The organism is Rudaea sp., assembly GCF_047601565.1.
Taxonomy (GTDB): Bacteria; Pseudomonadota; Gammaproteobacteria; order Xanthomonadales; family Rhodanobacteraceae; genus Rudaea.
The window spans coordinates 1,146,814-1,204,484 of record NZ_JASGIY010000001.1 but is presented as its reverse complement, the minus strand read 5'-3'; the positions used below and the strand labels follow the sequence as shown (position 1 = coordinate 1,204,484).

Here is a 57,671-nt window from a genome sequence, read left to right as displayed (position 1 = left end):
TTTTCACCAAGCGGATGATCAAGAGCAGGATGATCGCGCCGATTGCCGAGGTGATAATCTGGCCGATGATGCCGCCGCCGACCGAGAAGTTGAGAACGTGCGCGCACAGCCATCCGGCAATCAAACCGCCGAGAATGCCGACGATGATGTCGCCGATCAGGCCGAAGCCGCCGCCTTTCACCACGACACCGGCCAGCCAGCCGGCGATCGCACCCACGATCAGATAAATGAGGAATTCCATGCCGCACTCCTGGTAGCGATCGGTTGACCGCACGGCCATTGTGCGCTTCGCGACATGTTTGTCAAAGCGCGGTGCAATAAAATCAGGCGTCGCGATCGGAGCTGCCCGGTTCGGCCGCGGGTGCCGGCTTGCGCGGAACGGCGCCTGCCGATTTCGTCTGGTTCGCCTTCGCGCGCAACGCGCTGATTTCCGGATCGACGATCAGGGCGGTTTCCGGCTGCGCGGTCCGTGCAATGCGCGCCGCGGCGAGGGCAAGGCCGAAGCAGAGCAGCCCGCCACAGCCGAGGATCAGGCCGAGGCCCATCAGGGCGGGCGAGGTGGTCGTGAAGGCGATGGCGAGGCCGACGATCGCGGCAACGAGCAAGATCCAGCGCATGGCATTCCCTCCGATGCGGTGCATGCTGCCACAGGGCGTGTCGCCAAAGCGAGAGCCGAGGGGAGCAGCGGTGGCAATCGGGCGACCTGGCGCATTTTCCGATCATGGCGGATTCATCGGTCGGCCCTACAATACCCCCGTCGATGTCGTGACGCGCGGAGGCGATCATGGAACATCTGCAGCAAATCGCCCTGGCCGGCGGTCTGGCCTGGGCCAGCGGCATTCGTCTGTACGCGGCGATCTTCATCGTCGGCCTGCTCGGCCGCTTCGGCTACGTGCACCTGCCGAACGATCTCGTTCTGCTCGAACACAACTGGGTGCTCGGCGCTTCGGGCGTCATGCTCGTCGCCGAATTCCTCGCCGACAAGGTGCCCGGCTTCGATTCGATCTGGGATTCGATCCACACCTTCATCCGCATTCCGATCGGCGCACTGCTGGCCTGGGGCGCGATGGGCGACCAGGGGCCGGCGCTGCAGATGGCGGCCGGCATCCTCGGCGGCGCGATCGCGGGCGGCACGCATCTGGCCAAGGCCGGCACGCGCGCGGCGATCAACACCTCGCCCGAGCCGTTCACCAACTGGACGGCGAGTGCGGGCGAGGACGGCGTCTTGCTCGGCGGGCTGTGGCTGATGTTTGCGCATCCGGCCGCATTTCTCGTGTTGCTCGCTCTTTTCATCCTGCTGACGATCTGGCTGTTGCCGAAGGTGTTCCGGTATCTCGCGCGCATCTGGCGCAAGTTGACCGGCTCCGGCGAGCCGGCGCCTGCGGCACCCATGCGGCTGCCTTCGGCCTGATCACCCTTGCTTTTGGCACATGGCAAACGCCCGTCGCTTGCTATGCTGAGCGATCGTGTCCATCGATCCAGCAAGGTGCCGCCATGCCTGCCCGTTTGCCGAAATTCCTGTTCGCCGCCGCCGCGATGGCGGCGACGCTGATCGCCGCGCCGACCTGGGCCGACGACAACCCCAAGGGCGGGCAAAAGGAAGCCGCCGGCAAACCCGACGAAACCAAGCTGCCGCCCTTCCCCGCCGACAAGACGGTGAGGCAGACGACCACGATCGCGGGCAAGACGATCGCCTACGACGCCACCGTCGGCTCGCTGCCCGTGCTCGACGACAAGGGCAAGACCGTCGCCGACGTCATGTTCGTCGCCTACATCGTGCCCGGCAAGGACCGGCCGGTGACGTTCGCGCTCAACGGCGGCCCCGGCGCGTCGTCGGTGTATCTCAATCTCGGCGCGATCGGCCCCAAGCGCGTGCAGTTCGGCAGCGCGGGCGACAGCCCTTCGGATCCGGCCACGCCGATCGACAACGCCGGGAGCTGGCTCGATTTCACCGATCTCGTCTTCATCGACCCGGTCGGCACGGGCTTCAGCCGCTCGCGCGTCGACGAGGCCGAGGCGAAGAAGCGTTTTTACTCGACCGGGGCCGACATCGAATACCTTTCGCGCATCGTCTACGACTGGCTCGTGAAGAACGACCGGCTCATGTCGCGCAAATATCTCGTCGGCGAAAGCTACGGCGGTTTCCGCGGGCCGCGCATCACGCATTTCCTGCAGACCCGACTCGGCGTCGCGATGAACGGCGTGGTGCTGGTGTCGCCGTATCTCGAACCGAACGCCGAAAACAACGGCGACCTGTCGCCGCTACCGTGGATGCTGACCTTGCCGAGCATCAGCGCCGCCAATCTCGAACGCCAGGGCAAGCTGACCGATGCGGGAATGGCGCAGATCGTCGAATACACGCGCGGCGACTACGTGACCGACCTGCTCAAGGGCCGCTCCGACCCGCAAGCCGTGGAGCGCATCGTCAAGCGGGTGACGGAACTGTCGGGCCTCGATCCGGCCTTCGTGCGGCGCTCCGGCGGGCGTCTGGAAACCCAGGCCTACCTGCGCGAGGTCTACCGCAACGAGGGCAAACTCGGCAGCCGCTACGACTCCAACGTGACCGAGTGGGATCCGTTCCCGTTCGCGCCGCAGCAGCGCACCAACGATCCGTTGCTCGATTCCATCATCGCGCCGACGACGAGCGCGATGGTCGATTTCATCACGCGCACGGTCGGCTGGAAATACATGGGTCGCTACAACGCGCTCAGCTACGACGTCGGCCGCCTATGGAACGGCGAAGAGGAGACGAACAAGGGTTCGGTCACGCAATTGCGCCAGTCGGTCGCGATCGATTCGAAGCTGCGCGTGCTGATCGTGCATGGCTGGGACGACCTGTCGTGCCCGTTCATGGCGTCCAGGCTCATCGTCGACCAGATGCCGCTGATGGGCGATCCGAATCGTGTGCAGGTCAAGGAATATCCGGGTGGCCATATGTTCTACAGCCGCGGCGACAGCCAACAGGCGTTGCGCCGCGACGTGATGGCGATGTACGCGGTGCATTGACGCCGCCGTGCGCCGAGGGGGTGGCCGAATGCTGGTGATGTCCGTTGTGCCCCGCGGAGGATGTCGATGAAACATTTGATTCCGAAAGCCCTGCGCTCGCTGGCGTTCGCGTTGTGCGCTGTTGCCGCGTCGCCCGGCGCGCAAGCCGCAGGGAGCGCGGCCGACCTCGCGCCGACGCCGCAGATGGGCTTCAACAACTGGAACTCCACGCACTGCCGCACCGAGTTCAACGAAGCGATGATCCGCGGCATCGCCGACAAGTTCATCGAGCTCGGCCTCAAGGACGCCGGTTACACCTACGTCAACATCGACGACTGCTGGGCCGAGAGCGAACGCGACGCCGACGGCAATCTCGTCGTCGACGCCAAACGCTTTCCGCACGGGCTCAAGGCGCTCGCCGACTACATCCATTCCAAGGGCCTAAAATTCGGCGTCTACACCAGTGCCGGCGCGCATACGTGCGCAACGACCGAGGAAGGCGGTTTTCCGGGCGCGCTGCATCACGAGAAACAGGATGCCGCGTTGTTCGCCTCGTTCGGCGTCGACTATCTCAAGTACGACAACTGCAACAACGAGAACATCGATGCGCGCATCCGCTATCGGGCGATGGGCGAAGCCTTGCGCGCGACCGGCAGGCCGATCTTCTATTCGCTGTGCGAATGGGGCGAGAACAAGCCGTGGCTGTGGGGCGGCGAGCCGGTCGGCGCGCAGTCCTGGCGCACGACGGGCGACATCAGCGACAACTACAAATCGATGCTCGAGAACTACGAGCGCAACGTCGAGCTGGCCGGCAACGGCGGCCACGGCCGCTGGAACGATCCGGACATGCTCGAAGTCGGCAACGGCGGCATGAGCGATGCCGAGTACCGCAGCCACTTCAGCTTGTGGGCGATCATGGCCGCGCCGCTGCTGATCGGCACCGACCTGCGCACGATCAAGCCCGAAGCGCTGAAGATCCTGCTCAACAAGGAAGTGATCGCGGTCGACCAGGATGCGCTCGGCGAGCAAGGCTGGCGCGTGCGCCACGATGCCGCGACCGGCGTCGACGTGATCGTCAAGCCGCTCGGGGATGGCAGCCGCGCCGTGGTCGTGTTCAATTCCGGCGAGGCTGTGCGCGATGTCGCCGTCGCCGCGAAGGATCTGCGCCTGAAGCCGGGCAGTTACGTCGTGCGCGATTTGTGGCGGCACGGCGAGACCCGGGGCGACGGCGCGATCAAGATCAAGCTCGCGCCGCATGCCTCGGCGATGTACCGGATCAGCGCAGCGTGACGCACGCCGGAAAGCGGCCGTGCCGTTCTTCCGAATTCTTGAGCCTTTTTCGATGCCGGTGCTGAAAAGTATACAAATAGGCATAGTGGCCGCCGTTGCGTTGGCCGTCTCCCCGGCCGGCGCCGCGCCGGCTGCCGCAACGCCGGGCCTCGTCGTCGAACAAGGCCAATTCCTGCTCGACGGCAAACCCTTCCACATCGTCTCCGGTGAAATGCACTACCTGCGGATCCCGCGCGAGTACTGGCATGCGCGTTTGAAGATGGCCAAGGCGATGGGCCTCAACGCGGTCACCGCCTACGTCTTCTGGAACGTGCACGAGCGCAGTCCGGGCCATTACGATTTCGCCGGCCAGAACGACGTGGCCGCGTTCGTCCGCGCCGCGCAGGACGAAGGGCTCTACGTGATCCTGCGCCCCGGCCCTTACGTCTGCGCCGAGTGGGAATTCGGCGGTTTTCCGGCATGGCTGCTCAAGGACCGCACAACCGTCGTGCGCAGCCGCGATCCCAAGTACCTCGAACCCGCGATGCGCTGGCTGCACCGGCTCGGCCGAGAGCTCGAACCGCTGCAGTTCGCGCACGGCGGTCCGATCATCGCCGTGCAGGTCGAGAACGAGTACGGCAGCTTCGATTCCGATCGCGCCTACATGGAAGACGTGCGTCGCACCCTCGTCGCCGCCGGCTTCGATCGCAGCCTGCTCTATACCGCCGACGGCGGCGACCAGGTGGCGAAAGGTTCGTTGCCCGATCTTCCCACCGCGATCAATTTCGGCACGGGCGAGGCGCAAAAAGAATTCGCGAAACTGCGCGAATTGCGTCCGCACGGTCCGTTCCTCAGCGGCGAATACTGGGATGGTTGGTTCGACCATTGGGGCGAGCCGCACAACACCTCCGACGCAAAACAGGAGGCGGCGGAGATCGGCTGGATGCTCGGCCAGGGCTATTCGCTGAGTCTGTACATGTTCCACGGCGGCACCAGCTTCGGCTGGATGAACGGCGCGAACTGGGACGGCAAGCGCTACCAGCCCGACGTGACCAGCTACGACTACGACGTCGGCCTCGACGAAAGCGGCCGCCCCACGCCGAAATATTTCGCGTTCCGCGACGCGATCGCGAAAGCGACCGGCGTCGCGCCGCCCGCGGTACCGTCCATGCCGCCGCCGCAGACGATCGGCGCCGTCGCACTGCCCGAATCCGCGTCGCTCTGGGACAACCTGCCTGCGCCCGTCGTCTCGCGCGACGTGAAGACCATGGAGGATCTCGACCAGGCCTACGGCTACATTCTCTATCGCACCACGCTTGCGGGCGGCGGCGGCAAGCTGGCGCTCGACGGTCTGCACGACTATGCGCGCGTCTACGTCGACGGCGTGCTTGCCGGCACGCTCGATCGCCGTCTGGGTCAATCTTCCCTCGCGATCGAGACGCACCGCGGCAGCGTACTCGACATCCTCGTCGAGAACACCGGGCGGATCAATTTCGGCAAGCAGTTGCGCGGCGAGCGCAAGGGCATCACAGGCTCGGTCTCGCTGCGTGGCGTGCGGCTCGAGGGCTGGAAGATCTATCCGCTGCCGCTCGACGGCGTCGCCGACTATCGCTATGCGGACAAATCCTGCGCCGCCGCGCCGTGTTTCTACCGCGGCCGTTTCGAGGCGGCGAGGTCCGGCGATGCCGCCGCCGATACGTTTCTCGACACGGCGGGCTGGAACAAGGGTTTCGTCTGGCTCAACGGCCGCGCGCTCGGGCGCCACTGGAACATCGGCCCGCAGCGCACGCTGTATGTGCCGGGCGTATGGCTGAAGCCGCAAGGCAACGAGGTGATCGTGCTCGACCTGACCGGCGTCGAACGCGCGAACGTGACGCTGCGCGACAAACCCGTGCTCGACGTCGCGCCGCCGTCGCTGTCGCCGCATTAGCGCAGCATAGGCGTTCGCGGGCCGCGGCATCGACCGCCGTTTCGCAATCGGTGAGACGTTGCCGGCGCATACTCGTCCCATGCGCCGCGAACGCACTCCGGACTATGCGAACCGCCTCGACGTGCCGATGCGCATCAAGGGTCGCGGCGCGCCGTCGAATCCCGAAGGGCGCTTCGAGTCGCTCACGGCGACGCGCGAGGACGACGGCTGGGAGCGGGAAACGGAACCCGAACCGCGTCCCGAAACGACGGTGACCGAGGAGCGTGCGCGCACGATCATCAGCCACAACGAATCGCCGGACATCGCTTTCACCCATTCGATCAACGCCTACCGCGGCTGCGAACACGGCTGCATCTATTGCTACGCGCGACCGTCGCATAGCTACCTCAATCTTTCGCCGGGCATCGATTTCGAGACTAGGCTGTTCGCGAAGACCAACGCCGCCGAACAACTGCGCAAGGAGCTGGCGAAGCCGAACTACGTCTGCTCGCCGATCAACCTCGGCGCGAACACCGATCCGTACCAGCCGATCGAGCGGCGCTATCGCATCGTGCGCTCGATCATCGAAGTGCTGGCTGAACACCGGCACCCGTTCACGATCATCACCAAGAATGCGCTGGTCGAACGCGACATCGATCTGCTCACACCGCTCGCGCGCGACAACCTCGTGCACGTTTTCGTCTCGGTCACCTCGCTCGACAACCGTCTCGCCTCGACGCTGGAGCCGCGTGCGAGCGCGCCGCACCGGCGCCTGAAAGCGATCGAAACGCTCAACGCCGCGGGCGTGCCGTGCGGCGTCATGGTCGCCCCGATCATCCCGATGGTTACCGACAAATACCTTGAGAAGATTCTCGAATCTGCGGCGCAGGCCGGCGCGCCTGCGGCGGGCTACACGATCGTGCGCCTTCCCTACGAACTGAAGAATTTGTTCCGCGAATGGCTGGCGCTGCACGTACCCGAGCGTGCCGATCACGTGATGAGCCTGATCCGGCAGATGCGCGGCGGCCGCGACAACGATCCGAACTTCGGTTCGCGCATGCGCGGCGAAGGCGAGTTCGCCGAACTGATCCGACAGCGTTTCCAGCTCGCCTGCCGCAAATACGCCATCAGCCGCGGCCGACCGGTGCAGCTCGATACCAGCCTGTTCCGCGTGCCGCGCGCAGCATCGCCGCAGGGCGAACTGTTCTAGCGACGTGACCTAGTACGCCATCCCCCCAAACGGATCTTCGATCGAGGGACTCTGCGGCGTCAGCAGTTCCGCGCCGTTTTCCGTCACCACCAATTCGTCCTCAAGGCGCACGCCGAATTCGCCCTTGATGTACACGCCCGGCTCGTCGCTCAGGGTCATGCCCACCTTCAGCTTCGGCGCCAGGTCCCAGCCGAACATGTCGTTCTTCACGAAGTACGGCCACTCGTGTCCGTCCATGCCGATGCCGTGGCCGAGGCGGTGGGTGAAGTACGCGAATCCCGGGCCGTAGCCCGCGTCGACGATCACCTTGCGCGCAGCGGCGTCCACCTCGCCGGTCACGACACCCGGCCGCGCCGCTTTCAGGCCTGCCGTCTGCGCGGCCTTCACGATGTCGAACACCTTTTTCATCTTGTCGGTGGGTTTGCCGAGCACGAACGTGCGCGTGAGATCGGACTGGTAGCCCTCCACCAGGCAGCCGTCGTCCAGCATCAGGATCGAACCCTCGTGCAGCGTCTGCGGCTTGGCCGAGCCGTGCGGCAGCGCGGTGAACTCGTCGATGTTGAGCGAGGCCTCGCCCGGAAAACCCACGCGTTCGTAGGCCAACTGCACCAGCTTTTCCACGTCCGCGTTCGTCATGCCCTCGCGCACCGACTGCGCCACGGCGCGATAGACCATCAGCGTAGCCTTGCAGGCCAGGCGCATGCACTCCAGCTCGTGCGGCTCCTTGACCATGCGGCAGCCGGCTGTGACCGGCGTGGCGCTCACCAGTGTCAGGTGCGGATTCGCCGCGCGGATCGAATCGGCGAAAACGAACTTCGTGTTCTCGTCGATGCCGAGCCTGCCCGTGGCGATCCCGCGGTCGCGCAGCCCCTTGCCCACGAGCACGAACGGACTTTCATCCTCCTGCCACGTCAGTACCTCCGCGTCCTTGCCGAACGGTCCCGCGTCCAGCGTTTCCCTTGCGCGCCCTTCCTCGAACGCCGGCGTCACCACGAACGGTTTTCCTTTCGCCGGAATCACCAGTGCCCACAGCCGCTCGCTGCCGCCCATTCGCAAATTGGCGAAGTAAAGCCCGGACGTGCCGCTGGAGATGAGAATGGCGTCGATCCTGTTCGCGGCCATCAGCCGCTTCGCGCGTTCGATGCGCGCCAGCCGTTCCTCGTTCGTGAACGCACGGGCCTGTCCGGACAGCTTCGGCAGACGCTCGATCGCGGGATACGACGGCGAAGCCGCAGCCTCTGCGCGCGCGACAAAAGACTTCGAGATCAGGGCGGCTCCGGCCGTTGTCGTGAGTCCTGTGGAAAGAAAACGGCGACGAGTGAATTGCATGATTCCCCCGGAAGGATGTGTGGCTGAAATTTCAGGATATCGGTTTCGCGATACACGCGGCCGGCTGCATCGTGTTACGTCCGGCCGGATACGTCAATCACCGGACACGGCGCGTGCTCAGTTTTCGCCGTGGCGCATGATACGCTCGCGGAAATGACCACGGTCCACGATTACCTGCGCCGCATCCTCACCGCCCGCGTCTATGACGTCGCGCGCGAATCCGAACTCGACTTCGCGCCGAACCTGTCCGCGCGCACGGGCAATTGCGTATACCTCAAGCGCGAGGACAACCAGCCGGTGTTCTCGTTCAAGCTGCGCGGCGCGTACAACAAGATGGCGCAGCTTTCCGCCGAGCAACGCGCTCGCGGCGTGTTCGCAGCGTCGGCGGGAAACCATGCGCAAGGCGTCGCGCTCGCGGCGCGCAGGCTCGGCACGCGCGCCGTGATCGTGATGCCGGTGACGACGCCGCAGGTGAAGATCGACGCGGTGCGCGCGCACGGTGGCGATGCGGTCGAGATCGTGCTCGCGGGCGAGTCGTACAGCGACGCCTACGCGGCCGCGGTGAAGCTCGGCGCGGAGCGCGGGCTGACGCTCGTGCATCCGTTCGACGATGCCGACGTGATCGCGGGCCAGGGCACGGTCGCAATGGAAATCCTGCGCCAGCACCAGGGCCCGATCCACGCGATCTTCGTGCCGATCGGCGGCGGCGGTCTGATCGCGGGCGTCGCCGCCTACGTGAAAGCCGTTCGCCCGGAAATCAAAATCATCGGCGTGCAAACCGAGGATTCCGACGCGATGGCGCGTTCGCTCGAACAAGGCGCGCGCGTCGAACTGAGCGAGGTCGGCCTGTTCTCCGACGGCACCGCTGTCAAGTTCGTAGGCGAAGAAACCTTCCGCCTTTGCCGCGAACATGTCGACGAAGTGCTGCGCGTCGATACCGACGCGCTCTGCGCCGCAATCAAGGACGTGTTCGCCGACACGCGCAGCATGCTGGAGCCCGCCGGTGCGCTCGCCGTCGCCGGCCTGAAAAAGTATACCGAGCGCGAAAATCTGCGTGGCGAAACGCTGGTCGCGATCGCCAGCGGCGCCAACCTCAATTTCGACCGCCTGCGCTTCGTCGCCGAACGCGCCGAAGTCGGCGAGGCGCGCGAAGCGCTGTTCGCGATAACCATCCCCGAGGAGCGGGGCAGTTTCCGCCGCTTCTGTGCGCTGCTCGGCGCGCGCAGCATCACCGAATTCAATTACCGTATCGGCGACACGAAACGTGCGCGCCTGTTCGTCGGCGTGCAGATCCGCGACCGCGACGAGCCCGCACGCATCGCCACGGCTTTCGCCAGCGGCGGCTTCGACGTGCTCGACCTCACCCACGATGAACTCGCCAAACTGCATCTGCGCTACATGATCGGCGGTCGCGGCGACCTTGCCGTCGACGAGCTGCTTTACCGCTTCGATTTCCCCGAACGCCCCGGCGCGCTCGCGCGCTTCCTCGACGCGCTCGACCCGGCCTGGAACATCAGCCTGTTCCACTATCGCAACCACGGCGCCGACTACGGCCGCATCCTGGTCGGCATCCAGGTGCCGCCGGGCGATCGCGCCGCGTTCGCCGATTTCCTCTCGAGGTTGGGTTACGCCTATCGCGACGAGAGCGCGAATCCGGCATATCGGCTGTTGCTGCGCGGCCCCGCGGACTAAGCCGAGACTTGCGTTACGACCCCGGCGCCAGCCACCCCAGCACGTCGACGACGATATCGGTCGTTCCGGCGGAGTTGAACAGGCTGACCTTGCCGTTGCTGCCGATCGCGGCGACCACGAGATTCGGGCGCGTCTGCCCCGGAGTGAAGTTGAGGTTCGAGGCGTTCGGTTGCGAGAAACCCGAAGGCCAGACCGTAACGAAGCCGGTCCCGCTCGGCGAAACCGCGGTGACGTTCAACACGACCGCCGCCACGCCGCTCGCAGGCACGCCACCGCGGCCGCTGACGTCGAGATCGAGTACGCCCTGGGCGCGGATCGCGCCGCCGCCGGCGAATTTGCCGTCCACCGTGCCGGCGCCCGCGCGCGTGTCGAGCAACCGTGCCGGCGTGAGCGAAGTCAACTCGGCGCCGCTCGGAAACCAGCCGGCGACGTCGGCGATCAGTTGGGTATTGCCGGCGGAGTTGAACAGCGATATCTCGCCATTCGTTCCGACGCCGGTGATGACGAGATTCGGCACGGTCTGCGCGGGCGTGAAGTTGAGGTTGGAAGCGAGCGGTTGCGCTTGGCCGCCCGGCCATGCCGTGATGAAGCCGCTGGCGGTGGGGCCGGTCGCGGTGAGGTTCATGATCACTCCGGCGATGCCGCTGGCGGGCAAGCCGCCACGCCCAGTGACTTTGAGGTCGAGTTTGCGGCCGCCGCCCAACGCACCGGCGCCGGCAAACTGGCCATCGACGGTCGCCGATCCGGGGCGCGTATCGAGGACGCGTGCGGGAACGAGTGCCGTCACCTGCGAGGCAGCGTCGAAATACCACGCGTTATCGGCGATCAGGTCGGTCGTACCCGTTGAATTGAACAGCGACACCTTGCCGCCGGTGCCGAGCTTGGCGAGCACGAGGTTGGGCACCGTCTGCCCGGCGGCGAAGTTGAGGTTGGACGCAAGCGGCCGAACGGTCCCGGTCAGCCACGCGGTGACGAAACCGGTTGCGGTCGTGTTGGTCGCGGTCAGGTTGAGCATGACCGCGGTCGCACCGCTCGCGAGCACGCCGCCGCGCCCTGCGACGAGCAGGTCGAGCGTCGATGCCGCGCCTAGCGCACCGCCGCCGGCGAACTGGCCGTCGATGGTGGCATAGCCCGCGCGCGTATCGAGGATGCGCGCCGGAAACGTCGGCAGCGGCGCGGCGCCGAAATTGTTGCGCACGCATTCCGCCGTTTCGCTGCTGTTGTCGTAGGCGATCACCGTGCCCAGCGGCATCACCTCGAAATTGCCCAGGGCCACGCCGAACAGCGAATGCGAGCCGAGATTGATGTTGGCGTCGCTCCACTTGTGCGCGCTGAACATGCCGTCGTCGGCGGTCAACGGAACCGAGCCGCCGTCGGACAGGAACATTCCGTACTTCTGCAGCGTGCGCAGGATGACCTGCGCGGCCGGGCTGTAGGCGGAGATGTCGAAGGTCGCTTGCAGGCGCAGGCGCGCGCCGTACGGAATCGCGTCGGGCGACGACGAACTCGGCGCGCCGTTGTGGCTGGCCGGATGGACGTAGGCGCCGCGGCGCATGCGGCTGTTCGGCATCACGAAACGGATCGCATGGCCGAGGTCGCCGCCGGCTTGCATCGCGGCGTAGACCTCGTCGGGACCGAAGATCAGCGGCGCCATCGGAAAGCCCGCCGCATCCGCGCTCGTGCAGCCGTCGCCGCGGCCGTTCTGCGGATAGACGAGGTCGAGCCGCCATTTCACGAGACATAGCGAATGCAGGCCGCCCGCGTCCACCGTCGTCTGGTAGGATTCGTACAGCGCGTTGCCGTCGACGACGAACAGGTGGCAGTCGTTGTCGGCGATATCGCAGGTGTAGTTGCTCGAACCTTCGATCGCGCCCACCGCCGGCAGCGGCACGCTCAGGCCGGTGTCGCAGTCGGGCAGGTAGTAGCCCGATTCCTTGACCAGCGCCGTCGGCGTCACCGATTGCCCGGCGGTGTACAGCGTGTGCATCGAGAAATCGATCTGGAACTGCGTGGTCCCCGTTCCCCAGCCGACGCTGGCGGCGATCATCGTTGCCGAGTTCGGATCCGGAGACTGCGCGGAGATGTCCTGGTTCCAGATCGCGCCGGACGGGAAGCGCGGAGTGGCCTGCGCCGCCGTCGCAACGGCCCACGTCAGCAACAGCGCGTACAGCGGGCCGGGCGAATGTCGCATCGTTCGATTCCAGGAGGAATGATCGGTTGCCGCAAGACCCTGCTGCACGACTACCGGTCGTGACGCGGAACGGCAAGCCGCAGCATAGGCTGCGCGCGATTTCCGTTTTGTGCGCGAATCCGCATCCTATCCCGTCGCCGCCTCCGGGTTGCCGTAGAGGACTTCCGCGCTCTGGAACAGCACCCACGACGTCGCGATGTACTTGTGCCTGCCTTTCGGCTTGTTGCCGCGATGGGTATGCGTGAAACCCGCCGGCGCGATCAGCAGACTGCCGGTCTTCGGCACGATCTTGCGCCGCTGATGGTAGAACTCGGTTTCGCCTTCGTCGAAATCGTCGTTGAGATAGATCGTCCACAGCAGCGTGCGGCTCAGCGTGTCGGGCTTGCGCTCGGGGTAGACCTCGCAATGCCAGCGCGGATAACCGCCTTCGTCGGCGAGGTATTTCTGCACGTTGATCTTGCCGGGGCGGAACGCCTTCATCACGAGTGCGGTCAGGCGCGCGTCGTCGAGCGCGACGAGGCTGTCGGGATCGAGCAGGGTCGAGGTGCCGGTCCGCGGATCCTTCATGCGCAGCCAGACCGGTCCGAGAATCGTGTACGGGTACTTGCGCAGGTAGGCGAGCAGGCCGCGCAGCATGGCATTGTTGAGCGCGTTCTCGGGCTGCTTCCAGCGCGCGTCGTCCGAGATGCAGATGTCCCAGCTGTTCTTCATCGACGTTTCCACGCCGCCGCCCATCGCGCCGCGGTGGATATTGTCGCTGGCCTCGTAGGCGGCGATCAGCGCGCGGCATCGTTCGGCGGGCAGCGCGCCGGCGAAGACTTCGATGAAGTCGGGATGGTCCATCGGCGTTTTTCGTGTGGCTGGGAAGTCCATTCTAGCCCGACTGCGAGGCAAGGCTGCTGACAAAACGCTGGCAGCAGGGGGCGCGCAGGATGCGCGACGTGCAATTCCGCACGTCCTTTCCGGAGCAAGCCATGTTGAACCCCAACGTTCCCGCCTGGTTCGAGATCCCTGCCGAAAACCTCGACCGCGCGCAGAAGTTCTACGAGATCGTGCTGGCGCAACCGCTCGTCCGCCAGAACTTCGCCGGCAGCGACATCGCCATCCTGCGTGGTGGCGACAAGCCCAATTCGAGCGGCGCGCTGGTCATTGGCGAAGTGCAGCCGACCGTCCACGGCAGCATCGTCTACCTCGGCGTCGACAATCTCGCGCCGGTGCTCGACCGGGTGCAGAAGCACGGCGGCGATACATTGCTCCCGCGCACGGCGCTGCCGGCCGGCATGGGCTACTACGCGCAGTTCCGCGACTGCGAGGGCAATCGCGTGGGCCTCTGGTCGCCGGTCTGACCGGGTTTGCCGGGCGGCGCGGCGTATCATGCAGCGATGCGCCGTGCCGACCGCCTGTTCCTCATCATCCATGCCCTGCGCGGCCGGCGTACCGCATTGCCCGCGCGGCGTCTGGCGGAAACGCTCGGTGTTTCGCTGCGCACGGTCTATCGCGACGTGGTCGATCTGCAGACCTCGGGCGTGCCGATCGAGGGCGAGGCCGGCGTCGGCTACATCTTGCGCAAAGGCGCCGACATCCCGCCGCTGATGTTCACCGCCGACGAACTCGAATCGTTGGTCGTCGGCACGCGCTTCGTGCGCGCATTCGCCGGCGCGCGCCTCGCCCGCGGCGCGCAGGCCGCGCTGCTCAAGATCGAGGCGGTGCTGCCGCCGGAGCTGAAGCAGCGCAGCGAACGTTCGCGCATCTTCGCGCCGACCTGGCGCGAGCGGATGCAGCGCGCGAGCGTGATCGACCGGCTGCACGAAGCGGTGGTCGAACATCGCGTGCTGCGCCTGGACTATGCCGATGCGGCCAATCGCGTCAGTGCGCGCGAGGTCGAGCCGCTGTGCCTGGCGTTCTGGGGCGGCGCCTGGACGCTCGGCGCCTGGTGCCGGCTGCGCCGCGACTTCCGCAGTTTCCGTCCCGATCGCATCGCCGCGTTCGAGGCCACCGGCGAGGTTTTCACCGAGGTTCCCGAGCGCGGGCTCGAAGCGTATCTGAGCGCTGCGCGCGCCAATCCCGCCATGAAGGAGTAACCGTGTCCTCTTCGCAACGCACCGTCGATTTCATCCTGGATCAGATCGAAGGCGCCGGCAGTGTCGCGGCGCGAAGGATGTTCGGCGAATACGGCCTCTACTGCGACGGCCGCCTCGTCGCCCTCGTCTGCGACGATCGCCTGTTCGTCAAGCCGACCGGGGCGGGTCGCGGGTTTCTCGGCGAAGTGGAGCTGGCCCGGCCTTACCCGCAGGCGAAACCTTGGTATCTTATCGCCGAGGAGAAATGGGACGAGCGCGAATGGCTCGCCCGTTTGGTCGCGATCACGACGGCGCAGTTGCCACTGCCACTGCCACTGCCTGTGCCGGGATCGCCGCGCAAGCGGAAAGAAACGAAGAAATAGTCCGAACCGGAGCCTGCAATGAATCGATTTTTCGTCTCACTACTGTTCGCGGGAGTGCTCGTCGCGAGCGCCCATGCCGCGAGTACCGATACGAACTCTGCCGACCAGCAATTCGAAACCCTGTACAAGACCGAATGGAGCTGGCGCCAGCAGCAGTTTCCCGGTTACGACGACGAGGATCGCACATCGAGCGACAAGGACACGCGCCTGCCCGCCGTCAACGAAAAAGCGCAACAGGTGCGTCTTGCGTACTGGGACGACGTGTTGAAGAAACTCGCCGCGATCCGGCCTGCCGAGCTGTCGCCGGAGAACCGGATCAATTACGCGGTATACAAACCGCAGATCGAAGACCTCGCGGCCAGCATCCGCTTCCGCGATTACGAAATGCCGCTCAACAGCGACACGCAGTTCTGGACCGACATGCGCTTCATGGCCGACAGGCCGCTGAAGAGCGCCGCCGCGGCCCACGCATACATCGCGCGCCTCGACGACGTACCGCGCTACTTCGACGAGCAGATCGCGAACATGCGCGCCGGCATCAAGCGCGGATTCACCGTGCCGCGCGTCGTGCTCGAAGGCCGCGACGTCTCCATCACCACGTTCACCGACGTGAAGACGCCCGAGGACAGCGACTTCTACAAGCCGTTCGCGAAGTTGCCCTCGTCCATTCCGGCCGACGAACAGGCCGCGCTGCGCGCCGATTGCGCTAGGGCGATCCGCGACAAGGTGCTGCCGTCCTACGCGAAGCTGCTCAAGTTCTACCGCGGGGAATACGTGCCGCATGCGCGCACGACGCTCGCGGCCGAGGCGTTGCCCGACGGCAAGGCGTTCTATCGCCAGCAGATCAAGGAATATACGACGCTCGACCTCGATCCGGACGCGATCCACGAGATCGGCCTGAAGGAAGTCGCGCGCATCGACGCCGAAATGCAGGCAACGATGCGCGCGACCGGTTTCAAGGGCGATTTCCCGGCCTTCCTCCACTTCCTGCGCACCGACCCGCAGTTCTACGCGAAGACGCCGGAGGAGCTGTTGATGCGCGCGTCATGGATCGCCAAGCGCGTCGACGCGAAGATCGGCGACTACATCAAGACGCTGCCGCGCGGTCGCTTCGGCATCGAACCCGTGCCGGCTGCGCTTGCGCCGTTCTGGACCGCGGGCCGCGGCGGCGCGTCGACGTACTGGCTCAACACTTACGACCTGCCCTCGCGCCCGCTGTACAACCTCACCGCGCTGACCCTGCACGAATCCTCGCCGGGCCACTCGCTGCAGGGCGCGCTCACCCGCGAGGCGAAGGCGCAGCCGGACTTCCGTAGCCACAGCTACATCTCCGCCTACGGCGAAGGCTGGGCGCTGTATTGCGAAAAGCTCGGCAAGGAAATGGGCATCTACCTCACGCCCTACGACGACTTCGGCCGCGAGAGCTACGAGATGTGGCGCGCCGCACGCCTGGTCATCGACACCGGTATCCACCACAAGGGCTGGACGCGGCAGCAGGCGATCGATTACCTCGCCGGCCACACCGCGCTGTCGCAGCACGAGGTCGAAACCGAAGTGGAGCGCTACATTTCCTGGCCGGGCCAGGCGCTGAGCTACAAGCTCGGCGAAATCAAGATCGTCGAGTTGCGCGCGCGTGCGGAAAAGGAACTGGGCGACAAGTTCGACATCGGTGCGTTCCACGACGCCGTGCTCGCGACCGGCTCGGTACCGCTGCCGGTGCTCGAACAGCAAATCGACGCGTTCATCGCGCAGAGCAAGAAGGAAAAAACGTCGACCGGGAAATAACGCGCCGGCCGTACGGGGTCGAGTGGGACAACGAGGCTTTCCGCGTGAAGAATTCCATAATTCCCTGCGGATCGATTTGCTAGCATCGTCGCATTCCTGCCTTCCGCGCAGGTCACCGAACATCAACTGGGAAACTGGGGCGTGCCATGAGTGGATTGGGCTGCTGTCTGTGGTGGTTCGTTTTCGGCGTGCTTGTGGGCTGGCTGCTGAACTGGCTGTTCTCCAAACTGTTCGGCAAGCATCCTCCCGCGCAGGGTACCGCTTCCGCCGGCAGCCATGCGGCTTCGACGGTGCGCGTGGCGGCGACGCCGTCGTCGGCTCCGGTTTCGTCGTCCGGCGCCAGGCTGGTCGATCTCGATGCGGCGCGGCGCGCCGGATTCGACCTGCGCGGTGCGGACGATCTCGCCATTATCGACGGCATCGGCCCGAAGATCGAGGAACTGTTCCGCGGACACGGCGTGACCACGTTCGCGCAGGTCGCAGCGATGAGCGTACCGCAGTTGCAGGCGATCCTCGACGCGGGCGGCCCCCACTTCAAGCTCGCCAATCCGGCCACCTGGGCGCAGCAGGCGCAATTGATCCTCGACAACAAGTGGGGCGACCTGCGCAAGCTGCACGACGACCTTGCCGCGATCGAAAAAGCCGGCAATCCGAACCATCACCGCTGAAACCCGAGGAGAGCGCACATGTCCGGTTATCTCGACTGGCCGCGCTATTCACGGGCCACGTGGATCGTCGCTGCCATACTGATCGTCTTGCTGCTGCTGTTGTGGTGGGTCGGGCGCGGGCCCGACGCGGGCGCGTGCTGCGGTCGCACCGTCGCCGTGGCGCCGCCGCCAGCGGCCGCGCCGACCGCACCGGTCAAATCCGCCGGCAGGCTCGACCTCGTCTCGCGGGGCGACAAGATCACCCTCGCCGGCATCGTGCCCGACCAGGCGGCGCACGACTCCCTTCTCGCCGCGGCGACCGTTGCGTACGGCGCGGGCAACGTGGTCGACCGTCTGACGATCGACGCGAGCGCGCCGCAATGGGCCTGCCTGTCCAAACCCGAAGGTCTGTTCGGCTGGCTCAAGTACGGTTTCCGCAGCGCCCTGACCTGCCGTTCCGACGGCGTAGTCGTGGCCGGTGTCGTGCCCGACCAGGCCGCGCACGATGCACGCCTCGAGGCGGCGCGCGAGTTGTACGGCGCCGACACCAACCTGATCGATCGGATCGTCATCGCCGCGCCGCTCGCGACGACCGTGGCCAAGGCCGAAGACGTGAAATGCGGCGGCTCGATCGCAGCGACGATCAATTTCGCCAGCGGTTCGGCCGAGATCGACGAAGCGGGCAAGAAACTGCTCGATGCGATCGCGTCGTGCCTGACCGGCCCGTACGAAATCGACGGCCACACCGATTCGAGCGGCGACGACGAGATCAACCTGCCGCTGTCGAAACAGCGTGCCGATGCGGTGCGCGACTACCTCGCCGGCAAGGGCGTCGATGCGGCCAACCTGACCACGGAGGGCTTCGGCGCCGAGCGTCCGATCGCCGACAACGCGACTGAGGAAGGCCGGGCGAAGAACCGCCGCATCGAGTTCATCAAGAAGTAAGCACGGTACGGCGGAAACAGGACGACGGCGCGGATGGTTCCCGCGCCGTCGTCTTTTGGAAAACGGGTTTTCAGCGATGGATCGCCGCGTCGGCGACGACGATGCCGTCCGCGTCGGCGTACAGCCACGCACCCGGGCGGAAGCGCACGCCGGCGAATTCCACCATGCGCCCGGCCGCGCCGGAATGCAGGCCCTTCTCGCTCTTGCGCGGATGCGCGGCGAGCGCCTTGACGCCGACGTCCTGCGCGGCGAGTTCGGCCGTGTCGCGCACGCAGCCGTTGACGACGATGCCGGCCCAGCCGTTCTTCACCGCGAGTTCGCCGAGCAGGCCGCCGACCAGCGCGCAGCGCAGCGAGCCGCCGCCGTCGACGACGAGCACGCGGCCCGCGCCCGGCGTTTCCAGCGTCGCGCGCACGAGCGCGTTGTCCTCGAACACCTTCACCGTCGCGATTGGACCATGGAACGCCGTGCGGCCGCCGTAGTCGCGGAACTGCGGCGCACAGACCTGCGCTTCGGGGTGCGCATCGGAAAGATCGGTCGTGGCCGGATTCGCCGCAACCATCAGACGTCCCCGTCCTGAAGCCAGCCTTCGCCCGTGCCGTGCTGGTAGACCTTGTCGCCTTCGAGCACGCTGCCGGCCGGAATCGACGGTTGCGCGGCGAGTTCGGCGTAGTACGGCGTGAAGTCCGGTTCGGTCGCGCGCATGAGCTGTTCGAAGCTGTCGATGACGAAATACGTCTTCTGGTACGTGTCGATGCGGTAGCGCGTGCGCATGATGCGATGCAGGTCGAAGCCGATGCGGTTCGGCGCCGCCGATTCGAGGCAGTGGATCGACTCGCCCTTGGACGAGACGATGCCGGAGCCGTAGATGCGCAGGCCGTCGTCCTGCCGGATCAGGCCGAACTCGACCGTGTACCAGTACAGGCGCGTGAGGTTGACGAGCGCCTCGGCACCGAGCCCGTGCGCCTTCACCCCGCCCGCGCCGTAGGCCTGCATGTAGTCGGCGAACATCGGATTCAGCAGCAGCGGCACGTGGCCGAACAGGTCGTGGAACAGGTCGGGTTCGCTGATGTAGTCGATCTGGTCGGGACGGCGGATCCACCACGTCACCGGGAAGCGCCGGTTGGCGAGATGGTCGAAGAAGGTCAGCTCCGGCAGCAAACCTTCGACGCCGATCAACTCCCAGCCCGTGCCGGCTTTGAGCACGCGGTTCAACTCGTCGAACTTCGGGATCGCGTGCGGCGTCATGCCGAAGCGCTGCTGGTTGTCGATGAACTCGCGGCAGGCGCGGCTGACGAGCACCTCGCGCTGGCGTTCGAACAGCGCGGCCCAAGTGGCGTGGTCGTCGCTGCTGTAGCCGGCCCACGGCTGCTCGACCACGGCCGTCGTGTAGACGGGCACGTTGCCCTTGTCGGTCTGCAGATGTTCGACGCGGCGAGGCTGGGCGGTCATGGCGGCGCTCTGGGCGAATTGGTTTCCAATGTTACTACTTCTCTCGCGGCCGAGACGAAAACGCGCGGCCGCGCGCGCAAGTCTCGCGCGCTGCGACCGCAATCCGTATGCTCGCGCCATGGGGTTCCATCTCGTCCACGGCAACGATGCGGACGCGCTGCTCGCCGCGCTCGCCGGGCGCTTGCGCATGCCGCATCCGGCGGCGGCGCCGCTCGCGCCGGAGGTCGTGCTCGTGCCGCAGTTCGGCCTGCGCCGCTGGCTCGAGATCCGGCTTGCGGAAAAACTCGGCATCGTCGCCAACGTCGAGTTCGCCGCGCCTGCCGAATACGCGTGGCGTCTGCTGCGCGCGGCGAATCCCGGTCTTGCGCCGGCATCGGGCTACGAACGCGAAATCCTGCGCTGGCGCATCTTCGCGCTGCTGGCGCCGCTCGCGCGCGCGCCGGGCTTTGATGCGCTCGCCGCCGCGCTCGGCGACGGCGACCAGAGCACCCGCCTGCGCTTCGCCGATGCGCTCGCGCATGCGTACGAGCGCGATCTCGCCTACCGCAGCGATCGCCTCGCCGCGTGGGAGCGCGGCGCCGAGCGCGGCGACTGGCGCGCCGAGCTGTGGCGCCGGCTCGTGCGTGCGTCGACGCAGCCGCACCGCGCCGCGCTGCTCGCCGCGTGGTTGCGAAAGTACGGCGACGGGCCGGTCGTGCCGCCGGGGCTTCCGCCGCGCCTGTCCGCGTTCGCCTGCGCCAACATCTCGCCCGACCTGCTGCGCTTCTACGGCGCCGTCGCGCGGCATGCCGAGGTCGGTTTCTACCTGCCCAATCCGTGCCGCGAATACTGGGGCGACGTGCGCAGCGCGCGTCAGCAACTGCGCGACGGCGAGGCGTTCGACAGCGACGCCTTCGCCGACGCCGAGAATCCCGCGCTCGCCGCCTGGGGCCGCGCCGGCCGCGACCTGGTCGAGCGCCTGTTCTCGTACGAACTCGTGCAGCCCGAGGCGGAAGACGACCGTTCGCGCGAACCGCGCAACGCCACGCTGCTCGCGCGCGTGCAGCGAGACGTGCTCGACCGTCTGCCGCCGGCCGACGCCAGGCTCCGCGCCGACGGCTCGATCCAGTTCCACCGCTGCCACTCGCGCCTGCGCGAGGTGCAGGCGCTGCACGACCGCCTGCTCGACCTGTTCGCGCACGATCCGACGCTGACCCCGCGCGACGTCGCCGTGATGTCGCCCGAGATCGGCGCCTACGCGCCGCACATCGAATCGGTGTTCGGCGGCATCGCGCGCGACGATGCGCGCTACCTGCCGTTCGCGCTGTCCGACTGCCCCGTGCGCGAAACGCATCCGCTGATCGGCGTGGCCCTGCGCCTGGTCGCGTTGCCGACCTCGCGCCTGGAACTCGCCGAAATCGGCGAATGGCTCGCGCTGCCGGCGCTGCAGCGCCGCTTCGGCCTCGATGCGGACGAGGTGACGCGTCTCGTCGGCTGGCTGCGCGAGGCCGGCGTGCGCTGGGGCCTCGACGCCGCCCAACGCGCGGCGACCGGCGCGGGCGACTATGCCGAGTTCAGCTGGCGCTTCGGCCTCGAACGCCTGCTGCTCGGCTACGCGAGCGGCGCGGCCGGCCTGATCGAAGGCATCGCGCCCGATCCTGCGGTCGAAGGCACGAACGCGAACGTGCTCGGGGCGATGCTGCGCATCGTCGATGTGCTCGCGGCGCTGTTGCGCGCGCAGCGCCACGGGCATACGCCGCAACAATGGCAAGAACTGTACAACGATACTTTCTCGCAGTTGTTCGACGCCGGCGACGATCGTGATGCCGCACAGGCGCTGGAACGCCTGCGCGGCGCGCTCGCCGATTTCGCCGACGAAACCGCATCGGCCGGCGTGATCGACGCGATCGATTGGCGCTGCCTGCGCGACGAACTCGCCGCGCGCTTCGCCGAGCCCGAGCGCGCGTTCCGCTTCTTCGGCGGCGGCATCACCGTCTGCGGCATGGTGCCGCTGCGCGCGGTTCCGTTCCGCGTGATCTGCCTGATCGGCATGAACGAGAGCGCGTTCCCGCGCCGCGACCGGGCTTCGCCGTTCGACCGCGCCGGCGAGCGCCGCGTCGAACCGTCGATCCGCGACGAAGACCGCTACCTGTTCCTGCAGCAGTTGATGGCCGCGGGCGACGCATTCCACTTGAGCTGGGTCGGAGAGAACGCGCGCGACGGATCGCGCGAGGAACCCTCCGCGGTCGTCGCCGAGCTGCTCGGCATCCTCGCGCAGTACGGCGTCGATGAAGAAAACCTCGTCGTCGACCATCCGCTGCAGCCGTTCTCGCCGCGCCTGTTCGACGGCAACGATGCGCGGCTGTTCACCTACGACGACGCATGGCTTGGCACAAGCGCGGCGGCACACGTTGCACCGCCGCGCTTCATGGACGCGCCGACGCCTGTGGCGGACGCCGGGCCGCTGCGCCTCGACTGGCGCGAATGGCAGCGCTTCTGGCGCAATCCGGCCGCGGCGTATTTCCGGCACGCGCTCGGCATCGAGCTGGCGCGCGCGCCGCAGGCGCACGCCGACGCGGACGATCTCGTCCTTTCCCGCCTCGGCGAATACCGCGCGTTCGATGCCCTGTTCGATGCGCAGGAAAATTCCGATCCCGCGGCGCAATTCGAGTGGCTGCGCGCCAGCGCGGCGCTGCCTGCGGGCGCGGCCGGAGAACGCGCGTTCTCCGCTCTGCGGGCGCCGCTGTCCGCGCTTGCGGCGAAACGCGAGGAGATCGCCGGCATGCGTGCGGTCGTGCCGCCCGCGCCGTTCGAACTCGACTTCGGCGAACTCGCGCTCGACGGCCTGCTGCCCGCGCATCGCGACGGCCTACTCGTGCGCGCGCTGCCCGGCGAGGCGGGCGGTCATCGCCTGCTGCAGGCCTGGCTCGATTTCCTCCTGCTCGCGACACGGCGCGACGACGCCCGGCTCTTCGTGCTCGAATGGAAGGACGGTACGCCGCTCGTGCGCGAGGCCCGCGGCGTCGCGCACGTGCAGGCGCAGGCCTGGCTTCGCGATCTCGCGCTGCTGCACGCGCGGGGCCGGGACGCGCCGCTGCCGTTCTTCCCGAAATCCTCGTACGCCTACGCGCAGCGCCGCGCGAAGCGCGGCCGCGGCGACGATGACGACACCGCATGGACGCTGGCCGCGTTCAAGGTGGCGCAAGCCGCCTTCACGAGCGACGAGCGCCATCGCGGCGAAGACATCGATCCGGCATTCGCGCTCGCCGCGCGCGATATTTCTCCGTTCGATCCGGCAACGCGCGAAGGCCGCGACTTCGCCGACTGCGCGCAGCGCGTGTTCGCACCGTTGCTGGCAACGCTGAAGCCGCCGGCCGCGGGCGCAGACGAGGCGAAGACGAAGGCACCGAAAGCGCGCGCGAAACCGGGAAAGACGGAATGAGCGCGCCCGACCTCGCCCTGACGATGCCGCTGAGCGGCCTGCAGCTGATCGAGGCCAGCGCCGGCACGGGCAAGACCTTCACCCTGGCCGGGCTGTACCTTCGCCTCGTCGTCGAGCGGCGCCGCGCGGCAGGCGACATCCTCGCGGTCACCTTCACCGACGCGGCGACGCAGGAACTGAAGAGCCGCCTGCGCGCGCGGCTCGCGGCCTGCGCGGCGCTGCTCGATGCCGGCGCGCCGCTGATGGAGGAAGCAGGCGATGCCGTCGAAACGCGGCAGGCGAAGCGGCTCATCGATGCGGCGCTCGCGGGCGAAACACGCGATGCGCTGACGCGCCGCCTGCGTCTCGCCGCGCTCGACATCGATCATGCGCCGATCTCGACGATCCACGGTTTCTGCCGCCGCGCGCTGGCCGAATTCGGCGTTCTCGCCGGGCGCGCGCTGCAGGGCGACCTCGTCGCGAACGACCGCGACCTGATCGAGACCGCGGCGGCCGACTGTTGGCGCCGCGCGGCGACCGCCGCCGACCCGGCCGACTTCCTCGCGCTGCAGGCCGCGTTCAAGAAGCCGGAGGCGTTCGTGAAGACGCTCGCCGCGCTGGTCCCCGGCGCGCGCCGCCTGTTGCCCGCGGCGGACGCGGGCGACCGCGCGACCGCGCTGCTGCACGATGCGCTCGCACGCGTACGCATGCGCGTCGCCGAAGCCAAGCGCGCGGCCGCGCGCCACTCGCACGACGACGTGATCCGCGAATTGCACGACGCGCTCGCGGGCGGCGGCGGCGCGGCGCTCGCCGCGCGCCTGCATGCGCGCCACCCGGTCGCGCTGATCGACGAATTCCAGGACACCGACGCGCAGCAGTTCGCGATCTTCGATGCGATCTACGGCCAGCGCGGCGATCTCGTTCTGATCGGCGATCCGAAGCAGGCGATCTACGGCTTTCGCGGCGGCGACGTTCACACCTACCTGCGCGCCCGCGTCCGCGTCGCCGAAGTGCAGACGCTCGCGCGCAATTTCCGTTCCGCGCCCGCCTACCTGCACGCGCTCAACGCGCTGTACGCCGGCGCGGGCGAGCGCGCGTTCGCGCAGCCCGGCATCGGCTACCAGCCGCTGCTGCCGGGCGGCAAGGCGGCGGACGACGATCTCTTGATCGACGGCGTGCCGGCGACGCCGCTGACGTTCTGGCGCGACGAAGACGGCACGTTGCCTCGCGGCAGCAAGGAGAAGGCGACGCCGCAGCTCGCCGCGGCCTGCGCCTCGGCGATCTTCGACTTGCTCGCGCCGGAGCGCACGTGTTTGCGCGAGAAGCCCGGCGCATCGCACCGGGCGCTGATGCCGTCCGACATCGCCGTGCTGGTCGCCCTACACGACGAGGCGCTGGAAATCCAGAGAGCCCTGTCCGCGCGTGGAATTGCCAGCGCCAGCGTCACGCGCCGCAGCGTATTCGCCAGCGAGGAAGCGATCGAGCTGCACGCCCTGATCGACGCGCTCGCCGACTTCGACGAAGCGCGCCTGCGCGGCGTGTTGACGCTGCGACTGTTCGCTGCGACCGCGGCAGATTTCGCGCGCTACGCCGCCGAGCCGGTGCGTTGGAGTGCGCAGCTCGACATCTTCGCCGAGTGGCGCCGCGTCTGGTCCGCGCGCGGGGTCGCGGCGATGCTCGCGCTCGTGTTCGAAAAACACGCCGCCGCGCTGCTGCGCGCGCCGCAGGGCGAACGGCGCATGACCAACTGGCTGCAGCTCGCGGAGCTGGCGCAGGTCGCCGCGGGCGACTGCGTCGGCCTGCGCGGCCTGGTCGACTGGCTCGCATCGCGCATCGCGCATGCCGACCACGACAACGAGGATGAACAACTGCGCCTCGAGTCCGATGCGGGCCGGGTGAAAATCTATACTTTCCACAAAAGCAAGGGCCTGCAGTTCCCGGTCGTGTTCCTGCCGTTCGCCGGCCTCAGCCGCAGCGCGAGCAACCACTATCCGCGCGAATACCGCTATCGCGAGGACGACGGCGCCGCGGCCACCTGGATCGCGTTCGACAAGGCCGCGAACGAGACGTCCGAGGCGACCGCGGCGCGCGCTGCGGCCATGCGCGAGGATCTCGCCGAGCGCCTTCGCATCCTCTATGTCGCGCTGACGCGCGCCTGCTGCGCGGCTTTCGTCGCCGCCGATCCGGTCGGCAGCGGCGAGCCGTCGGCGCTGCTGCATCTGTTCGGCCTCGATGCAGCGAAGGCCGCGAAGAAAACCGGCGACGATGGCGATGCGGTCTCCGTGTGGCTTGCGCAGTGCCTGAGCGTGCTGCGCGCGGTGGGTGGTGGCGCGATCGGCGTCGCACCGCTGCCGGCGCAGGCGACGACGCGTCATGCCGCGGCGGATGCCGCCGACAGGCGCGGCGCTGCGCGCACGATGCCCCACGCCGTGCGCGACGATTGGCGCATCGTCAGCTATTCGCAGCTCGCTTCCGGCGCGCGTGACGAGGTGCGCGCCGATCGCGACGACGAGGCTGCGCCGTCGGCCGCCGTCGTCGCGGCCGGTGCCGCGCCGGCGACTCCGTCGTCCGCGCTGCGCGGCGCGCGCTTCGGCACGGCCTTCCACGAACTGATCGAAGTCGCCGACTTTGGCGCATGGCGCGACTGGCGCGGCCGCGGCGCACCGCCGGGCCAGGACGCGCTGGTCGAACGCATCGTGCGCCGCCACGCGCTCGCCGCCGAGGCGCCGGTCGCGAACGCCGTGCTCGCCGATCTCGTCGCGCGCACGCTCAACGCGCCGTTGCCGATCGACGCCGGTCGCGGCGCCCGCCTCGCCGATCTCGCGCCCGCCTCGTATCGCGCCGAAATGCCGTTCCATTTTTCCCTGGGCCAGGTCGACACGGCGCGCTGGCTCGCGCTGCTGCACGCCCACGGCTACGTGCGCGAGCGCAGGCGCTTCGATCTTGCGCGCATCGAAGGCCTGATGACCGGCGTGCTCGATCTGGTCGTGCTGCACGAAGGGCGCTGGTGGGTGATCGACTACAAGACGAATTTCCTCGGCGCGCCGGCGCCGGGCGCACCCGACGAAACGAACCCCTACGCGCCCGCGGCGCTCGCCGCGGCCGTGCGCGTCGGCGAATACGACCTGCAGTACCTGATCTACCTGACCGCGCTGCATCGCTGGCTCAAGTCGCGCGATCCGCGCTACGACTACGCGCGCGACGTCGGCGGTGCGCTGTATCTGTTCGTGCGCGGCCTCGATGCGCGCGGTGTCGACGGCGTGCACGCCGACAAGCCGCCGGCCGCGCTGATCGAGGCGCTCGACGCGATGCTTGGACCCGCGCGCGGAGCAGCGGCATGACGGCACAGATCGACCGGCTCGAAGCTTCTGGCATCCTGCGTACGACCGACGCCGCGCTCGGGCGCCTGCTCGCGCAAAAATCCGCGCGGCACGGCGATGCCGTCGGCCTCGCCGCCGCGCTCGCGAGCGCGGCGCTCGCGCACGGTCACGGCTGCCTGCCGCTGGCGGCGCTGCCCGGCTTCGTCGCCGAACTGGCCGAGGCTGCCGATGCGCGCGTGGCGGAGGAATTGCCATCCCCGCAAACCGTGCGCGCCGCGTTGCTCGCGTCGCCCTGGGTCGCGCGCGATGCCGCCACGCCCGCCGCGCTCGTGTTCGATGCGCACGAGCGCATCTACCTGCGCCGCTATTTCGTTTACGAGAATACCGTCGCGCAGTCTCTCGCCTCGCGGCTGGCGGATTCGAGTCTGGCCGACGCGCTGGCCCGCACCGATCCCGTCGCGCTGCGCGAGGCGCTGGCGCGGCAGTTCGCCGGCGACGAACGCGACGGGCGCCGCGCGGACCCCGACCAGCGCCGCGCCGTGCTGCTCGCGCTGCGCTCGCGCCTCGCCATCGTCAGCGGCGGCCCCGGCAGCGGCAAGACCACGACCGTGCTGCGCCTGCTCGCGCTCGTCGTCGAATGGGCACGAAGCGGCGGGCTGCCGGCGCCGCGCATCGCGCTCGCCGCGCCGACCGGCAAGGCCGCGGCGCGGCTCGGCGAAACCCTGCGCACGCGCAGCGGCGAGGACGCCGACGACGCGATTCCGCGCGCGGCGGTCACCGTCCACCGCCTGCTCGGCTTGTCGCCGCGCGACGGCCGCGCGCGCTTCGACCGCGCCAATCCGCTGCCGTTCGACCTCGTCGTGATCGACGAGGCCTCGATGCTCGACCTCGCGCTCGCCGCGCGCCTGTGCGAAGCGCTGGCGCCGCCGGCGCGGTTGATCCTGCTCGGCGACCGCGACCAGCTCGCCTCGGTCGAGGCCGGCCGCGTGTTCGGCGCGCTCAGCCATGCGGCGGCCGCCGCCGGCGGCTATTCGCCCGCGCTGGCGCAATGGCTGCAAAATATACTTCTGGACAAAGTCGACGTAGGGGCGCGATTCATCGCGCCCGCTGTTGCGTCCGCGGAAAGCGCCGGGCGCGATGAATCGCGCCCCTACGAAGACGGCGTGCCCGTACTCGCCGATGCTTATGTCGAACTGCGCGGCAACCATCGCTTCGGCGCGCGGAGCGCAATCGGCCGCCTTGCGCAGGCGCTGCGCGCGGGCGATGCGACCATGGCGCAAGCGGTGCTCGGCGAATCCGCCGCAGAGGCGCGCGCCGTGTCCGTCCCGTCCGCGGCGTTGCCGCAGCGCATCGTGCGCGACTTCGCGCCGCGCTACGCGGAGTTGGCGCAGGCGCAGGACGCGGCCGCGGCCTTCGCCGTCGCCGACCGTTTCCGCGTGCTCTGCGCGCTGCGCGAAGGTCCGTTCGGCAGCGTTGCGATCAATGCCGCGATCGAGCACGAGTTGCGCCGCCGCGGCGCCGGCGCCGACGCGCACGGCTGGTACGCGGGCCGCCTCGTCATCGTCGGCGGCAACGACTATCGTCTCGGCCTGTTCAACGGCGATATCGGCATCGCGCTGCGCAGCGGTGCCGGCGGCGCGCTCGAGGTCTGGTTCCGCAACGCCGACGGCGGACTGCGCGCGCTGCCGCCGCTCGTGCTCGGCGCGGTCGAGGCGGCCTGGGCGCTGACCGTGCACAAGGCGCAGGGCTCCGAGTTCGACGAAGTCGTCGTCGTTCTGCCCGACCGCGACGCGCGCGTGCTCACGCGCGAACTCGTCTATACCGCGGTCACGCGTGCGCGCAAAAAAGTGGAATTGTGGACCAGCGGAGAAGTGCTCGCACGGGCGCTCGCGCGCAGCACGCAGCGCTGGTCGGGACTGGCCGACGCGATCGCCGCGCGCTGATTCGGTTCGTCATACCGGCAGCGCCGTCGTCCTCTTCACCGTGCGCAGGGCCAGCGTCGACTGCACGCGCACGACGCCGGGCAGCTGGGTCAGGATTTCGGTATGGATGCGCTCGAAGTCGGCCGAGTCGGCGTAGACGACGCGCACCATGTAGTCGGCCGTGCCGGCGAGCAGACAGCACTCGGAGACTTCGGGATGTTCGTGGATCGCGGCCTCGAACGCGTCGAGCGCGGCGCGTCCCTGCTGATCGAGCGTGACGAGCACGAAGGCGGTGCCGGGCAGGCCCGCGGCCTTTTCGTCGAGCAGCATGACGTAGCGCGCGATGAGGCCGCGTTCCTCGAGCAGCTTGACCCGGCGCAGGCAGGCCGAGGGCGAGAGATTGATCTGTTGGGCCAGTTCGAGGTTGCTCAGGCGCCCGTCCTGCTGCAGCAGGCGCAGGATGGCGCGGTCGCGTTCGTCGAGCGGCGGAACGATCATTGGAATTTCATTCCAATAAATATTCTAATCACGGCCAATAATGCGACATTAAATGCCAAGTGCCAATGAATTTGGCGAAAACGTGCGCAATGCTTCGATCATACTGCGTGCCACGGCACGCCGGAAATCACCGGCGGCGGACTCATGGGAGGGTTCAGGCAATGCGTATCGGTGTACCCAAGGAAATCAAGAATCACGAATACCGCGTCGGCCTCGTGCCCTCGTCCGTGCAGGAGCTCGTGCACCACGGCCATCAGGTACTGGTGCAGGCCGGTGCCGGCGTCGGCGCGGGCCTGTCCGATGCCGATTACGTCGCCGCGGGTGCGACTATCGTCGACGGCGCCGACAAGGTCTTCGCCGACGCCGAAATGATCGTCAAGGTGAAGGAGCCGCTCGCCGAGGAGCGCAAGAAGCTGCGCCGCGGTCAGATTCTCTTCACCTACCTGCATCTCGCGCCCGACGAAGCGCAGACGCGCGACCTGATCGCCTCGGGCGCGATCTGCATCGCCTACGAAACCGTGACCGCGGCGAACGGCTCGCTGCCGCTGCTGACGCCGATGTCGGAAGTCGCGGGCCGCCTCGCGCCGCAGGTCGGCGCGCATTCGCTCGAGAAGGCGCAGGGCGGCCGCGGCGTGCTGCTCGGCGGCGTGCCCGGCGTGGCGGCGGCCGAAGTCGTCATCCTCGGCGGCGGCGTGTCGGGCACGCATGCGGCGACGATCGCGGTCGGCATGGGCGCCAAGGTCACCGTGGTCGACCGTTCCGCCGACGCGCTCAAGCGCATTGCCAGCCAGTTCGGCACTTCGATCTCGACCGTGTTCTCCACGCGCTCGGCGATCGAGGAACTCGTGCGCCGCGCCGACCTGCTGATCGGCACCGTGCTCGTTCCCGGCGCCGCCGCGCCGAAGCTGGTGACGCGCGACATGGTGCGCACGATGAAGCCGGGCTCGGTCATCGTCGACGTCGCCATCGACCAGGGCGGCTGCGTGGAAACCTCGCACGCGACGACGCACGCCGATCCGACCTACGTCGTCGACGGCGTCGTGCACTACTGCGTGGCGAACATGCCGGGCGCGGTCGCGCGCACCTCGACGTTCGCGCTCAACAACGTCACCCTGCCGTTCGCGCTGTCGCTGGCCAACAACGGCTGGAAGAAAGCGCTGGCGCAGGACGTGCACCTGCGCAACGGCCTCAACGTGTTCGAGGGCCAGGTGACCTGCGAACCGGTCGCGCAGGCGCACGGCTTGCCGTACGTGAAGGCGGAGACCGCGATCGGCATGTGAGGCTCATCGGCGGCTGCCGCGCGCCGTGCGCGCCAGCCGCCGGCTTCACTCGTGCGGCGACGGACGCGCCTGCGGAAACGCGACCACGTTGTCGCCGCCGGTCGGGCGCGGGCGCGGACCGCGCCAGAGCACGGGCACGTCGCGCGGCGCGGGCGGTTCCAGTTCGTCGTCGAACGGCGCGAGGCTTTCGTCGTCGTCGTCCCAGCTGTAGCGCTTGCGCGGCGGCAGCGGGTCGAGCCGGTAGAACGCGATCGCGGCGATCACGCCGGCGACCGCTCCGGCCAGGTGGTATTCGAACGAGACGTTCTCCTCGCGCGGCAGCACGGTCATCGCCATGCCGCCGTAGAGGAAGAACACGGCCAGCGCGATCGAGACGCCGAGACGGTCGCGGCGGAACAGGCCGATGAGGAACAGGAAGAACATCAGCCCGTGCACCACGCCGCTGATGCCGACGTGCAGCGACGGCCGTGCCCACAACCACACGCCGAGCCCCGAGGCGATCCAGATCAGCGGCAGCGCGTAGCGCGCCGCGCGCGGGTAGGCGTAGAGCAGGAACGCGGAAAGCAGCCCCAGCGGCAGCGTGTTCGACATCAGGTGCTCGAACGAGGCGTGCACGAACGGCGCGGTAAGGATGCCGATCAGCGCATGCGGATCGCGCGGGCGGATGCCGAGCGCGTCCATGTCCCAGCCGAGCGCGAACGCGGCGAGCCATACGGCCCAGATGCCGGCGACGAGCGCGAGCGCGCCGAGCACGGCGTAGCGCACGCGCGCGCGGTCGTTGCGCACGGTCGCGGCGCTGGCTTCGGTGGTGACGGGAGCGATGTCCATGCTCGAATCATGGGGACGCCGGCGGCGCACACAAGACGGCGCGACGTGTCAGCCTGGCCGCCTGTCGTTGCGACCCGCCGAAGCGGACGATGCGGACGCTGGTAGGGTGGAGGGCGGCGCGACCGCAGGCGCCGTCGAACCTGACGCATGCCGTATCATGTCGCGATGAATTCCCCGCACAACGCCAATCCGGTCGTCCATCTCAAGATCGAGCGCCGCTCCAACCATCCGTGGATTTTCCAGAAGATGGTCGAGAAGCCCGAGCCGAAACCGAAGCCCGGCACCGTGGTCGACGTCGTCGATCGCGACGGCGTGTTCGCCGGGCGCGGTTTCTACAACGGCCATTCGCGCATCGCGCTGCGCGTGCTCACGGCCGATCCCGACGAGGCCGTCGACGAGCATTTCTTCGCGCGCAAGATCTCGGATGCGGTCGCGCTGCGCCGCGAGGTGCTCAAGCTCGATGCGGCGACGGACGCATACCGGGTCGTCCATTCCGAAGGCGACGGACTCTCGGGCCTCGTCGTCGATCGCTTCGCCAACACGCTCGTCGTCGAATATTTCTCCGCCGGCATGTTCAAGCAGCGCGATCTGATCAAGCGCGTGCTGCTGCAGCACTTTCCGGAGGCGGAGATCTACGCCTTCGCCGAAGAGCACGTGCAGAAGCAGGAAAGCTTCGACTGGGCCGCGCCGCCGGCGCCGAAGCCGACGATCATTCACGAGCACGGCGTGCAGTTCCATGCCGCGCCGGGCAGCAAGCACAAGACCGGTTTCTTCGCCGACCAGCGCGACAACCGCCTGTTCCTGTCCGAGTTCTGCGCGGGCAAGCGCGTGCTCGACCTGTGCTGCAACTCGGGCGGCTTCGGCATCTACGCCAAGGCGCGCGGCGGCGCCGAGGAAGTCGTCGGCATCGATCTCGACGAGGACATCCTCGGCATCGCCGAGCAGAATGCGCGCCTGAACAAGGCGAAGGTGAAATTCACCCAGGCCGACGTCTTCGCCTGGCTGCGCGACACGGCGAGCAATCCGCAGAAGAAGTTCGACGTCGTCATTCTCGATCCGGCGAAGATGACGCGCGACCGCGAGCAGGTGATCCCGGCGCTGAAGAAATACCTCGACATGAACAAGCTCGCGCTCGGCGCGGTCAAGCCGGGCGGCATCTTTCTCACCTGCTCGTGCACGGGCCTGGTCGGCGAGGAACAGTTCCTCGACATGCTGCGCCGCGCGGCGTTCTACGCGAACCGCACGGTGCAGGTGATCAAGGTGTCGGGCGCGGGCCCGGATCATCCGTGGCAGGCGCACGTGCCGGAGTCGCGCTATCTCAAGGCAGCGTTTTGCCGAGTCGAATAACAAGGCGGGATTCCGATTCCATGGCCGGCGGAACTCCTGCTTTGCATCCGCATTCCGTGACGCTTGCAAATTCCCGCCCGCGGGGAAATCCAACGAGTTCGGGCCGATGGATGCCGGTTCTGTTTGCCGCGGGTTGTCTGTGTGCGGTTGCAGTCATGCGAAATGCTCGCGCTTCGGATACGGATGACGATCCTGTCTTGAAGGCGTGTCCGGCCGCAGTGGAGTTCTATCAAAAACGCGAAATGCTGGAAAAGCAGCGCGAAGCGGAACGGAAACCGGTGGTGTTGCCGAAACTCCGTGAGCAGTTGTTGGCTTGGGTAAAGCCCGATCAGGACGTGCGCAACGAGATGGTGTCCGCAGCCGCCTCCGATCCGGCAAAATTCAAGCGCCTCGCGAGCAGAATGCGGGCGGTGGACGAATCGAGTTATCGCCGCATCAAAGGCGTGATCGACGAGTACGGCTTCCCCACGGATACCATGGTCGGACGCGATGGCGCGGGTGCGGCGTTTCTTCTCGTGCAGCACCAGGACGCGCATCCGGAATTCCAGCAGTTCGTGCTTGACATCATGACGTCGTGGGTAAGGCGCGACGAAGTCGACCGGGAATCATTTGCACTGTTGACCGATCGCGTGCTGGTGGCGCAGAAAAAACCGCAGCGATACGGCTCGCAATTCCGCGGCACGAACGGAGGCGCGATGGAGATGCAGCCCGTCGAAGACCCCGAGCATCTCGATCAGCGGCGTGCGGAAGTCGGGCTGCCGCCGATGGCCGTATATCGTTGCATCATGGGGCAGATGTATCGCGCGGCCGTAAAGTGATTTTTCACTGAACGCGGTTCGCAGTAATACGGCGATCCTCGCCGCGCTTTTACGTTTTCTTTTCGTTCGCTCGGCTATACCGGAACCTCATACAGGTTCTGCGGGCACGCATGTCCGGAAGGGGCGCGTGCGTTTCTCACTTTGCGCGTCGCGACCTGGACTTTTCACACTCATGCGGGGGGATGAGCAAGGCGGGCTCGCGCTTGCGCATGTCTGCCGCAACCGCGAGGGACTGGCGTGGACTCGAGGAGCGGAAAAAGGAAGTTTGGCCGTTTGATCCTGCCCGCGATGAAGCGGCTCGGCCTACCGCTGCGCCCGGCATTGGCACCGCGCAAGGAAAGCAAACGCCGGGTGCGGGCGCGGCTCAGCGAAGCGCCACTGCGCGCGGAGCTGCTGACCTCGGAACAGATGGCCGAGCGCGGCCACGAACTCGCCGGCGAGCACGAATGGCGGCGCGGACGCCGCGGCGACACGCAATTGCTCGAACGCCTGCGCTACAACGAGACGCTGATCGACGACACCTGCCGCGCGCTCGCCGCGGCGAGCGCGGACAAGCACCGTATCACGCCGGCCGGCGAATGGCTGCTCGACAATCTTTACGTGATCCACGAACAGGTGCGCAAGGCGCGCGCGCACCTGCCGCGCGGCTACAGCGCGGAGCTGCCCGTGCTCACGCGCGGCGCGAGCGCGGACATGCCGCGCGTGTACGATCTCGCGCTCGACGCGATCTCGCACGGCGACGGCCGCGTCGATCAGGATGCGCTCGCGCGCTTCGTGCGCGCCTACCAGGAGCGTGCGCCGCTCAGCCTCGGCGAGCTGTGGGCGATCCCGATCATGCTGCGCGCCGCGTTGATCGAGAACCTCGGCCGCGCCGCCGCGCGCGTGCGGCGCGGCCTCGCGCACAGCCGCCTCGCCGCGCACTGGGCGCGGCTCATGCTCGAAACGGCGCGGCGCGATCCGAAAAGCTTGATCCTCGTCGTCGCCGACATGGCGCGCGCGGAACCGCCGCTGACCCAAGCCTTCGTCGCCGAGATGTCGCGGCGCCTGCATGGCGCGGGCCCCGCGCTCAACCTGCCGTTGTCGTGGATCGAACAGCGCCTGGCCGAGACCGGCCTGTCGATCGCGCAGCTCGTGCAGACCTCGCATCACGAACGCGCACTCGATCGCGTCACGATCGACAATTCGATCGCGAGCCTGCGCCTGCTCGACGCGCTCGACTGGCACGAATTCGTCGAGACGACGAGCGCGGTCGACCGCGTGCTCGCGAAGGATCCGGCCGGCGTTTACGCGCGCATGGACTTCGCCACGCGCGACGCCTATCGCCATGCGGTCGAACACGCCGCGCGCCGCGGCGGACTCGGCGAGCTCAACGTGGCGCAGACCGCGCTCGAACTCGCGCGCGCGGCCGCCGAGCACGCGCCGACGGCGGATCCGGCGCCGGCCGCGCACGTCGGCCATCACCTCGTCGGCCCCGGCCGCGGCCCGCTGCTGCGCCGCTGCGGCGCGGGCGTGTTCGCGGCCACGCTCGACGTGTGGCGCAGCGGCGGCCTGCCGTTCGGCGTCTATGTCCTCGTCATCGTCGCCGTCGGTCTCGCCGCCGCCGTGCCCGCGCTGCGTCCGCTGTGGACGTCGCCTCTGCCGCTCTGGCTGAGCGCGCTCGCGACGTTCTGCGGCGCGGTCGCGATCAGCCATCCCGTGGTCTGGCTCGTCGACCGCCTCGCCCTCGCCCTCGTTGGCCCACGCCCGCTGCCGCGCATGGACTTCCGCAACGGCATTCCGCGCGATGCGCGCACGCTCGTCGTCGTGCCGTGCCTGTTCGGCAGCGTCGAGGAAGCGCGCACGCTCGCCGACCAGCTCGAACTGCGCTATCTGGCCAATCGCGACGACGGCCTCGTGTTCGCCCTGCTCAGCGACTTTCCCGATGCGGACGAGGCGGAGCTGCCGCGCGACGCGGCGATCCTCGACGCCGCGGCCGAAGCGATCCAGGCGCTCAACCGACGGCATCCGAAAGCGCGCTTCGTGCTGCTGCAACGCCCGCGCGTCTGGAACGACCGCGAACGGCGCTGGATGGGCCGCGAGCGCAAGCGCGGCAAGCTCGCCGACCTCAACACGCTGTTGCGCAGCGGCGACGCGGCGGCCTTCTCATACATATCGGCTGCCGAAGGCGGACGACCGATGTCCCTCGCCCGCGCAGCGGGAGAGGGGGGGGCCATCGGCGGAGCCGATGGTGGGGTGAGGGCAGCTTGCGCTGCGCTAGCCGGCGTGCGCTACGTGATCACGCTCGACGTCGACACGCGCCTGCCGAGCGATGCCGCGCGCCGGCTCGTCGAAACGATGGCGCATCCGCTCAACCGCCCGCGCCTGCGCGCGGACGGGCGCAGCGTCGAATCGGGCTACACGATCCTGCAACCGCGCGTCGGCAACCTGCTGCCGCCCTCGGGCAGCACGCGCTACGCGGCGCTGTTCGGCGGCGACGCCGGGCTCGATCCGTACACGCAAGCCGTCTCGGATCTGTATCAGGACCTGTTCGGCGAAGGCTCGTTCATCGGCAAGGGCATCTACGACGTCGACGCGTTCGAGCGCGTGCTCGGCAACGCCGCGGCGGACGGTCCGGATCCGGTCGGTCGCTTTCCGGACAACCGCATTCTTTCGCACGATCTGCTCGAAGGCTGCTACGCGCGCGCCGGGCTGACCGCGGACATCGAGCTGTACGAGGAATATCCGCAGAGCTACCGCGTCGACGCGCAGCGCCGCGCGCGCTGGATCCGCGGCGACTGGCAGATCGCGGCGTGGCTGTTCCCCTCGGTGCCGATGGCGGCGGGCCGGCGCGAGCGCAATCCGCTGTCGTGGCTGTCGCGCTGGAAAATCTTCGACAACCTGCGCCGCAGCGTGCTGTCGCCGGCGTTGTTCGTTCTGCTGTTGCTCGCCTGGTTCGTGCTGCCGCAGCCCTTGCGCTGGACTGCGCTCGTGCTCGTCGCGGTGCTGCTGCCGGTCGCGGTCGACGCGGCGATCGCGTCGTGGGGTGCGCCGTCCGGCGGCATCGTCCGCCATCTCGGCGGCGTGCTGCGCGGCGCCGGCGCGGCCGCCGCGCGCGCCGCGTTCCGCCTGGTCTGCCTGCCTTACGAGGCGATGCAGAACGCGAGCATGATCGCGCGCACCGGCTGGCGCGTGCACGTGTCGAAGCGGCACCTGCTGCAATGGGTCGCGTCGAGCGTCGTCGCCGAGCACGCGCGCGGCGACTCGGCCGCGGCGGCGTGGCGGCAGTTCAAGACCGCGCCGCTGGCGGCGCTGGCCGTCGCGGCGGCGCTGCTCCTGCTGCGCGCGGACTTGTTCGCGCTCGCCGCGCCGTGGCTCGCCGCCTGGTTTTTCGCGCCGGCGCTGATCGCGTGGCTGGCGCGCGTGCCCGCGCACGAGGCGGATGCGCTCGATGCGCAGCAGACGCCGTTCGTGCGCCAGGCCGCTCGCCGCACCTGGGCGTGGTTCGAGCAGTTCGTCGGTGCCGACGACAACTGGCTGCCGCCGGATCACTTCCAGGAATATCCGTCGGTCAAGATCATGCACCGCACCTCGTCGACGAACATCGGCATGGGCCTGCTCGCCAACCTCGCCGCGCACGATCTCGGCTACGTCTCGCTGCGTGCCCTGCTCGCGGCGACGCGGCGCACGCTCGACACGCTGCACAAGCTCGAACGCTACCGCGGCCACCTCTACAACTGGTACGACACCGAAACGCTGCGGCCGCTGCAGCCGATGTACGTCTCGACGGTCGACAGCGGCAATTTCGTCGGCCACGTGCTGACCCTGCGCCAGGGCCTGTTCGAATGCCTTGCCGCGCCGATCGTCGGCGCACAGGCGTTCGCGGGGCTGGCCGACACGTTCGCCGTGCTGCGTGCGCTAAGCGCGCGCGACGCGCACGATCTCTGGCAGCCGTTCGCCGAGGCGCTCGCCGCCGCGCGACGCCTGCCGCCGGCGTTGCCGATCGCGCCGACCCGCGCCGCGCTGCGCGAACTGTTCCTGCGCGCGCAGGCGCTGCGCGCCGCGCTTGCGGACGGCGAACCGCTCGAGCGCGAATGGAGCGAGAAATTGCTTCGCCAGGCGGCGATGTGCGTGGCCGACGTCGAGGACTTCGTCGGCGACGTGTCGATTCCCGCCGCGGTCGCGCACGATGCCGGCGCGATCCATACCGAATCGCCGATGCCGAATCTCACCGCGCTCGCCGAGTCGAAATCGATCTCGGCCGCCGTCGGCGAACTCGCCCGCACCTGCGTGCAGGAGATCGAAGCGCTCGGCGCGCTGTGCGCCGATCTCGCGCGCGTGGAGTGGAATTTTCTCTACGATCCGGCACGCGAGCAGTTCGCGATCGGCTACAACGTTTCCGAGGGGCGCCGCGACGCGGGCTACTACGACCTGCTCGCCTCGGAGGCGCGTCTGGCCGTCTATCTCGCCGTCGCCCAGGGGCAGATTCCGCAGGACGGCTGGTTCGCGCTCGGCCGCGTGCAGACCCAGGTCGACGAAGGCCAGGTGCTGCTGTCGTGGAGCGGCTCGATGTTCGAATACCTGATGCCGCAGCTCGTCATGCCGGCATGGCCGGGCAGCCTGCTCGCCGAGTCGGCGCGCGTCGCGGTCGCGCGCCAGATCGCCTGGGGCCGCGAGCACGGTCTGCCGTGGGGCATCTCCGAGTCGGGCTATTTCCTCACCGACGCCGGGCAGAACTACCACTACCGCGCGTTCGGCGCGCCGGGCCTCGGCCTCGAACGCGGTTCGACCCAGAACCGCGTGATCGCGCCTTACGCGAGCGCGCTTGCGATCCTCGTCGCACCGAACGAGGCCGCGCGCAATCTCGCCGAGATCGCCGCGCACGGCTGGTGGACGCAGTACGGCTACTACGAGGCGATCGATTTCACGCCGGCGCATCTGCCCGAAGACGAGAGGGTCGGCGTCGTGCGCGAGTACATGGCGCACCATCAGGGCATGAGCCTCGTGGCGTTCGGCGAATGTCTCAACGGCGCGCCGATGCAGCGCCGCTTCGCCGCGGACGCCGAACTTGCCGCCGCGCTGCTGCTGCTGCAGGAGCGCGTGCCGCGCGACGTTCCCCTCGCTCCCGCGGCGCCGCCGGCGCTCGATGCGCGCGTCGAGGAGGAGGCCGCGCCGACGCCGCAGCGCCGCTACATCCAGGCCGACACGCCGCGGCCGGCGGTGCAGTTGCTGAGCAACGGCAATTACCATCTGATGCTGACGCAGAGCGGCGCGGGCTACAGCCGCTGGCGCGGCCTCGACCTCACGCGCTGGCGGGAGGACCCGACTCGCGACGCCTGGGGCACGTTCGTCCATATCCGCGACGTCGACGGCGGCAAGGTCTGGAGCACCTGCGCGGCCGTCGCCGCGGACCGCGCCGAGGCCTGCGAAATCGTGTTCGACGATGCGCGCATCGAGCAGCGCCTGACGCTCGACAAGCTCGAAGCGCGCGTGCAGGTCGTGGTTTCGCCCGAGGACGACATCGAACTGCGCCGCCTGCGCCTGACCAACCGCGCGCGCGGCGCGCGCGTCCTCGAGTTGACCAGCTACGCCGAGGTCGTGCTCAACGCCGGCGCGGCCGACGCGCTGCATCCGGCGTTCAACAACCTCTTCGTGCAGACCGAGATCCTGCGCGCGCATCCGGCCATCCTCGCCACGCGCCGCCCGCGCCTGGCGAGCGACATGCAGCCCTGGCTCATGCACTTGTTCTGCGTCCGCGAGGAGAGCGGGCGGGCGAATGCGCCGGCGGAGACTTCGTTCGAGACCGACCGCATGCGCTTCCTCGGCCGCGGCAACGGCGCGCATGCCGCCGCGGCGTTGCGCCGCGCCGGCGCGCTGTCGAACACGGCCGGCGACGTGCTCGATCCGATCGTCGCGATCCGCCAGCGCGTCAGCGTGCCGGCCGAGGGCAGCGTCGTCATCGATCTCGTCACCGGCGCCGGCGGCAGCCGCGAGGCCGTGCTGGCGCTCGCCGACAAGTACCGTGACCGTGCGTTCGCCGACCGCGCGCTCGCGATCGCGACGACGCACAACCGCATGGCGCTCGGCCAGATCAACGTCAGCGAAAGCGAGGCCCAGCTCTACTCGCGCCTGGCCTCGGCGATGCTCTACGCCGATCCCGCGCGTCGCGCGTCGGCCGAAGTGGTCGCGAACAACCGCCTCAGCCAGAGCGGCCTGTGGGCGCACGGCATCTCGGGCGACCTGCCGATCGCGCTCGTGCTGGCCGAGGACGTCGACACGCTCGCGCTCGTGCGCGCGGCCGTGGCCGCGCAACGCTACTGCGCCACCAAGGGACTGCGCTTCGATCTCGTCGTGCTCAACGAGGAGCGCGGCGGCTACCGGCAGGAAGTCAACGATGCGATCTACTCCGCGGTGACGGCGGCGGGCGAGGGCACGGCGATCGACCGGCCCGGCGGCGGCGTGTTCATCCGTTCGAGCGCGCAGATCCCGCACGAGGATCGCGTGCAGCTGCTCGCGGTCGCGCGCGTCGTGCTGTCCGATCGCGCGGGCGGTTTCGCCGAACAGCTCAAGGAAGCGAAAGCCGCGGCGAACGAAATCGCGGTGCCGAAATTCGCCGCGACGCGGCGCAACACCGGCACCGACGCACGTCAGGTATCGATACCGAAACTCGCGATGTTCAACGGCCACGGCGGCTTCGCGCGCGACGGGCGCGAGTACGTGGTCGTGTGCGACGCGGCGCGGCGCACGCCGCTGCCGTGGGCGAACGTGCTCGCCAATCCGCAGTTCGGCAGCGTCGTCACCGAGTCGGGCGGCGGCTACACGTTCTTCGACAACGCGCACGAGTACCGGCTCACGCCGTGGTCGAACGATGCGGTCGCCGACGCGAGCGGCGAGGCGTTCTACCTGCGCGACGAGGAAACCGGCGCGTTCTGGTCGTCGACGCCGCTGCCGGCCGGCGGCCGCGGCCGCTACCTGGTCCGCCACGGCTTCGGCTACACCCAGTTCGAGCACGTCGAGGACGGCATTGCCAGCGAGCTGCGCATGCACGTGGACGCCGAGGCCGCGGTGAAATTTTTCGTCCTGCGCCTGCGCAACGATTCCGGCCGCGCGCGCAGGCTGTCGGTCACCGGCTATGTCGAATGGGTGCTCGGCGACCTGCCCGCGCGCACCGCGCAGCACGTGACGAGCTGGCTCGACGGCAGCGGCGCGCTGCTCGCGCGCAACACCTGGAACGCGGAATTCGCCGACCACATCGCCTTCTTCGACGCCGAACACGCGCAGCGCACGGTGACCTGCGACCGCAGCGAATTCATCGGCCGCAACGGCAGCCTCGACTCGCCCGCGGCGATGCGGCGCGCGAATCTGTCCGGCCGGGTCGGCGCCGGCCTCGATCCGTGCGCGGCGATCCAGGTGCCGCTCGAACTGGCCGACGGCGAAGCGTGCGAAGTGATTTTCCGCCTCGGCGCGGCGCGCAGTGCCGAGGAAGCGGAAGAGACGGTCGCGCGCCTGCGCCGTTCCGGTTCTGCGCGCGCCTCGTTCGAGGGCGTCGCCGCGCTCTGGCAGCGCCTGCTCGGCAACGTCGTCGTCACCACGCCCGACCCCAGCCTCAACCTGCTCGCGAATTGGCTTCCTTACCAGACGATCGCCTGCCGCTTGTGGGCGCGCAGCGGCTTCCACCAGTCCGGCGGCGCGTTCGGCTTCCGAGACCAGTTGCAGGACGCGATGGCGCTCGTCCACGCCGATCCCACACTGCTGCGCGAGCAAATCCTGCTCGCCGCGCAGCGCCAGTTCCGCGAAGGCGACGTGCAGCACTGGTGGCATCCGCCCGGCGGCCGCGGCGTCAGGACGATGTGTTCGGACGACTACCTCTGGCTGCCGCTCGCGGTCGCGCGCTACGTGCGCGCGACCGGCGACCACGGCGTGCTCGGCGAACGCAGCCACTACCTCGAGGCGCGGCCGCTCAATGCGGGCGAGGAATCGTATTACGACCTGCCGCTGCGCTCGAACGAGATGTCCGATCTCTACCAGCACTGCGTGCGCGCGATCGAGCATGCGCTGAACGACGGCATCAGGGACACCGCGCACGGCCTGCCGCGCATCGGCAGCGGCGACTGGAACGACGGCTTCAGCGCGGTTGGTATCGCGGGGCGCGGCGAAAGCGTCTGGCTCGGTTTCTTCTTGCACCACGTGTTGATGGAATTCCGCGACGTCGCCGACCTGCGCGGCGACGATCTGTTCGCCGCGCGCTGCGAACGCCACGCGCGCGAATTGCAGGCCAATCTCGAACGCCACGCCTGGGATGGCGGTTGGTACCGCCGCGCCTGGTTCGACGACGGTACACCACTGGGCTCGAAGGACGGCGTGCAATGCCGCATCGATTCGATCGCGCAGAGCTGGACGGTGCTGTCGGGCGCGGGCGATCCGGCGCGGACGGCAGCGGCGCTCGACGCGCTCGATGCGCAGCTCGTCGACGAGGATGCCAGGCTTGTTCGTCTGCTCGATCCACCCTTCGACAGATCGGCCGTGCGCGAGCCCTCTCCCCCGAACGCTTCTGTCGGGGGAGAGGGAGCCGGGATGCCCGAGCCGGGCTATATCGCCGGCTATCTCCCCGGCGTGCGCGAGAACGGCGGCCAGTACACGCACGCGGCGGTCTGGGCGGCGATGGCCTTCGCGCAAGGCGGCCGCGTCGAGCGCGCCTGGCAGCTGTTCGACCTGATCAATCCGCTCAACCACACGGTCGACGAAAAAAGTACAGAAATATACAAAGGCGAACCCTATGTCGTCGCCGGCGACGTCTACGCCAATCCCGCGCATCGCGGCCGCGCCGGCTGGACCTGGTACACCGGCTCGGCCGGCTGGATGTACCGCCTGCTGCTCGAAACCCTCCTCGGCCTTACGCGCGAGGGCGCGCGCCTGCGCATCGCGCCGCGCCTGCCGGCGGCGTGGCCGGGCGCCGACGTCGCCTATCGCCACGGCGATGCGACGTATGCGATCCATATCGCGCGCGACGCGACGCGGCCGCCCGGCACCGTGGTGCTCGACGGCGTCGCGCAGGCCGACGATTCGATCGTCCTCGACGCCGCCGCCGGCGTGCATCGCGTCGAGGTGTATCTCGCGTAGGCCGCCGCTGCGGCCGGCCGCTGCGTTCAATACAGCGAAAATCCGATCGGCACCTGGAACTCCGCCTCGGCCTCGCGCCACGCGGCGGGGAACGGCGGGAACGGCGCCGCGAGCACGACCATGCGCGACACTTCCGCATCGAGGTCGTCGTGGCCCGAACCGCGCGCGATCCGCCACGACAGCACGCGGCCGCCACGATCGAGGCGGAAGGCGAGCAAGACGACGCCCTCTTCGCGCCGCGCGGCGGCGAGCGCGGGATACTGCTTCACCTCGGCAAGGCGCATCGCGAGCAGGCGCAGATAGTCGGACGCGCTGTCGCTCGCGCGATTGTCCGGCGCCTCGGCGCGATGCGGCAGCACGGGCACTGTCGGCGTCGTCGCCGCCGGTTTTGCGATCACGCGCATCGGGACCTGGACGGCGCTCGGGGCGGAAGCGATTCGCGTGCGGGAAGCGGAACGCGCCGCCGGCTCCGCGTCGGCGTGCACGGGTTCGCTGCCGCGCGCGTGGATTTCCTTGGGCGTGGAGGGCGACGCGACGGCGCCGGCACGCGCCGCCGGCGGCGGTGCGGGCGGCGCCATCGGTTGCGCCGGCATCAGGCGCACGGAGACGACCATCGCGCGCGCGGATTCGGCCGCCGGGCGCTCCAGGTCGAACAGCGCGAGAAAAACCAGACCGTGCAGCAGCAGCGACAGAACGAACGCGACCGCCATCTCCGAACGCGGCGCGTCGCGATGGCGCGGATGCCGGCGAACGAACGCATCCGGCAAGCCGGCGGCGACGGGAGCGATGGCCGAATTTCGCATCACGACAACGGGAAGGCACGACGAAGGATGGGCGAAACCAGTTCCATTCATATGCCATCCCGGCTTTACGTTTCAATAACGCCGCGCAGGCTCCTTGGCCGCGGCGATCGCGCTACACTGCGCGCCCCTCTTTGCGTGCGACGATGCCGAAATGAAAAAGAAAGCGCCCAAGTCTCCGCCTGTCACCCAGACCCAGGCCGAGGATGCCGTGCGCACGCTGCTGCGCTGGGCCGGCGACGATCCCGCGCGCGAAGGCCTGATCGACACGCCCAAGCGCGTGGTCAACGCCTACCGGGACTGGTTCTCCGGCTACGCCGACGATCCGGCCGAGGAACTGCGCCGCACGTTCGAGGAAGTCGCCGGCTACGACGAGATGGTCGTGCTGCGCGACATCGAGTTCGCCTCGCACTGTGAGCACCACATGGCGCCGATCATCGGCCGCGCGCACGTCGGCTACCTGCCGACCAGCCGCGTCGTCGGCATCTCCAAGCTCGCGCGCGTGGTCGAGATCTTCGCCCGCCGCCTGCAGGTGCAGGAGAAGCTGACCTCGCAGATCGCGCACTGCATCGAGGACGTGCTCAAGCCGCGCGGCGTCGGCGTCGTCATCGATGCCTCGCATGAATGCATGACGACGCGAGGCGTGAACAAGACCGGCGTGTCGATGATTTCCAGCCAGATGCTTGGCACGTTCCGCACCGATGCGCGCACGCGCGGAGAGTTCCTGCGCTTCATCGACATCGATGCGGGGCGCAGGAAGTAGTCGCCGCGCGTTCACCGAAAAGACATTCGCCTCAGGATGCCCGACATGGAAACCGGCGTTCCATCCGCCTCGCCTGCGCGCCGCGCCGCGCTGATCTTCATCTTCGTCACGCTGCTGATCGACATTCTCTCGTTCGGCCTGATCATCCCGGTGTTGCCGCACCTGATCGAGAATTTCCTCGGCGGCGACATTTCCAGCGCGGCGCGCTGGTACGGCGCATTCCAGATCGTGTTCATGGCGATGCAGTTCGTGTTCACGCCGGTGCAGGGCGCGCTGTCGGACCGCTTCGGCCGGCGCCCGGTGATCCTGATCTCGAACCTCGGCCTCGGCCTCGACTTCATGATGATGGCGCTGGTCGGCACGCTGCCGCTCTTGTTCATCGGCCGCGTAATCTCGGGTATCACCGCGGCGAGTTTCTCCGCATCGAACGCCTACATCGCCGATGTGACGCCACCGGAGAAGCGCGCGCAGGCGTTCGGCTTCGTCGGCATCGCGTTCGGTCTCGGCTTCGTCATCGCGCCGGCGATCGGCGGCGTGCTCGGCGAGATGCACCCGCGCCTGCCGTTCTGGCTTGCGGTCGTACTGTGCCTGACCAATTTCTGCTACGGATTTTTCGTGCTGCCGGAATCGTTGACGCCCGACAGGCGCACGTCGCATTTCGACTGGTCGCACGCCAATCCGTTCGGCACGCTGAAACTGCTCGCGCGCTATCCGCAGGTGCTCGGCCTCGTTGGCGTCGCCGCGCTGATCGCGTTCGCGCACATGGTCTATCCGTCGACGTTCGTGCTCTATGCCGACTACCGCTACGGCTGGGGACCGCGCATGGTCGGCATCACGCTGGCCATCGTCGGTGTGCTCTCCGCGATCGTGCAGGGCGGGCTCATCAAACCCATCGTCGGCAAGCTCGGCGAGCGCCGCGCGCTGATGTTCGGCTTGGTCTGCGGCGTCATCGGCTTCGTTCTGTACGGACTGGTGCCGACGGGCTACTGGCTGTGGGCGGTGCTGCCGGTCGGCGCATTGTGGGGTACCGCGCAGCCGGCGACGCAGGCGCTGATGACGCACATGGTCGCGCCAAGCGAACAGGGCCGCCTGCAGGGCGCGGTGACGAGCGTGTCGAGCCTGTCGGGCATCGTCGGCGCGATCGCGTTTCCGGCCACGCTCGCGTTTGTGACCGCATCGCACGAGCACACCTGGCTTGCGGGCGCGACGTTCTATCTCGCGGCGGCGATCCTCGCGGTCGCGCTGATCTTCGCGCTGCGTGCGACCAGGCATCTGCCCGATCGCATAGTGGCGACTGCGCCGTCCGTCGTCGCGGAAGCCGTGCCGGAAACGGCAAGCGATGTGTTGATGCCGGCGCCGGAAAATGAATCGCGGCCGTAGGAATACGGCAAAAGCGCCTGGACCGAAATCGTCTCGAATGCGTGTAGACGCAGCAGGGCGAACAATCCCCCCTTCGGCCGAAAATAAATTTCCTTCATCGCTTTCCCCCTGTATGCGCACGCGCCGCAGGAGTATCGTCTGCGCGAATGACGGAGACGCTGGAAGATTGGTTCGCGCGCGAAATCCTCGTGCATGAGCAACTGCTCACGCACTTCCTCGCGCGCGTGTGGCCGAACCGTGACGAAGTGACCGACCTGAGGCAAGACATCTACGTGCGGGTATTCGAATCCGCGCAGCATGCCCGCCCCGTGCTGCCGAAGGCGTTCCTGTTCGCGACCGCGCGGCATCTCATGACCGACCGCCTGCGCCGGGGCCGCGTCATCTTCATCGGCACGCGGGGGGATTTGGACGAGCTCAACGTCCTCGTAGACGAGGTCTCGCCCGAACACCGCACCACGAGCTTGCAGGAATTGCAGCGCCTCGCCAAAGCCTTCGACGCGCTGCCGACGCAATGCCGCACGGTGATGTGGCTGCGCAAGGTCGAGCAACTCTCGCAGAAAGAGGTCGCCGCGAAACTCGGCGTGCAGGAAAAGGCGGTGGAGAAACAGGTTTCACGCGGTATGCGACTGCTGACTTCGGCCATGCTCGCGGGAGCGGATGCGACGAGTGCGAGTTTCGATTCCGGATCCCCGGAAAGCGAGTTCGAACATGGATAGCGAGCGCATCGAACGTGCGGCGGCCGACTGGCTCGCCAAGCGCGACAGCGGCAGCTGGAGCGAGGCGGACGAGCAGGCGTTCAGCGCCTGGCAGAACGAGTCCACCGCGCACCGCATTGCCGTCATCCGAATCCGGACCACCTGGCGTCAGGCCGACCGCCTGCAAGCGCTCGGCGCGGGCGTGCCGCGCGGCGAGATTCCCGAGCCCGGCAGTTGGCGCCTGTCGCCTTTTTTCGATCGCGAAAAGCACCGCGCGGGACCGTCGCCGTCCGCCGACGAACCGGATTCCGTCGAGCGCGACGAGATCGGCGGCGGCACGGCAACCGCCACCGCGCGCACGCGCAGGCCGCGCGCAACGGCGACGATGTCCCGCTCGTTCGCACTGCGCGCCTGCGCCGCGGTGCTGGCGCTCGGCCTTGCCGCGGCCGGCGCCTGGCGCTTCATCGGCTACGACCCGAATGTCTACCGCGCGGACATCGGCGACACGAAAGTGGTGTCGCTGGCGGACGGATCCACCGTCACGCTCAACACCGACACCGTCATCCACGTCGCGCTGTCGGCCGCCGAACGCCGCATCGATCTAGAACGCGGGGAAGCGTTCTTCGAAGTGGCGAAGGATCCGCAGCGTCCCTTCGTCGTCAACGCCGCGGGGCAGCGCATCGTCGCCGTCGGCACCAAGTTCTCGGTACTGCGCGAGGCGCTGGATACGCGCGTGGTCGTCACCGAAGGCCGCGTGAAGGTCGAAGAACTCCAGGGCGGCGCAACGGTGGGGACCGCGACGGAACTGCCCGCGGGCAGCATCGCGCAGGCCGGTTCCGCGGGCGTGCTGGTGAAACGCGCCTCCGTCGCGGAGGCCGAAACCTACATGAGCTGGCGCTCCGGCTACATCGCGCTGCGCGACACGGAACTCGCCGCCGCCGTGGCGGAGTTCAACCGCTACAACCGCAAGCAGCTCGTGATCGCTGATCCGTCCATCGCCACGCTGCGGATCGGCGGCAACCTGCGCGCGGCGAACGTGGAAGCGTTCGTGCGCGTGCTCGAAGAAGGATTCCCCGTGCGCGCGGAGGACAAGGGCGATCGCATTCTTCTGACTGGCAGCAGTTCGCGCTGACATCGGCGCGCGCCGAATCGGCAACAGGCAAAAAACGATTCGCTGAAGTGAAGGGGGGATTTTGCGGCGATCCGCGTCACCGTCTGCATAGACTCGCCGGAAGGCATTGATACGGGGACTCCAATGCAGAAAGCCTCTCTGTGGCACCGATTCAAAATGCGCCCGCTCGTCGCCGCGCTCGCTCTTTGCGCCAGCGTATGCGCGATGGCGGACGGCTTGAAGCCGGTCAGCGTGCCTGCCGGCGATCTCACAACGGCGCTTGAGCTTCTGGAAAAACAGTCCGGCGCGGAGATCGTCTATCGACCCGAATTGCTCAAGGGATTGCGAACCGGCGGCGTGAAGGGAACGCTGTCGCCGCAAGAGGCGGTGACGCAACTGCTCAAGGGCACCAAGCTCACGATCCATGCCGACAAGAGCGGCGTGCTGCTGATCACGGGAACCGACGGCGCCGCACCGGCCGGAGATTCTTCCCCTCCTGGCACTGGAAAGAAACAAGGGGAGAAGAGTCGGACGGATCGGGCAGCTCCTGCGCAATCCTCTTCGATAGCGAAAGAAGAACCTGGGCAACAGGATTCTCAGAAGGAGCCCATCGAGATGCATGAGGTAGTGGTTACCGGATCGAGAATTCGTGGCGCGCCGCCGGCGTCGCCCGTCATCACCGTAACCCAGGAGGACATGGCGCGCGCCGGTTATGCCGATCTCGGCGATGCGGGCCGAGGCATCCTGCAGAATTTCAGCGGCGGCGTGAATCCGGGCATCGCCGGCGGCGGCGATCAGGGCGGCTACAACAATCTGGACAATGCGTCCGCCCTTAACCTGAGAGGGCTCGGGCCAGATGCGACCCTGACCTTGGTCAACGGCCATCGCATCGCCTATGACGCGGTCGCTCAAGGAGTCGATATCTCGGCGATCCCGATCGCCGCGGTCGAGCGCGTCGAGGTTGTGACCGACGGCGCCTCTGCGCTGTATGGCTCGGATGCCGTCGCCGGTGTGGCCAACGTCATTCTGCGGCGGGAATTCGATGGGGTCGAAGCGTCCGTCAAGTACGGCGGTTCCACCGACGGCGGCAACCAGCAGCAGCGCTACAGCATCACAACGGGCGGAAGCTGGACTTCCGGTGGGGTGATGATGGCGCTCGACGATAGCCACTACACTGCGATCAACGCTAGCGATCGGTCGTATACATCGACGTTATATGGGACGCAATCCCTCGTGCCCGAGCAGGAACAACGCAGCGCAGTCGTTGCCGGCCATCAGAATCTTGCCGAAGGGCTCGAACTGGAATGGGATGCGTATCTCAATGACCGCACCTCGGATCTTACCAACGACTTCACCACCACAGCCCCTGTGACTACCAGCGGCATCCACAACCTGCCGAGGGTGGAATCCTATGAACTGACGCCGACATTACGCTATCAGCTTGGCGGAGGATGGGAAGCCTCTCTCAGTGGAACCTATGCACACAGCAAGACTGCGACTCATTCTCAATTTTTTTCGCAGGGCGCGGAGTTGTATCGGACCTTTCTGGGCTACGACAACGATATGACTTCCGCTGAACTGAATGCGGAAGGTCCCGTGTTCGCGGCACCGGGCGGCGATGCACGCCTTGCCGTCGGCAGCGGATATCGTTCAGCTGGGTTGGACGCCAATGTGGTTCGAACGACCGGCGGAGTAAGCGCGACGACCAAGAATTTCAATAGCACTCAGGACGTCTACTACGGCTACGGCGAACTGTCCATTCCTCTCGTCAGTCCGTCTCAGAATCTGAGTTTTGCGCATGCGCTTACGTTCAACGCAGCCGTGCGTAACGAGGACTACAAGGGAATCTCGGATGTCACCACGCCAAAGCTGGGACTGATTTTCGAACCGACTGCGAATGTCACCTTGCGGGGAACGTGGGGAAAATCTTTCAAAGCCGCGACGCTCTACCAAGAAAATACCGCTCCATCAGCGTACCTTCTTCCAGCGACTTACTACACGCCTCCGCCATCTGGCGGTGGACCCGTGCTCACTCTCGGCGGCGGCAGCCCCACCCCGCTTCAGCCGGAACGCGCGACGACATGGACGACATCCCTCGGATTTCACCCGAATTTTCTCGCGGGACTGACCGTGGAAGCGACCTATTTCGATATCCGTTATCGTGACCGCATCGCGGTACCGGTCAGCCCAACCCTCACCGCGCTGGGCAATCCGATCTACAACCAATTCATCATCTACAACCCGACAGCCCAGCAGGTACTCAATGCCATTGCGGGCCTTCCGACCGGGTTATCCAATCAGACGGGACAGCCGTTCGATCCGGCCAATGTCGGAGCCATAATCGAGGACTTCCTCAGCAACGTGGCCAGTGTCAATGCGCGGGGCGTCGATCTGTCCGCGAACTACTCTATGGATATCGGCGCGGACAGCCGATTATCTCTGACGACTTCAGCAAGCTATCTGGAGAGCGAGCGTCAACTCAGCGCAGGTCAGCCGACGCTGCAATTGGCGGGCTTGATCTTTAATCCGCCGCACTGGCGCGCACGCGCCAGTGCAACGTGGCAGCGAGCGAATCTGACGGTGACCAGCGCCGTAAACTATTTGGGCGGCGAGAGCGACAACCGCTACCTGCCCGTCGAATGGATCGGTTCGTTCACGACATTTGATGCGACTGCCCAGATCAAGTCGACCGCCAATGAGGGATTCTTGCAAAATTGCGAAGTGGGACTGTCGGCGCTAAATGTTTTCAACAAGAAGCCCGCCATCATCCGCAATTCCAACCCAACCGATCCGCCCTACGATTCGCTGAATTATTCCGTGGTCGGCCGCTTTCTTGGCGTTTCCTTCACGAAAAGGTTCTAGTGATGAGAATGCGACTGCGGAACGTATGGGCGGTCGCATGTATGGCGCTGGCGGGATTCGTCGGAAGCGCGCATGCCGCGGCGGACGACAAACGCGACATCACGAATGAAGACCTCGTCAACGCGCCGGAATTGCTAGACGTGCAGATCTCGCCGGATGGCAAGCAAGTGCTCTACGAGGTTCGCCGCACGCTATACGAACGGAACGAATATCAGACGGAGCTGTGGCTGCGGGATGCGGACGGCAAGACCGCCGCGCGTCGGCTCGTCGCCGGGCCGCCGGTGAAGAGCCCGTTCCAATCGTTGCGCGCGCAGTGGGCGCCGGACGGGCGCTCGTTCCTCTATTTCGCGACGCGTGACGGCAGTTCTCTGCTCACACGCTACACGCTCTCGGATGCACGCGAAGAGGTATTGCTGACGCAGGAGTGGGCGGCAACGGATCCACGCCATACGCACGTGCAGTTTGCGAAGATGTCGCCTGACGGCAAGACACTCGCGTTCGCGGCAGCCAAAGAGCCGGCTAAGAGTGTGCCGATGCGAGGCATCGTTGCGGGCACGGAGTGGTGGCGTCCGCAGGCCGGGCCCAACGCATCTCTATGGCTGCTCGATATCGCAACGAAATTGATGAAGCGGATGACCGAACCGACGATGCACGTGAGTGAGGTCACCTGGTCGCCGGACGGCACGCGCATCGCATTCGGCGCGGCGCCGAGCGCGAAAGACTCGCCGTACATCGACGACCTATATGTGCTAGACGTACGCTCCGGCAAGATTCGGCCGCTGGTCCAACAGCAAGGCTGGGATCACGAGGCTGTATGGTCGCCGGATGGCCGGTCGATTGCATTCGTATCGCAGAAGGGTACGCTGGACTTGAACTATGCCTCGTGGATTGCCGTCGTACCGGCCGACGGTGGCACGCCACGCTACTACTTTGATGCGTTTCAGCAGCAATCAGGCTCAGTACCCGCCAATTTGCGTTGGACGATGGACGGCAAGCGTCTGCTTTTCACCGAACTGTATCATTTTGGCCGGCATCTGTTCGAAGGCGATCTGAACACGAACGAAGTACGCCAGCTTTCCGCGAACGGGCACTATTACCAGCGGTACAGTTTTTCGGCCGATGCGCGGCGTGTGGCACTCACGATCGAGGACGTGACCACGCCGAGCGATGTGTACGTGACTTCGCTGCCATGGCGTGAGCCGCGCAAGCTAACCGAACTGCATCCAGACTGGAACGACATTCGCCGCACGCAAGTGCTGACGACGAAGTGGCGCAGCCGGGACAATCGTTTCGACGTCGAGGGTGTCGTGATCCTGCCGGCGAATGCGCGGCCCGGTGAGCGCCATCCGACCTTGCTTTACATGCCCGGTGGCCCGTCGATGCCGCGCATGGGTTTCATGATGGATGAGCCGCTCTATCCATTCCTCGTGTTCGCGGCGCGCGGTTACGCCGTGTTTATCCCTAGCTCTCGCGGGCGCGGCGGCTTTGGCAAAGAATTCCGGGACGCAATGCCGCGCAATTCCGATGTCATGCCGGGGCCGTTCGCCGATGTAATGGCTGGCATCGACAATCTGATCGCACGCGGCATCGCCGATCCTAACAAGCTCGCTTTCAGCGGCTTTAGTTACGGCGGTATTCTTGGGTCGTATGTGCTCGCGCATACGACGCGTTTCAAGGCCGGCGGCATCAACGAGGGCTATCCGAACCATCTCCGTTTGGCGCTACGTTATGCCGGCAGCGCACATTGGCGCCAGTTGCTGAAAGACCAGGAAGGTTTGGGCTCACCCTGGAATGAGAAGGACTTGCGCGTGCTGTGGGAGAACTCGCCGATCTATGCGATGGATCATGCAAAAACGCCGACGCTGCTCGAATTCGGCGAGCTGAGCGGCGCGCACGACGAAGGCGTCGAACTGTACTCGGCACTCCAGTATTTCAACGTACCCTCGATGTTCATCGTGTACCCGCGCAGCGGGCACGGAAACGACGAACCGAAGTTGCTGATGGACAGTTACCAGCGGCAACTCAACTGGTTCGATTACTGGGTGCTCGGGAAAGGCCAGGATCCTAGAGGCGAGCAGCAGTAGTTAAGCGGGAAACGTTGACTGGCATGCGCTTCGGTTGAAGGGCGGCGAGGGTAGCATGCAAGTCAACGTGGCCGAAGAGAGGCAGCGCTACCGCGCCTTGCGTTTCCTTTTCACGCGAGTGGTCTGCGATGCCTTGGCTGGCTTGGACGCCTTGATGGCATCGAGGCGCTGCTGCGCCTCCCGCTTTCCTACGCCGCGCAGGGCAATGATCGCCGCCAACTGCTCCTTGCGAGGCGTGGCTTTTTTGGTTTCCCAGTTGTAAATCGACTGTTCGCTGACACCGAGCAGAAGAGCGAGCTGCGGTGCCGACAGGCCCAGCCGCAGCCGCAGCGAACGCAAGCCTTTCGCGACGAATCTGACGGGGCGGCCGGGCAGCGCCGGGGGAGTATTACCGCCCGCGGCACTGGCCCGTTTCTCCAGGGAAGTCGACTTCTTCTGCAATACGGCCACTTGGCGCTTGAGTGCGGCAATGTCCCGCCGGTAAGCCGCAGACGATTTCTTTACGCTGGTCACCGTCTTGCGGATTTCACGTCTGCAGAGCCGCGAGATTTCGTCTCTCAGGAGTGCGCCGATATTGGGCATGGTCTTTCGTTCCGATTCAGGCGGCCGCGTCTTTGAGCTTCTTCAGCGGGCGTACCTTTACCCGCACCGAAGCCGGCTTTGCCGCAAACCACTGTTCCTGTTTCGTGAACGGATTGATGCCTTTGCGCTTCGGCTTGGCCGGGATGGTGGCAACGGTGATTTTCAGCAGGCCGGGCAGGGTGAATGTGCGCGCGCCGTTCTTGTGCACCGAGCCGACGACCGCGTTTTCGAGCGCAGCCAACACCGAGCGAACGTCCTTGGCCATCACATCGCAGGTGCCCGTGATGTATTCGACCAATCCCGCTTTGCCGAGGGGCTGTTTGATCGGCTTGTCTGCGGCCGGCTTGGAAGTGGATTTCGACGAAGCTTTCTTGGCGGTTTTCTTGGTGGCCATGATTTTTCCTGTGGTCTTGGGTTAAAGGTAAAGGACGATCAGCGCGTAGGCTGGGATGAACCCTCAGGCGAATCCCAAGGCATCGGGCGGCGGATTGTTGTCGCCTGACGGCTCACCCCCGACCTGCTTGCTCCACAGCTTACGCGATGCGCGGTTCGTTTGCTCGAGCGGTAGTCGACCGGCGCGATCATGCCGGTCGTGAAAAGCGAGTCGATTCGATCGGCGGCGAATCCTCCTCGCCCTTGGCGGGCGAGGAGGGAAGGGCCGCGCCTCAGGCCCGCGCGTCTTCAATAACCGGCTCGTAAAGCCAGCGGGCCAGGAGTCCGGCGATGACCGCGCCGAGGATCGGCGCCAGCCAGAACAGCCAGAGCTGCGCGACGTATGCGCCGCCGGCGAACAAAGCCGGCCCCGTGCTGCGCGCGGGATTGACCGAGGTGTTCGTCACCGGAATTGAGATCAGGTGGATGAGCGTCAGCGCCAACCCGATCGGGATGCCCGCAAAGCCTACTACGGCTCCTTTCGAGGTGGTGCCGATGATGATGAACAGGAAGAAGAAGGTCAGAACGGCTTCGATCAGGAAGCAGGCGCCGACGCCGTACTTGCCGGGACTCGAGATCGCCGTAGCCGTCTGCCGCGAAACCGCCCGGCGTCCAGCCCGCCTTGCCCGAGGCGATGACGTAGAGGACGGCGGCAGCGACGATGGCGCCGACGACCTGGGCGACGATGTAGGGGATGACGCTTCTGCCGGGGCAACGCCCCGCCGCCCACAAGCCCAGCGTCACCGCCGGATTGAAATGGCCGCCGGAGATGTGGCCGACCGCATAGGCCATGGTGAGCACCGTCAGGCCGAAGGCGAACGCGACGCCGAGGAAACCGACACCGAGCTGCGGAAAAGCCGCCGCGAAGATCGCGGTGCCGCAGCCGCCGAGCACCAGCCAGAACGTGCCGAAGAATTCGGCAACGGCACTGCGCACGAGGATGTTGCTGTTCATCTTTACCTCCTTTGTTTGTTGGGACCTACCTCAAAATCGAACCCGATTGACGTCGAAGCTCAGCGAGATTCTTCTTCTCTCTTGCCGAGAGAAGGGCCACTCTAGCGAACATTCGTATAGCGGATGATCCAACGGGTGAACTGCAACCTCAGGGTCTGCAATCTCAGGGTCAGAATCGACTTTCCCGGAACCCAGGTCAGAAAATCCGGGTTTGGGCTCACCGTTTGCTTTTCAGATGTTTTAACCGGTCGGTTGGCTCAGCGCGTCACGCAACGCCCGTACGGTCACGGCGAGAGTGGGCAGATCGCTCTGCACCGTGCGCCAGACGATCTGGTAATCCACCTCGAAGTAGCCATGGATTACGCGGTTTCGCATGGCGCTCATCTGTGCCCAGGGGACTTGCGGATGTGCGGTAACGAAAGCCGGGTCGGCTTTCAGAATTTTCGTCGCCGCCTCGCCGATGATCTCGATGCAGCGCACGGTCGCATCTTGCAACAGGCCGTCACGTTCAAAGGCTTCGAGGTTCGCCGCGCGCCCTACGTAGTGACGCGCACGCGCAATGGCGTCGAGGATATGATCGAGGTATTCGGAGACGAACGGCGCGGTTCGGCTCATACCGCGACGGCTTCACGCAGGATGCGCTCACGGCCGTGCCGCGGCAAGGAGTTTGGCGTGAGGACATCCACGTGCACGCCGAGCAATCGCTCCGCTTCGATCTGGATCGCTGCCAGAGTAAATAGCGTGGTGGTCGAAGTTGGCTCCACCAACAGGTCGAGGTCGCTGCCTTCGGTATCGTCGCCGCGTAGCACCGAACCGAAAACACGTGGCCGCAGGACGCCATGCCGCTTCGTGAGTTGACGGAGTTCGGCGCGGTGAGCGTGCAAGGCCAGCGAAGGTTTCATGTGTGAATATCCAGGTGGACTAGTCCCCGTTTCATAGCGACCGGCGCATGAGTTGTATGCTACGGGCCTTGGTGGTTCGACGGCAACCCAATGGAACTTGGGTTTTGGTATCGATTTTCCAGCAAGTAGCCGGATATAGGCACGAATCATGGGAATGCGCGATGTGATTCCCGGATTTCGCTCAACATGTAGTAGAGTCGCCAAACGTATGAATTCTTTTCTCCGCATCAGCGAGCGCATTACGCGCCCGGCTTTCGCCGAAAGCCGGGGCTGCTTCGTGTGCGCGATAAACAGACTGAGTGCGAGGAAAGAATCCCATGAGTACCGAGGGCAGCGGCCCCGAGGAATCCTGTCCCACTAGCCAGCGGCTGTGTCTGCGCGCGCTGGCCGAGGCGGATCCCGGCGCGTTGATAAGAGTCCTGCAGCTGTTTCAGCAGCTGAATGTTGTCCCGAGCCGAGTGACTGCGGAGGCGATGGCGGACCGGCCGCAGATTGAAATTCACGTCGCTCATTTCTCCGAAGCACGCCTCTCATTGATTACCGCGAAGGCCGGTCAGGTGCCGTCGATCCTGAGTGCCCGCTGGGTTCGGGCGTGATCTTGCCGGTGGGAGGCGACGATAAGCGCGCACGTCCCAGAGGCATCGTCGATGCGGAACGCATCCTGAAATGACGCGCCTCTCAGGCTGTCACGAACCGTATTTGACGCTGCACCCGTAAGGCTGCGAGACCGGCACCGACACCGGCTTGCCGGCCTTGAGTTCCGCGAGCGCCTGCGGCACGTACTGGATGGCCTTGGCGAGATCTTCTTTGTCCGTGCTCGCGATCGAATCGATGCCGCCCATGTAGCGCAGCACGCCCGCGCCGTCGATGACGTACATGTGCGGCGTCGTCTTCGCGCCGTACAGATGGCCGACCTTGCCGTCGCCGTCGAACAGGTAGGCGCTCGGTGCGGCGTGGTATTGCGCGATCAACGCCTGCGTGCCCGCGCCGTCGAGATGGCCCTGCTTGCCGGGCGCGCCCGAGTTGATCGTCAGCCAGACGACGCCGTCTTTCGTAGCGTCGGCCTGCTGCTTCGGGATGTTGCCGCTCGAATAGTGCTTCTGCACGAACGGGCAGCCGGGGTTGTTCCACTCGAGCACCACGGTCTTGCCCCTGTATTGCGACAAGGTTTCGGTCCTGCTGTTGCTGTCGGACAGCGAGAAGTCGGGCGCGGGCGCGCCGACGATGGGCGCGGCGAAAACGGACGATGCGGCGAAAGCAAGGCTTGCGGCGGCCAACAGCGGTTTCAGGGTCATGGCGGATTCCTCGGTTTTGCGGAGGGCGAGGGGGTGGCGTCGCCGAACGGAGCGTGTACGAGCCGCGCGTTCGCGTTGCCGTCGGTAAGCACCAGATCGAAGCGTTCCGGTATAGAAGTAAAATAATCGCTTTTTGCAAAAGTAAACACGATGTCGTCGCCGCGAATGTCCACCTTGGGCGGCGTGTTGGCGACGATCCCGGTCTGTACGGCCAAGGCGTCGAGCGTCGCGGATGTCGGCAGGCCGGCGTCGTGCAGCGTCACCTCGATGCGATCGCCGCCAAGCACGGAGTGCGCTTGCCGGCCCGATCGTATCGGCAGGCGCCTGCGCGCATCGCCGAACAGCGCATCGGATTGCGAAAAGTCCTGCGCAACGGCATTGATTCGAGTTTTTGTCGCGGCGGGAACCGGATTGCGGATCGGCAGATCGAACGACAGTTCCGCCTTGCCCGGAACGCATTCCTCGTGGCACACCAGCCATTTGACCGTGACCGCAAGATGCGCGACCGAACCCGGCGGCGCGTCGGGCGGCACCTCGATCGGCACCGGCAGCAGCGCGATACCGTCGTAGCCGAAGTTGTACAAATCGCCCACCTTGATCCGCTTCGGCGCGGGCCAGGCGATTTCGCCGGCCTTGAAGCCCGCGGGCAAGGTCCATGCGAGTTTCGTAGGCAGGCCGGAATCACCGGGATTGACCCAGTAAGTGTGCCAGCCCGGATCGGGCGTCAATACGACCCCCATCCATGCCGTCTGACCGGGGGCCGGCATTTGTTCCAGCATCAAATCGATCTTGATGTGGTCGCCGTCGAAGTGGGTGGTAGGCGCGGCGGGCAACGCCATCGGCGCGAGGCACGCGAACGGCAGACACAGGCAGCGGATCGAATTTCGCATGGCGGCCAGGATGACCGGCGGCGGAGGCGATTCCTTGCATCCGCCGCGCGGACCGTTCGTCACTGCTTGTGCTCGGAGTCCTTGTCCTTGCGTTCGGGCGCCTTGTGTTCCGGCTCTTTGCGCTGCTCCGGCTGCGGCCGCGCGCGTCGCTGTGGCGCCGGCGCGGCGCGATGCTCGGGTTGCGCGGGCGGATGCGCCGGCTCGTGCGTCGCCGGCTGCGCGGCGGGCGCGCCGCGCGGCGCGGTTTCGGGCCGCGGCGCCGCGCGTTCGCGGACGGGCGGCGGCGTACGCTCCTCGACCCGTGGCGCAGGGGCCGTGCGCTGCGGTTGCGCCGGCGCCGGTGTCGTTGCGCGCGGCGCGGCTTCGCGCCGCTCCGGCGTGGGCGCCGGCAGGGCGGGATTCGGCCGGTTCTGCGGCACCGCCGGCGTGAGCGCCTCGCGCACCGGCGCGCGTTGCGCCGTGGGGTTGGGCCGATACTCCGGTTTCGCCACGGCCGGGGTTTGCGGACGTCCGCGATTGATCTGGAAGAACTGCTGGCGATCCGCGCTGGCCTGG

43 protein-coding genes and 1 pseudogene (2 of these 44 only partly in view) are annotated in these 57,671 nt (G+C 67.1%); 26 read left to right on the top strand and 18 right to left on the bottom strand.

The genetic code is table 11. The features are described from left to right. Nucleotides 1-241, bottom strand: the 5' portion of a protein-coding gene (locus QM741_RS05155; RefSeq protein WP_415206661.1) for a GlsB/YeaQ/YmgE family stress response membrane protein. The gene continues 8 nt to the left of window position 1, outside the view; only the first 241 of its 249 coding nucleotides appear in the window; the start codon lies at nt 239-241; its stop codon lies beyond the left edge, outside the window. 82 nt (nt 242-323) lie between these two features. Further along, a complete protein-coding gene (locus QM741_RS05150) occupies nt 324-617 on the bottom strand; it encodes a hypothetical protein (RefSeq protein WP_415206660.1) in 294 nt (97 codons plus the stop codon). Between the two features lie 167 nt (nt 618-784). On the opposite strand from QM741_RS05150, the gene QM741_RS05145 reads away from it, so the two are divergent. The 5 genes from QM741_RS05145 (at nt 785) to QM741_RS05125 (ending at nt 7,373) form a co-directional block, all read left to right on the top strand. Continuing rightward, the gene (locus tag QM741_RS05145) at nt 785-1,411 is read left to right on the top strand and encodes a DUF4126 domain-containing protein (protein WP_415206659.1); all 627 of its coding nucleotides are present in this window, start codon (nt 785-787) and stop codon (nt 1,409-1,411) included. Nucleotides 1,412-1,494: 83 nt separating this feature from the next. Beyond that, the gene (locus QM741_RS05140; protein ID WP_415206658.1) at nt 1,495-3,006 is read left to right on the top strand and encodes a S10 family peptidase; all 1,512 of its coding nucleotides are present in this window, start codon (nt 1,495-1,497) and stop codon (nt 3,004-3,006) included. Between the two features lie 66 nt (nt 3,007-3,072). Then, the gene (locus QM741_RS05135) at nt 3,073-4,275 is read left to right on the top strand and encodes a glycoside hydrolase family 27 protein (RefSeq protein ID WP_415206657.1); all 1,203 of its coding nucleotides are present in this window, start codon (nt 3,073-3,075) and stop codon (nt 4,273-4,275) included. A gap of 58 nt (nt 4,276-4,333) precedes the next feature. Further along, nucleotides 4,334-6,184: a glycoside hydrolase family 35 protein gene (locus QM741_RS05130; RefSeq protein WP_415209079.1), complete on the top strand. Its 1,851-nt coding sequence runs from the start codon at nt 4,334-4,336 to the stop codon at nt 6,182-6,184. Nucleotides 6,185-6,263: 79 nt separating this feature from the next. Continuing rightward, entirely contained in the window at nt 6,264-7,373 is a 1,110-nt protein-coding gene (locus QM741_RS05125) for a PA0069 family radical SAM protein (protein WP_415206656.1), read from the top strand. 9 nt (nt 7,374-7,382) lie between these two features. Here QM741_RS05125 and QM741_RS05120 read toward each other — a convergent pair whose 3' ends face one another. After that, complete coding sequence (locus QM741_RS05120) at nt 7,383-8,702, bottom strand: M24 family metallopeptidase (protein WP_415206655.1); 1,320 nt, start codon at nt 8,700-8,702, stop codon at nt 7,383-7,385. A gap of 129 nt (nt 8,703-8,831) precedes the next feature. Here QM741_RS05120 and ilvA point away from each other — a divergent pair, with 129 nt between their 5' ends. Further along, nucleotides 8,832-10,394 (top strand): threonine ammonia-lyase, biosynthetic, encoded by a 1,563-nt coding sequence (gene ilvA / locus QM741_RS05115; protein WP_415206654.1) that lies wholly within the window; start codon nt 8,832-8,834, stop codon nt 10,392-10,394. Between the two features lie 13 nt (nt 10,395-10,407). Here ilvA and QM741_RS05110 read toward each other — a convergent pair whose 3' ends face one another. Together QM741_RS05110 and QM741_RS05105 are read right to left on the bottom strand one after the other, a co-directional pair. Continuing rightward, nucleotides 10,408-12,585, bottom strand: coding sequence for a hypothetical protein (locus QM741_RS05110; protein ID WP_415206653.1), 2,178 nt, complete (start codon nt 12,583-12,585; stop codon nt 10,408-10,410). A gap of 126 nt (nt 12,586-12,711) precedes the next feature. Next, entirely contained in the window at nt 12,712-13,428 is a 717-nt protein-coding gene (locus QM741_RS05105; protein WP_415206652.1) for a 2OG-Fe(II) oxygenase, read from the bottom strand. Between the two features lie 131 nt (nt 13,429-13,559). Here QM741_RS05105 and QM741_RS05100 point away from each other — a divergent pair, with 131 nt between their 5' ends. The 6 genes from QM741_RS05100 to QM741_RS05075 all read left to right on the top strand — a co-directional run bounded on the left by QM741_RS05100 (nt 13,560) and on the right by QM741_RS05075 (nt 18,405). Continuing rightward, nucleotides 13,560-13,931 carry a VOC family protein gene (locus tag QM741_RS05100; protein WP_415206651.1) on the top strand — a complete coding sequence of 124 codons (372 nt, stop codon included), beginning with the start codon at nt 13,560-13,562 and terminating at the stop codon, nt 13,929-13,931. 36 nt (nt 13,932-13,967) lie between these two features. Next, nucleotides 13,968-14,666, top strand: a complete 699-nt coding sequence (locus QM741_RS05095; RefSeq protein WP_415206650.1) for a helix-turn-helix transcriptional regulator — start codon at nt 13,968-13,970, stop codon at nt 14,664-14,666. Nucleotides 14,667-14,668: 2 nt separating this feature from the next. After that, nucleotides 14,669-15,028 carry a TfoX/Sxy family protein gene (locus tag QM741_RS05090; RefSeq protein WP_415206649.1) on the top strand — a complete coding sequence of 120 codons (360 nt, stop codon included), beginning with the start codon at nt 14,669-14,671 and terminating at the stop codon, nt 15,026-15,028. Between the two features lie 18 nt (nt 15,029-15,046). Next, complete coding sequence (locus QM741_RS05085; protein ID WP_415206648.1) at nt 15,047-16,813, top strand: DUF885 domain-containing protein; 1,767 nt, start codon at nt 15,047-15,049, stop codon at nt 16,811-16,813. A gap of 146 nt (nt 16,814-16,959) precedes the next feature. Beyond that, nucleotides 16,960-17,481: a hypothetical protein gene (locus tag QM741_RS05080; protein ID WP_415206647.1), complete on the top strand. Its 522-nt coding sequence runs from the start codon at nt 16,960-16,962 to the stop codon at nt 17,479-17,481. A gap of 18 nt (nt 17,482-17,499) precedes the next feature. Continuing rightward, nucleotides 17,500-18,405, top strand: coding sequence for an OmpA family protein (locus QM741_RS05075; RefSeq protein WP_415206646.1), 906 nt, complete (start codon nt 17,500-17,502; stop codon nt 18,403-18,405). A 70-nt stretch (nt 18,406-18,475) separates the two neighbouring features. On the opposite strand, the gene rraA is transcribed toward QM741_RS05075, so the two are convergent. Both rraA and phhA read right to left on the bottom strand, forming a co-directional pair. Next, complete coding sequence (rraA, locus tag QM741_RS05070; protein ID WP_415206645.1) at nt 18,476-18,967, bottom strand: ribonuclease E activity regulator RraA; 492 nt, start codon at nt 18,965-18,967, stop codon at nt 18,476-18,478. After that, entirely contained in the window at nt 18,967-19,857 is an 891-nt protein-coding gene (phhA, locus tag QM741_RS05065; protein WP_415206644.1) for a phenylalanine 4-monooxygenase, read from the bottom strand. The genes rraA and phhA overlap by 1 nt, the downstream gene beginning before the upstream one ends. A gap of 118 nt (nt 19,858-19,975) precedes the next feature. Between phhA and recC the strand changes: the two genes are divergently transcribed. From recC to recD, 3 genes are read left to right on the top strand one after another with little or no spacing between them, the layout of a single operon-like run. After that, on the top strand, nt 19,976-23,278 hold the full coding sequence (recC, locus tag QM741_RS05060) for an exodeoxyribonuclease V subunit gamma (RefSeq protein WP_415206643.1): 3,303 nt from the start codon (nt 19,976-19,978) through the stop codon (nt 23,276-23,278). After that, nucleotides 23,275-26,598 (top strand): UvrD-helicase domain-containing protein, encoded by a 3,324-nt coding sequence (locus QM741_RS05055; protein WP_415206642.1) that lies wholly within the window; start codon nt 23,275-23,277, stop codon nt 26,596-26,598. The genes recC and QM741_RS05055 overlap by 4 nt, the downstream gene beginning before the upstream one ends. Further along, nucleotides 26,595-28,520: an exodeoxyribonuclease V subunit alpha gene (gene recD / locus QM741_RS05050; RefSeq protein WP_415206641.1), complete on the top strand. Its 1,926-nt coding sequence runs from the start codon at nt 26,595-26,597 to the stop codon at nt 28,518-28,520. The genes QM741_RS05055 and recD overlap by 4 nt, the downstream gene beginning before the upstream one ends. Before the next feature lie 9 nt (nt 28,521-28,529). Here recD and QM741_RS05045 read toward each other — a convergent pair whose 3' ends face one another. Next, the gene (locus QM741_RS05045; protein ID WP_415206640.1) at nt 28,530-28,997 is read right to left on the bottom strand and encodes an Lrp/AsnC family transcriptional regulator; all 468 of its coding nucleotides are present in this window, start codon (nt 28,995-28,997) and stop codon (nt 28,530-28,532) included. A gap of 161 nt (nt 28,998-29,158) precedes the next feature. Between QM741_RS05045 and ald the strand changes: the two genes are divergently transcribed. After that, nucleotides 29,159-30,277 carry an alanine dehydrogenase gene (gene ald, locus QM741_RS05040; protein WP_415206639.1) on the top strand — a complete coding sequence of 373 codons (1,119 nt, stop codon included), beginning with the start codon at nt 29,159-29,161 and terminating at the stop codon, nt 30,275-30,277. 45 nt (nt 30,278-30,322) lie between these two features. Here the strand turns inward: ald and QM741_RS05035 are convergent, their stop codons facing one another. Next, nucleotides 30,323-31,105: a rhomboid family intramembrane serine protease gene (locus tag QM741_RS05035; RefSeq protein WP_415206638.1), complete on the bottom strand. Its 783-nt coding sequence runs from the start codon at nt 31,103-31,105 to the stop codon at nt 30,323-30,325. A 165-nt stretch (nt 31,106-31,270) separates the two neighbouring features. On the opposite strand from QM741_RS05035, the gene QM741_RS05030 reads away from it, so the two are divergent. From QM741_RS05030 to QM741_RS05020, 3 genes are all read left to right on the top strand, one after another. Then, nucleotides 31,271-32,452 carry a class I SAM-dependent rRNA methyltransferase gene (locus QM741_RS05030; protein WP_415206637.1) on the top strand — a complete coding sequence of 394 codons (1,182 nt, stop codon included), beginning with the start codon at nt 31,271-31,273 and terminating at the stop codon, nt 32,450-32,452. A gap of 155 nt (nt 32,453-32,607) precedes the next feature. Further along, nucleotides 32,608-33,270: a DUF6624 domain-containing protein gene (locus tag QM741_RS05025; RefSeq protein WP_415206636.1), complete on the top strand. Its 663-nt coding sequence runs from the start codon at nt 32,608-32,610 to the stop codon at nt 33,268-33,270. A 273-nt stretch (nt 33,271-33,543) separates the two neighbouring features. Further along, on the top strand, nt 33,544-42,366 hold the full coding sequence (locus QM741_RS05020) for a GH36-type glycosyl hydrolase domain-containing protein (RefSeq protein ID WP_415206635.1): 8,823 nt from the start codon (nt 33,544-33,546) through the stop codon (nt 42,364-42,366). 26 nt (nt 42,367-42,392) lie between these two features. On the opposite strand, the gene QM741_RS05015 is transcribed toward QM741_RS05020, so the two are convergent. Then, nucleotides 42,393-43,169 carry a TonB family protein gene (locus QM741_RS05015; protein WP_415206634.1) on the bottom strand — a complete coding sequence of 259 codons (777 nt, stop codon included), beginning with the start codon at nt 43,167-43,169 and terminating at the stop codon, nt 42,393-42,395. 151 nt (nt 43,170-43,320) lie between these two features. On the opposite strand from QM741_RS05015, the gene folE reads away from it, so the two are divergent. The 6 genes from folE (at nt 43,321) to QM741_RS04985 (ending at nt 52,061) form a co-directional block, all read left to right on the top strand. Then, complete coding sequence (gene folE, locus QM741_RS05010; protein WP_415206633.1) at nt 43,321-43,929, top strand: GTP cyclohydrolase I FolE; 609 nt, start codon at nt 43,321-43,323, stop codon at nt 43,927-43,929. A gap of 45 nt (nt 43,930-43,974) precedes the next feature. Continuing rightward, entirely contained in the window at nt 43,975-45,309 is a 1,335-nt protein-coding gene (locus QM741_RS05005) for a TCR/Tet family MFS transporter (protein ID WP_415206632.1), read from the top strand. A gap of 146 nt (nt 45,310-45,455) precedes the next feature. Then, a complete protein-coding gene (locus QM741_RS05000) occupies nt 45,456-46,025 on the top strand; it encodes an RNA polymerase sigma factor (protein ID WP_415206631.1) in 570 nt (189 codons plus the stop codon). Then, nucleotides 46,018-47,136, top strand: coding sequence for a FecR family protein (locus QM741_RS04995; RefSeq protein ID WP_415206630.1), 1,119 nt, complete (start codon nt 46,018-46,020; stop codon nt 47,134-47,136). Before QM741_RS05000 ends, QM741_RS04995 begins: the two co-directional genes overlap by 8 nt. A 123-nt stretch (nt 47,137-47,259) precedes the next feature. After that, nucleotides 47,260-49,977, top strand: a complete 2,718-nt coding sequence (locus tag QM741_RS04990) for a TonB-dependent receptor domain-containing protein (RefSeq protein WP_415206629.1) — start codon at nt 47,260-47,262, stop codon at nt 49,975-49,977. Between the two features lie 41 nt (nt 49,978-50,018). After that, complete coding sequence (locus QM741_RS04985) at nt 50,019-52,061, top strand: S9 family peptidase (RefSeq protein WP_415206628.1); 2,043 nt, start codon at nt 50,019-50,021, stop codon at nt 52,059-52,061. A gap of 87 nt (nt 52,062-52,148) precedes the next feature. On the opposite strand, the gene QM741_RS04980 is transcribed toward QM741_RS04985, so the two are convergent. From QM741_RS04980 to QM741_RS04960, 5 genes and pseudogenes are all read right to left on the bottom strand, one after another. Then, nucleotides 52,149-52,643 (bottom strand): helix-turn-helix domain-containing protein, encoded by a 495-nt coding sequence (locus QM741_RS04980; protein WP_415206627.1) that lies wholly within the window; start codon nt 52,641-52,643, stop codon nt 52,149-52,151. Between the two features lie 16 nt (nt 52,644-52,659). After that, a complete protein-coding gene (locus QM741_RS04975; RefSeq protein WP_415206626.1) occupies nt 52,660-53,037 on the bottom strand; it encodes an HU family DNA-binding protein in 378 nt (125 codons plus the stop codon). Nucleotides 53,038-53,308: 271 nt separating this feature from the next. After that, nucleotides 53,309-54,029, bottom strand: a pseudogene (aqpZ, locus tag QM741_RS04970) (aquaporin Z). Nucleotides 54,030-54,269: 240 nt separating this feature from the next. Further along, entirely contained in the window at nt 54,270-54,644 is a 375-nt protein-coding gene (locus tag QM741_RS04965) for a DUF86 domain-containing protein (protein WP_415206625.1), read from the bottom strand. Further along, nucleotides 54,641-54,931: a nucleotidyltransferase family protein gene (locus QM741_RS04960; protein ID WP_415206624.1), complete on the bottom strand. Its 291-nt coding sequence runs from the start codon at nt 54,929-54,931 to the stop codon at nt 54,641-54,643. The genes QM741_RS04965 and QM741_RS04960 overlap by 4 nt, the downstream gene beginning before the upstream one ends. A 317-nt stretch (nt 54,932-55,248) precedes the next feature. On the opposite strand from QM741_RS04960, the gene QM741_RS04955 reads away from it, so the two are divergent. Next, entirely contained in the window at nt 55,249-55,527 is a 279-nt protein-coding gene (locus QM741_RS04955; RefSeq protein ID WP_415206623.1) for a hypothetical protein, read from the top strand. A gap of 90 nt (nt 55,528-55,617) precedes the next feature. On the opposite strand, the gene QM741_RS04950 is transcribed toward QM741_RS04955, so the two are convergent. The 3 genes in view from QM741_RS04950 to QM741_RS04940 are tightly spaced (at most 59 nt apart) and all read right to left on the bottom strand, a layout consistent with a single transcriptional unit that may run on beyond the window. Then, a complete protein-coding gene (locus QM741_RS04950; RefSeq protein WP_415206622.1) occupies nt 55,618-56,226 on the bottom strand; it encodes a redoxin domain-containing protein in 609 nt (202 codons plus the stop codon). Next, nucleotides 56,223-57,116, bottom strand: a complete 894-nt coding sequence (locus tag QM741_RS04945) for a protein-disulfide reductase DsbD domain-containing protein (protein WP_415206621.1) — start codon at nt 57,114-57,116, stop codon at nt 56,223-56,225. Before QM741_RS04945 ends, QM741_RS04950 begins: the two co-directional genes overlap by 4 nt. A gap of 59 nt (nt 57,117-57,175) precedes the next feature. Next, nucleotides 57,176-57,671, bottom strand: the final stretch of a protein-coding gene (locus tag QM741_RS04940; protein ID WP_415206620.1) for a hypothetical protein. Its footprint extends 821 nt past the window's final position; 496 of the gene's 1,317 nt are visible here — the last part of the coding sequence; the start codon falls outside the window, past its right edge; its stop codon occupies nt 57,176-57,178.

What these genes read in the sequence shown, in the direction of transcription:
- QM741_RS05150 (WP_415206660.1), bottom strand. Translation starts at nt 617, where the DNA reads ATGCGCTGGATCTTGCTCGTTGCCGCGATCGTCGGCCTCGCCATCGCC.
- QM741_RS04945 (WP_415206621.1), bottom strand. Translation starts at nt 57,116, where the DNA reads ATGCGAAATTCGATCCGCTGCCTGTGTCTGCCGTTCGCGTGCCTCGCG.
- QM741_RS05035 (WP_415206638.1), bottom strand. Translation starts at nt 31,105, where the DNA reads ATGGACATCGCTCCCGTCACCACCGAAGCCAGCGCCGCGACCGTGCGC.
- QM741_RS04985 (WP_415206628.1), top strand. Translation starts at nt 50,019, where the DNA reads ATGGCGCTGGCGGGATTCGTCGGAAGCGCGCATGCCGCGGCGGACGAC.
- QM741_RS05105 (WP_415206652.1), bottom strand. Translation starts at nt 13,428, where the DNA reads ATGGACCATCCCGACTTCATCGAAGTCTTCGCCGGCGCGCTGCCCGCC.
- QM741_RS05055 (WP_415206642.1), top strand. Translation starts at nt 23,275, where the DNA reads ATGAGCGCGCCCGACCTCGCCCTGACGATGCCGCTGAGCGGCCTGCAG.
- QM741_RS05085 (WP_415206648.1), top strand. Translation starts at nt 15,047, where the DNA reads ATGAATCGATTTTTCGTCTCACTACTGTTCGCGGGAGTGCTCGTCGCG.
- QM741_RS04990 (WP_415206629.1), top strand. Translation starts at nt 47,260, where the DNA reads ATGCAGAAAGCCTCTCTGTGGCACCGATTCAAAATGCGCCCGCTCGTC.
- QM741_RS05080 (WP_415206647.1), top strand. Translation starts at nt 16,960, where the DNA reads ATGAGTGGATTGGGCTGCTGTCTGTGGTGGTTCGTTTTCGGCGTGCTT.
- QM741_RS05000 (WP_415206631.1), top strand. Translation starts at nt 45,456, where the DNA reads ATGACGGAGACGCTGGAAGATTGGTTCGCGCGCGAAATCCTCGTGCAT.
- recC (WP_415206643.1), top strand. Translation starts at nt 19,976, where the DNA reads ATGGGGTTCCATCTCGTCCACGGCAACGATGCGGACGCGCTGCTCGCC.
- QM741_RS05100 (WP_415206651.1), top strand. Translation starts at nt 13,560, where the DNA reads ATGTTGAACCCCAACGTTCCCGCCTGGTTCGAGATCCCTGCCGAAAAC.
- QM741_RS04950 (WP_415206622.1), bottom strand. Translation starts at nt 56,226, where the DNA reads ATGACCCTGAAACCGCTGTTGGCCGCCGCAAGCCTTGCTTTCGCCGCA.
- QM741_RS05135 (WP_415206657.1), top strand. Translation starts at nt 3,073, where the DNA reads ATGAAACATTTGATTCCGAAAGCCCTGCGCTCGCTGGCGTTCGCGTTG.
- QM741_RS05095 (WP_415206650.1), top strand. Translation starts at nt 13,968, where the DNA reads ATGCGCCGTGCCGACCGCCTGTTCCTCATCATCCATGCCCTGCGCGGC.
- QM741_RS05125 (WP_415206656.1), top strand. Translation starts at nt 6,264, where the DNA reads ATGCGCCGCGAACGCACTCCGGACTATGCGAACCGCCTCGACGTGCCG.
- ald (WP_415206639.1), top strand. Translation starts at nt 29,159, where the DNA reads ATGCGTATCGGTGTACCCAAGGAAATCAAGAATCACGAATACCGCGTC.
- QM741_RS05120 (WP_415206655.1), bottom strand. Translation starts at nt 8,702, where the DNA reads ATGCAATTCACTCGTCGCCGTTTTCTTTCCACAGGACTCACGACAACG.
- QM741_RS05075 (WP_415206646.1), top strand. Translation starts at nt 17,500, where the DNA reads ATGTCCGGTTATCTCGACTGGCCGCGCTATTCACGGGCCACGTGGATC.
- QM741_RS04965 (WP_415206625.1), bottom strand. Translation starts at nt 54,644, where the DNA reads ATGAGCCGAACCGCGCCGTTCGTCTCCGAATACCTCGATCATATCCTC.
- QM741_RS05005 (WP_415206632.1), top strand. Translation starts at nt 43,975, where the DNA reads ATGGAAACCGGCGTTCCATCCGCCTCGCCTGCGCGCCGCGCCGCGCTG.
- QM741_RS05110 (WP_415206653.1), bottom strand. Translation starts at nt 12,585, where the DNA reads ATGCGACATTCGCCCGGCCCGCTGTACGCGCTGTTGCTGACGTGGGCC.
- QM741_RS04995 (WP_415206630.1), top strand. Translation starts at nt 46,018, where the DNA reads ATGGATAGCGAGCGCATCGAACGTGCGGCGGCCGACTGGCTCGCCAAG.
- QM741_RS05015 (WP_415206634.1), bottom strand. Translation starts at nt 43,169, where the DNA reads ATGCGAAATTCGGCCATCGCTCCCGTCGCCGCCGGCTTGCCGGATGCG.
- QM741_RS04975 (WP_415206626.1), bottom strand. Translation starts at nt 53,037, where the DNA reads ATGGCCACCAAGAAAACCGCCAAGAAAGCTTCGTCGAAATCCACTTCC.
- QM741_RS05030 (WP_415206637.1), top strand. Translation starts at nt 31,271, where the DNA reads ATGAATTCCCCGCACAACGCCAATCCGGTCGTCCATCTCAAGATCGAG.
- QM741_RS04960 (WP_415206624.1), bottom strand. Translation starts at nt 54,931, where the DNA reads ATGAAACCTTCGCTGGCCTTGCACGCTCACCGCGCCGAACTCCGTCAA.
- QM741_RS04955 (WP_415206623.1), top strand. Translation starts at nt 55,249, where the DNA reads ATGAGTACCGAGGGCAGCGGCCCCGAGGAATCCTGTCCCACTAGCCAG.
- QM741_RS05140 (WP_415206658.1), top strand. Translation starts at nt 1,495, where the DNA reads ATGCCTGCCCGTTTGCCGAAATTCCTGTTCGCCGCCGCCGCGATGGCG.
- folE (WP_415206633.1), top strand. Translation starts at nt 43,321, where the DNA reads ATGAAAAAGAAAGCGCCCAAGTCTCCGCCTGTCACCCAGACCCAGGCC.
- rraA (WP_415206645.1), bottom strand. Translation starts at nt 18,967, where the DNA reads ATGGTTGCGGCGAATCCGGCCACGACCGATCTTTCCGATGCGCACCCC.
- QM741_RS05145 (WP_415206659.1), top strand. Translation starts at nt 785, where the DNA reads ATGGAACATCTGCAGCAAATCGCCCTGGCCGGCGGTCTGGCCTGGGCC.
- QM741_RS05045 (WP_415206640.1), bottom strand. Translation starts at nt 28,997, where the DNA reads ATGATCGTTCCGCCGCTCGACGAACGCGACCGCGCCATCCTGCGCCTG.
- phhA (WP_415206644.1), bottom strand. Translation starts at nt 19,857, where the DNA reads ATGACCGCCCAGCCTCGCCGCGTCGAACATCTGCAGACCGACAAGGGC.
- QM741_RS04980 (WP_415206627.1), bottom strand. Translation starts at nt 52,643, where the DNA reads ATGCCCAATATCGGCGCACTCCTGAGAGACGAAATCTCGCGGCTCTGC.
- recD (WP_415206641.1), top strand. Translation starts at nt 26,595, where the DNA reads ATGACGGCACAGATCGACCGGCTCGAAGCTTCTGGCATCCTGCGTACG.
- QM741_RS05025 (WP_415206636.1), top strand. Translation starts at nt 32,608, where the DNA reads ATGCGAAATGCTCGCGCTTCGGATACGGATGACGATCCTGTCTTGAAG.